Genomic DNA, 57671 nt, shown 5'->3' on the forward strand with positions numbered 1-57671 from the left:
AGGTCGCGGTGGGCGAGATGTCACGCCGCACCACCTGGTAGGTGTCGCCCCAGGTGCTGTTGGTCAGCAGCGCCGTGTACGCCACACCGGGCGTGAACCGGCAGTTGAAGGCCGAGCTGTCGCCGGTGGAGCAGACCACGGTGCCCTGCGGGTCCACCACCTGCACCGAGGCGTTCACCCGGTTGGCGGTGTTGGTGTAGTCGAACTGCTCGGCGGTGGAGTGCCGGTCGGCCGGCAGGCCCAGGCAGGCCTGCCGCACGGTCGGGGTGAGCGTGAACTCCGCGCCCCAGCTGCCGTCGTAGGGGCTCTGCGGCCAGGCCAGGCAGCCCGCCGTGGTGCCGGTCCGGTGGACCACCACCTGGTAGGCCTGGCCCGGCGTGCCGGTCAGCACCACGTGGAACGGCGCGGTACCGGTCAGCTTGCAGATCGTCGACGGGTAGCCCTCGTTGCCGCACTGCTTGACGCCGGCGGCGTCGAAGACGGCGGCGGTGGCGTACCCCTCGGTCGTCGGCGGCCGGTTGAGCAGGTAGACACCCGTCCCGGAGGCCGTCGGCAGGGTCAGGCAGTCCGCCCGGCCGCGCGCGCCGAAGGTGCCCGCCGACGGGCCGGAGACCAGTCCGTCGTCCTTGCCGGCGACGCAGCCCCGGGTCTCGCTGTCCGAGCGGAACACCAGGCCGAACGCCGGGCTCTCGGCCTTGTTGGCGTCGAGCACCCAGGTGTAGGTGCCGGCGGCCAGGTCGCAGCCGACGCCCTGGATGCAGGCGCCGAAGAGCCGGACGCCGTCGGCCGTGTACAGCTCACCGGACAGGGTGGTGTCGTCCGCCGTGATCGGCGCGAAGGAGTACTTGCCGGCCGTGGTGACGTGCAGGAGGCGGCAGCGCGCCGTCGAGCCGAGGTCCGGGACGGACCCGAACGCCTGCGGCTCGATCGTCGGGCAGCCCTCGGGCGGGGCCAGTCGCTCCACGGCGAGGTTGTAGGCCACCGAGTCGCCCGGGGTGCGCTGCACCAGCACCCGGAACGGTGCCGGGCCGACGAGCTTGCAGGCGATCGTGTCACCGAAGTAGTGCGGGCACAGCTCGGTCCCGTTGGCGTCGAAGACCTGCTCGTTGGGCAGACCGGAGACGTACGTCCGCAGCGCGTCGCCGGCGGCGAGGTCCAGCGTGTAGCAGTCACCCGCGGAGCCCTGGGGCAGCGTGCGGGCGAAGGTGTTGCGCGTGCCCAGCCGGCGGTCGGCGGCGGTCACCGCGGTGCAGGCGGTGCCGGAGAGCAGCGGGAGGTAGGACAGCGAGACGCCGTTGGCGCGGAAGTCGCTGTTGCGGACCGTCAGCGTGTAGGTGCCCGCCTGGGTGGTGGCGCAGCGCAGCGCGCTGTAGAGGTTGTCGCAGCTGACGGTGGTGCCGTCCGGGGCGGTCAGCTGCGGGTAGACCGCCGAGTAGACCGCGACGGCCTGGACGAAGACCACGTCCTTGGGCTGCGCCAGCGTGAAGGTGACGGTGGCCGTCTTGTCCGGGTCGATCGCGCAGGTGGCGACCGTGCCGGGAGTCAGCGAGGCCGGACAGGGACCGGTCGGGTCGGCCGTCTTCAGCTGCTGGACGGCGTTGTCGTGCGCGGCCTTGGGGTCGGTGGCCTTGGGGTCCGACGTCTTCGGGTCCGACGTCTTCGGGTCTCCGGCCTTCGGGGCCGGGGCCGGCGGGCCGGCGGTGGGCGCCGGCTCCTGGGTGGTGCCCGGGCTCTGCCCGGTGGGCTCGCCCGACGTACTCGTCGGCTCGCTCGTCGGCGCGGCCGCCGGCTCGCTCGCGGACGAGGTGGCCGCGGGCGGGTTCACCGCGGCGGCGGCCGGGTTGATCTGGCCCATCAGTGTGGCCAGCACGGCGAACAGCAGGACGGCCGGCGCGGTGGTGACCGCCCGTATCCGTCGGTGTCGCACACGTCTGCCTGACGGCAGCATGCTCATCTCTTCCCCCATCTCAGGACGTACCTGACTGACTTCCATGGACCGCTGCGGGAGCCCAGCGCAGCCGGGAGTCTAGCGAGGCGGACCGACATCGTGATCATGGGCTCCGGCAGGGACGAGGGTGCCACGGGCGGCCCGCCCGCGCGACGGGAATAATTCGGTCGGGATCGCCTGACGCCCCGTCCGCCCGCCACTCCCGTGAGCCGTCGAAACGCCCCCGGGCCGGGCACCGCGACGGCGCGGTGCCCGGCCCGGGGAGCGGTCAGGCGGTGGTGGTTCGGGGCGTTCTCGTTCAGTGGCGGGGTGAGCGGAGCCGGCGGGCGAGGAGGACGGCGCCCGCGCCGACGCCGACCAGCGCCAGGGCGAGACCGGCCTGTCGGCGCAGGGCCGGCCCGGCGCCCGTGTCGGGCAGCGGGCCCGGCGAGGGTGACCCCGACGAGGTGGGGGAGGGGGCGGGTGTGGGGGACGGCGTGGGGGTGGGCGTCGGGGTGGGTGTGGGCGTCGGGGTCGGGGTGGGGGAGCTGGTCGGACTGGGGCTCGGTGACGGGCTCGGTGACGGCGACGGGGAGGGGCTCGGACTCGGGGAGGGGCTCGGACTCGGGCTCGGGGACGCGCCCGTGCAGGTCACCGAGACCTCGCCGAGCCGGACGAAGGTCACCTTGCCCTGGTAGACCTGCTGGCCGGCCAGGTTGTTGAGGGTGCCGGACACGTCGATGTCGAGCCACGCCTCGGCGGTGTACTGGGCGGCCTGGGCCGCCGGGTCCTGGTGGCGGGTGACGGTGACGTCCAGGGTGCTGGCACCCACGGTCGGCACGCCCAGGTCGGTCCCGGTGATCTGCAGTTGGGTGGTGCCTGGCCCGACCGGCCGGCCGAGGACGGTGATCTGGTCACCGGCCGTGCGGTTGTAGGCGAGCGCCAGCGGACCGACCGGCGGGGGCACGCACTCGGCGTAGGAGTCGAGCGTGGCCACCTGCCCGGCCTCGACCGGGCCGAAGTGCACCAGCCGGTTGGAGTTGAAGAAGACGGTGAGGTCGGTGAGTTGGGCCTGCGCGTAGTACTTGGCGGGATCGGTGGCGGTCCGGGTGGTCTGGGTGGCGATGCTGATCCGCGACAGCATGCCGTCCGGGTCACTGCTGAAGTCGGCCGTGTCGGAGTCGGGCACCGTGGTGGACGTGGCCGTCCCGTAGACGCCGTGGTACGCCGTCATCCCGATCGCAGGCACGTCCTGATCGGTGAGCTGGACCAGGGTGGCGCTGGCGAGGTCGCCCGGTGCGGCCGCGGCGGTGCCGCCGGTGGGGAGAAGCAGGAGGCCGGCCGAAGCGGCCCCGGCGGTGGCGAGGACAGCGGTTGCGGCACGCACCCGGGGTGCGCGGTTCTTGACGGTCATCACCCACGCATAACAGGGCAAACCCCCAACGGGTTCGGGGGCGCGCCCGAAGTTGCGCCGTCCGGTCCCGCGGCGGCCGTCCGGTGACCCGTCACCCGGTGTCGGCGGTACGTCCCGGGCCCGTGCTACAGGTCGAGCCAGCTGGCCAGGCCGGACATTTACTACCGCTGACCAATCGCGGGGAGAATCAGCGTGCGAGCGTGTCGAGCCGGAAACGCCGTCCACTCGGAGGTCTTGAGTCGCACCAGGACCCTTCTTGACCCACACCAGTTGAAGGTCGGGTCCGCTGCTTGAGATCCGGTGGAACTCGCCCGTGCCGGGGGAGGGCATTCCCCTCCCGGCACGGGCTCGGTGAACAGGCAGGCCTCAGACTGCGGGGTTGACGGTGAGGGTCCACCGCTGGTTCGGAGTGCCGAGGCAGGACCAGATGCCCAGACCGGTCCCGTTGGCGGTGATCCAACCGGGGATCTCCAGGCAGCGGTCTACGGCCGGGTTGTACAGCGAACCGTCGGCACGCAGCGCCCACTGTTGGCCGCGTGCCCCGACGCACTCGGACATCGCGACCGGGGAACCGTTTCCGGCACCGCTCTCGGGAGCCGTGAGGCAGGCGGAGCCGGCACGCAGGGTGCCGTCCGACGCGAAGTTTAGCTTCTGGCTCACCCCGGCCCAGCAGTCCCAGATAGCAGGTCGGCGGCCGTCGGCAACCGGTCCCATGCTGTCGACACACTTCCCGCCGTCGTACGCTGAGCGGACGTGATAGCCGACAGGTCGGTTGGGAACACCCAGGTTGACGGGTGCGGAGAAGCGCGGGAGCCCGTTTACCGCAGCCGCCCCGGCATGTGCCGTCAAGGCGCCATCGGCAGCCACCACGAACAGGTCTGGGTGGCCGTCGCCATTGACGTCGCCGGGTGAGTCGACCTTCGGGAAGGCAGTTGCGCTAAGGCCCAGTGGGAGCACCGCCTGTGTGGCAGCGCGCTCGGCCGGGATCCCGGTGTCCCACTTCTGGCCGGGCACGTTCTCACACGTTCGGATGGCCAGGTAGCCGCCCTCACCCGTCGCACCGCCCTCGACCGCGAGGCAACGGTCCGCTGTGGGATTGCGCAGCGAGCCGGCAACCGTCCCGGGTACCCACTGCTGGTTGACGCCGTTGTTGCAGTCCCAGAGCACCACCTTGGTGTCGTTGTCCTTGGCGCCGAACGGGATGTCCACACACTTGCCGAGGACATGCAGCGAACCGTCGGTTCCGAGGGTGAACTGCTGGTTGCCCGCTGCGGAGTTGCAGGTCCAGTTGAGGACGCTGGTGCCGTTGGCGGTCGAGCCGTGGTCGATGTCCGCGCACAGGCCAGTCAGTCCGGAAGACAGTTGCCGATGGACAGGCGCGGCGAGCGTCGCGGTGGGAACGCCCTGGGCGTTCAGCGACAACGGGTAGGTATGGATCGCGCCGGTGAGGTCGTCCCGCGCCCACAGGGTCGGGAGGCCGTCTACAGAGCCGGGGGCGAGCAGCGTCATGCCGGACCAGTCGCCGGTACCCAGGTCGGTCCCGGCGCCGAGCAGGCACCCGCCGAGCGGGGTACCCGGGTAGTAGCGCAGCCTGCCGTTCTCCACGGTGATCAGGCCAGGACGTTTCGCGATGTTGCCGTTGGGCGCCGTGGCAACCATCTGGGTCAGGTGGTTCCAGGTCCCGTCGATGCCCCGTGCACAGGCCGGCGACGTGCCGATCGGGGAGATCGCGCGGCGGCTGAAGTGGCCTGCGGTGCCGGGCGGTACCTGGGTGGAGTCGTTGAAGTACGCGTAGAGTTCGTGGCTGCCCTTGTTGTAGACGATGAGGTCGTCCTGGCTCCCTTCACTCAGCGAACCCCGGTGTGCCACCAGGTAGTTGTTCCAGCTGTCGTGCTCGGGGCTCTGATCCTTGGTGGAGGCCAGCCCCGGCTCTGCGGTGAAGTCGCTGTTACCGGGAACCAGCGTCAGGGTTCCGTCGGAGGCCGGGCTCAGGAAGTCCGGCGTACCGTCGGAGGTCAGGTCACCGGGGATCACCTTGGTGGCCGGGTTCCACGGTGCATAGAAGTCGTACCGGGCGGCCTGCGGCTGGGTGTTGCCCGCGCCGTCGATGGCACGGACGAACAGGGTGTGAACGCCCCAATCGTCCCGGTTGAGGTTGACCGGGATGTCCGCGAGAGCGGTTCCGTTGCTGTCGGGCTCCGCCATCAGGGTGTTTGCGCCGACCGGTGGAATGTTGTCGTCGAGCGCGTACTGGAAGGCACGGACACCACTCTTGATACACGACCCGCGGGTGCAGCCGCCCGGGGTGGGGTCGTTGCTGCTGACCCTGAGTGCGATGCGCTGGTCACCCGCGTGGGCGGTCGGGGTGAGCCCGCTTCCGAGCGGTGGGAAGGCTGTCGACATCTCGAACTCGGCGAGCGACGGCGGGGTGAGGTCGACGTTGAAGTAGCAGTAAGCCGATCCCGGCCCCTCCAGCAGGCCGTCGGTCGCCCAGGCGTTCCACCCGTACTGGTGGCCGTCCGAGACGCGGCTGCCGATGTTCGCGCGCGCCCAGGCTGAGGGTCCGATCGGCTGGCTTGCCTGCCAGCTCGTGTCCGCCGGGTTTCCGTTGGCATCGGCGGTCTTGTTGTCCCAGACGTGGAAGCCGACGACCAGGTTGGTGTTCGGCATCGGCGTCGAGGCGTACGCGTTGAGGGTGATGTTGGAGGTGTCGCCGGCCATCGTGGTCATACCGATCCAGCCCGGCTGTCCTCCGCCGCACGCAGCCCCGTTGGGATTCTGCGAGTCGGGGTTGGTGTAGTTCGCGTCCGGCTGGTTCGGGGGAAGGTCGTACGTCGCCTGAACGTACGGGTTGGTGTTGAACCGCATGAACCCCAGGTTGCCCGCGTTCTTGCTCTCGTTCCCGAACAGGCCGACCGTCCAACGCGGGATCTGCAGCTGGGCGACAGTGCGCAGGGCGCCTGTGACATCGAACTCCACCGGGCGCCAGCCACAGCCGAAGTACGCGCTCTTGGGCGTCTGAGTGCTGAAGGTCTGTTCGACATTCTGCGGCTGGTGGTTCCAGTCGGTGCCGTCGCTGATTCCTTCGCGCATCCACTTCGCCGTCACCGGCGCGGTCGCGTCGCAGTTGTTGTTGGCGGCGTACGTCTCGGTCAGGTAGAGCTTGGCCTCGTTGACGACCATGCGGTTGTTCATCGCGCTGGTATTGAACTCGTAGTACGAGCGCTCCAGACCGAAGCAGTAATCGAGCTGGTACTTCTGGTAGCCGACGCCCTGACCATTGGTCTGCGGCACGTCGTACTGTGGGATGTTCGCGCAGCCCTCCATGACTTGTGCGAAGTGATTGGTGCCCATCGGCCCGGTGGGCGTCCACGAGGGGTCGATGTACAGGGGCCAGGTGGTGCCGCTACCGCCTAGCAGGTCGGCGTCGGGGGTGAGGGTGACCGTACCTGGCTCAGCCTTGACGGCGATCGACCGTACCGTGGCTCCATTGCCCGGCCCCGCCGACGACGAGGTGGGCGTGTCGGTCGCCGCGGAGTGGGCCGCAGCCTCGGCGGCGTCATCCAGGGCCGACACGGGAGCGGCCTTCGATGCCGCCCCGAGGACGACCCCCGCCGCGTTCGCCGCAGGGGCGGAGGAGGAGACGGGCGCCGTCGAGGAGTCCCACATCACCGGAGTGGGAGCCGTGAAGACCTTGGTGCCGTCGCCGTCCTTGGCGGCCAGGTTGCCCGCACTGTCGGCCTCGACCGTGAGGCCCGTGGCCGAGGTACCAAGCCGCAGCGCCTTCAGCTCGGGGCTGGCGGCGGCCCTGACATCGCGGACGACCAGGACCTCGCGAACCCCGCCCTGGTCACTGACCGTTACGTCGAGGTCCACTCCGGGCAGCACGTTCGTGTACCGTGCACCGGCCCCGGTCACCACCGGTCCGGGCAAGTCGAACGGAAGGGAGAGCGCGAGACTGCGGCCCTTCTTGTCAGTGAGAGTGGTCAGTGGCCCCCTGCCGCCACCGGACAGGGTCACTCCGGACGGAGTCGCCTTCGGCGACCAGCTGCCGTCGGCGTTCCTGGCCAATCCGGCGTCCACCGGCATCCAGGCGTCACCCTTCCTGACCCGGGCCGACTGCAGGTGGTTCGTCAGAGTGATCCGGCCGTCCGGTTCGGCGACGGTGAGTGAACTCTCGGTGGTGAGTTCATCGATGATTACGGACGTTCCGGTGGCCTTGGCCTTGAGCCGAGCAGTCTGGACAGGCCCTCCGGGATTGGGGGCGGGAAGTGTCCCGGGGAGTGTCGCCTGCCCGGGCTTCACGGCGAACGGACGGTCATCGGCGTAGGCCGGTACCACGTTGATGCTTCCGAGAAGAATTCCACCAAGCGCGGACATTACGACCAGACGAGTCATCATGTTGCATGTCCGAATTCTATGGAATCGGATGGGTTTCCCCACGTACTATCCCTTTCGGAGAGATCTGAGCTGTCGTCAGCAAATTGCGTGCGCGAGGTCACATGGCGACTCTTCAGGCAGGTCAGAGGCTTGATGCCACTGGATTGACGCCAAGTCACCGGTCGGCGGGAGAATCGTTCGGACCGACTGGGCACCGGGCAGGCTATTGCGCGGTTCGCATGCCTGGCAATACGGTTCCGGCGGCCACGGCTCCGTGGCCGCCGAAGCCGTCGATTGTCGCGGCTCGTTCAAGAACTGTTCTTCTGTGGGGGTTGGCAGTGCGCACTCGATTGCGCTGGTTCGTGTCCGCCGCCGGTGGGGGCCGTCAACGAAAGAGGGTGGCCTCGCTCGCCGCCCTGACCGTGGCGATGTCCCTCATGGCTCCAATGGCAGGCGCCGAAATCGTCGGCGGCCACCGGAACAACGATCCCGGGCGGTCGGAACAGCCGCTGCCCACCCTGCCCCGGGTATCGGGGAGCAACGCCGACGGGCCAGGTCGTCCGTCGGAGCCCGCGCAGCCGGGTGCCCGGAACCTGGCGGCCTACAAGCCCTCCCCGGCACAATGGCCCGGCGAAGCCTCGGCCACGGTCCTGCTGGGTGCTGCCGAGCAGGACCGCACCCGGGCTGTCTCGCCGCGCTCAGCCGAGGCGCCGGACAAGGTTCGCGCCGGCTCCACGCCGGTCCTCATCGGCCCCGCCGCGGCCGGCGAGCGGCCGGACGCTGCCGCCAGTACGCCGTCCTCGATCGACGTGAAGATCGCCGATCGGGCGAAGGCCCAGGCGGCCGGCGTCGACGGCCTGCTGGTCGGCCTCGCCCGCAGCGACGGCCGCACCGAGGCGGGCAACGTCTCGGTGAGTCTGGACTACGGTTCGGTTGCCCAGGCCTACGGTGGCGGCTGGTCGTCCCGGCTGCGCCTGGTGGCCATGCCGCCCTGTGCCCTCACGACGCCGGAGGTCGCCGCCTGCCGGACCCAGACACCCGTCGAGTACACCAACGACCCGACCTCCCGGAAGATCACCGGAACAGTGGTCCTGTCGCTCTCCGACTCGGAAAGAGGTGCCGGACGCGCGGCTGCCAGAAGCACGACGTCGTTCGCGGCACCGTCATCGGGCCAAGCCTCACCGTCCTCATCGCCGGTGGTGCTCGCGGCGGTATCCGGCCCGGAAGGGTCGCAGGGGTCGTACAACGCGACCTCCCTGTCCTCGTCCGGAGCCTGGGCGCAGAGCGGGTCGGGGGCGTTCACCTACGGCTATCCGATCTCCATGCCCCCGTCGCTGGCAGGTCCCGTCCCCCAGGTGGGCCTGTCGTACAACTCACAGGCCGTCGACGGACAGACCTCCGCACGCAACTCCCAAGCCTCCTGGATCGGTGACGGCTGGTCGTACAGCCCGGGCTTCGTGGAGCGCTCGTACAAGGCGTGCAGGAACGCCGGCGTCGAAGACTCCGCAGACCAATGCTGGGCGGGTTGGAACGCCACGCTGGCTCTCGGCTCGCGCACCGGTGAACTGGTCCGCGACGCCAACGGCGTCTACCACCTGCAGAGTGATGACGGTACCAAGGTCGAGCGTCTCACCGGAGCCTCGAACGGCCTGTGGCAGGGCGAGTACTTCAAGGTCACCACGGCCGACGGCACCGCCTACTACTTCGGCCTGAACCATGCGCCCGGGACCACCACTGACAACCCGACCAACAGCGCGTGGGGCGTGCCCGTCTACCACCCCAACAACGGTGACCCGTGTTACAACGCCGCCAAGGGGAAGAGCTCGCTGTGCGACCCCAACCAGGTCGGCTACCGGTTCAACCTCGACTTCGTGGTCGACCCGAACGGCAACCTGCAGCGGTTCGACTGGGCCACCGAGACCAACCACTACAACCGGGGCTACGGGCAGGCTATCCAGGGCGGTGGCACCGGCCAGCTGACGCCGTATACCCGAGGCGGGACCCTCAGCAAGGTCTCCTACGGCTACAAGCTCGATGACGCCGTGGCCGGCCGTGAACCCTCGGCCCGGGCCGTCTTCGACACCGCCGAACGGTGCGTCGTCTCCGACGCCACCTGCAAGTCCGAGAACCTCAACGCGGCCACGGCGACCAACTGGCCGGACGTGCCGTACGACCTGGCCTGCCAGTCGAACTGGGCGACCAGCGGCAGCGGATCCAGCGTCTGCAAGATCGGCTCTCCGACCTTCTGGTCCACCAAGCGCCTTTCGAAGATCACCACCGAGGTGCGCACCGCCTCCGGTTGGCGCGGCGTCGACCGTTACGAGTTGAAGCACCTCTTCTCCGATGCCGGCGGCACGATCGACCCGGTCACCGGTGCCTCGGGCGACCCGAAGAACGCGGGCGCGGTGCAGTCCGTGATGTGGTTCTCCGAAGTGAAGCACACCGGCCTGGACGGCACCGCGGGCGGCAGCGGCGAGGCCCCCCTGGACCCGGTGGTCTTCACCGGCAAGGAGTTCGACAACCGCGTCGACGGGCCCAATCCGGCGGCTGCCGCGCTGTACCGGCCGCGAATCACCGGTATCCAGACCGAGAGCGGCGCGTACATCGCGGTCACCTACCGCGACCCCGAATGCTCCCGCGTCCGCGGTGCCATGCCGGCCTCCGCCGCGGACAACACCAAGGCGTGCTTCCCCGTCTACTGGAACACCCCCGGTGCCGCGGAGCCGACCGCGGACTGGTTCAACAAGACCCTGGTTTCCAAGGTCACCGTCAATGACATCACCAATGCCGCTTCTCCGGCCCAGGTCGTCGAGTACGCCTACAGCACCGCCGCCTGGCACCGGGACGACTCGGACCTGACGGACGACCAATACCGCACCTGGAACGACTTCCGCGGTTTTCGTACGGTGACCACCACCTCCGGTACGGCGCCGGATCCGACCACCAAGAGCGTCACCACCTACCTGCAGGGTATGGACGGTGACTACACCTCCGTCACCACCACCCGGCCCGCTGCCGACATCAGGAACTCGCTGGGCGAGCGGATACCCGACAGCCCGTGGCTCGCCGGCATGCCGCTGGAGAGCTCCACCTACACCAGGGCCGACGGCGGAACGGTGATCGCCAAGGCGCTGCCGGACGTCCCCACCACGGTGGAGACCGCGAAGCGGCCCCGCACCGCCTGGACATCCAAGAAGTCCGCCCCCGGGCAGGCCCCTCCCACGCTCTCCGTCCTGCCCGACCTGGTCGCCCGTAAGGCGCGGACCACCGGCAGCCGCAGCATGTCGCTGCTCTCCGACGGGGTGACCTGGCGGACCACCCGGACCACCACCGAGTTCGACGACCTGGGCCGCCCCTGGAGGGTCAACGACAAGGGTGACGTCACCGTCCCCGCCCAGGAGACCTGTACCACCACCACCTATGCACCGGCGCCTGCTGCCAGCCCGACCATGATTCTGGCCCCGAGCGAGATCGTGAGTGTCGCCGGACCGTGCGCCGTCGCCACCAGCACCAACACGCTCAGCCACAAGCGCTTCGTCTATGACGGCAACAGCAGCGTCACCAACCCGGGTGAGTACGGACGTCTCGGACAGAACGGCAGCACGCTGGGCCTGGTCACCGCCACCCAGGCGGTCAAGTCCTACGACGGATCCGGGCAGCCGGTCTTCCAGACCCTCGAAGCCGAGAGCATCGACGCATACGGCCGGGTGACCAGCCGACTGGACACCGCCGGCAAGCTCACCAGCACCAGCTACACCCCGGCCGTCGGCATCCTGCCGACCGAGGTGTCCACGATCAACCCGCTCGGGTGGACTGCGAAGAGCACTCTCTCCCCATCCCGCGGACTGGTCACCCGAGCTGTCGATGTCAACGGCCGGACCACCGACTCCACCTACGACCCGCTCGGCCGACTCACCCAGGTCTGGCTACCCGGCCGCAACAAGGACGACGGCAAGAGTCCGGACCGGAAGTTCGAGTACGCGATCTACGGCACCGGTACCAAGCCGAACGCCTCCAACGTCACGACCCGGACGCTCCGGGAGAATGAGACCTACGACGTCGCCGTCACCATCTACGACGGACTCCTGCGTCCCCGCCAGAGCCAGACGACACCGGCCGACGACAGCAAGGGACGACTGGTCTCGTCCACCCGCTACGACAGCCACGGCTGGCCGGTCATCAGTATCCCGACCTGGTCCGACCCGACCACCGCGCCGAACTCCACCCCCTTCCTGGAGACCGAGAACACCCTTCCGGCCGAGTACGTCACCGTCTACGACGGCCTGGGACGCCCGGTCGCGCAGCAGCAGTACTCCAAGGCGAGCCTGCTGTGGCAGTCCACCGTGGCGTATCCAGGCGCGGACCGGACCGACCGGACCCCGCCGCAGGGCGCCTCGCCCAGCACCGTCTACACCGATGCCATCGGGCAGACCACGTCCTCGGTGATCCACGCCGGGGGCACGATCGGTGACGTCACCACCGGCTACACCTACGAGCGCGGTGGCCAGGTCGCCACGGTGAAGGACAATGCCGGCAACACCTGGTCCTACACGTACGACCTCCACGGCCGACTGATATCGAAGACCGACCCCGACAGCGGCACGGCCACCACCGGCTACGACGACCTGGGCCGGCCGGCGACCGTCACGGACGGACGGGGTGAGTCCCTCTCCTTCACCTACGACGATCTCGGCCGACAGACCGCCAAGTACAGCGGCACCAGTACCACCGACCCCTCCAAGCTGCTGACCTCGGTCGAGTACGACTCGCTGGCGAAGGGCTACGTCACCTCCGCCACCCGTTATGACGGCGGAGCGTCCGGCAACAAGTACATCCAGAAGGTCAACGGGTACAACACGGCCTACCAGCCGACCAGTTCGACCACCACAATTCCTGCCTCCGAGGGCAAGCTCGCGGGCGACTACACGATCGCCTCCACCTACACCGACAACGTGGGCCTGCTCGCGGCCACTCAGTACAACGGCGACGGGGGCCTGCCCACGGAGAAGGTGGGTTACGGCTACAACCTCCAGGGGCTGCTCTACCAGACCGGCACCGACAACGACACGTTGCTGGCGCTGGCCAACTACAACCCGCGGGGCCAGCTGCTCCGCTCCACCTACGGCAGTCGCGGGGAGCTCCTGCGCACCTCCCAGGTCTACGACGACGCCACCGGACGACTGACCAACCACCGGGTCGCCCTGCAAGAGAGCTCCGCCAACCCCATCTCCGACAGCACCTTCGGGTACGACCAGGCGGGCAACCTCACCAACGTCTCCGAACTGCAATCCTCCGGAGGGCCGGACCAGGCCTACGACACCCAGTGCTTCCGCTATGACGGCCTGAACCGCCTCGTCGAAGCCTGGACGGACACCTGGGGCGTCACCAAAGCGGGGGCCGGCCAGACCTCCCGATGCAACAACGACGACCCCAACCCGGTCAGCATCGGCGGGCCCGCCCCCTACTGGCAGAACTGGCAGTACAACACCCTCGGGGACCGCACGCAGCACGTCCGGCGTGACGTGGGCGGTGACACCTCCCGGGATGTCGTCCAGACCAGCAGCTACCCCGGTGACGGCCGCACCGCAGCGCCCAAGGCCAACACGGTCACCGCCGTCACCACCGCCACCGGCACCGCGACCAACAAGTTGGTCTCCGCGATCCCGACCGGGGGCACCCCGCTGTGCCTCGACGTCCAGGGCAACCGGACCGTCAACGGCACTGCCATCCTCTCGTTCACGTGCAACGAGGGCGGCGGCCAGAGGTGGACCAAGAGCGCCGACGGCACTGTTCGCTCGCTCGGCAAGTGCCTGCGCCCGGTGAACGGCGGCAGCACCAGCGGGATCTCACTCGAACTGTGGACATGTGACGGCAGCGCCGGCCAGAAGTGGCAGCAGGGTGCCAACGGCGCCCTCGTCCACGCCTCCACCGGACTCTGCGTCGACGTTCCTTGGGCCAGCAGCACGCCGGGGACCCGAGTGACCCTCTGGGAGTGCAGCCAGGGCGTCAACCAGCAGTGGCCCGCAGCGGTGAACGCGCCTACCGGACCGTCGTACACCTCCACGCTCACTCCGCAGTACGACAACGCCGGCAACACCGTCTCGCGGTCCGCCGGCAGCATCGGCACGATCGCTTCCGGCATCGCCACCGGCTCGGCCACCCCGTTGTGCCTGGACGACGACCACGGCTGGAGCACCGACGGCACCGCCATCTTCTCGTTCACCTGTAACGAGGGCGATGGCCAGAAGTGGACCCTCGGCACGGACGGCCGACTGAAGGTCGTCGGCAAGTGCGTCCGACCGGTCGGCGGTGTCGCCGAGCGGGACCGCCGACTGGAGCTGTGGACCTGTGATGGCAGTGCCGCCCAGGAATGGCGGCCCGGCCCGAACGAGTCGCTGGTCAACGTGGCCTCCGGCCTCTGCGTCGACGTCCCGTACTCCAGCACGACTCCGGGCACCCGGGTCGCGCTGTGGGACTGCAACCAGGGCACCAACCAGAAGTGGACCTCGGCCGGTGGCTCGCCCTCGACCGGTGCCACCCAGTCCTTCACCTACAACGCCGAAGGCCTCACGGCCACTGTCACCACCCCGAGCGCCGGAGTCACCCGGACGTCGAGCTACCTGTACGACGCCGGCGGCAACCTGCTCATCCAGCGTGGGCCCGACGGTACCGTTCTCTACCTCTTCGGCGGTTCCGAACAGCTCACGCTCGACAAGACCGGTACCACCGTCTCCGGCCGGCGCTACTACTCCAACCCCGACGGCACCGTCATCATCCGCGCCACCGGTGGTGGGCTGACCTTCCAGCCGACCAACCCCCAGGGCACGGCGAGTCTTCAGGTCGACGGAACCACACGTGCCATCACCAGGCGAGCGTTCGACCCGTACGGCAACCCCCGCGGTCCCGTTCCCACCGCCTGGGCCGACAATCTCGGCTACCTCGGAAAGCCGGCCGACGCCACCAGCGGGCTCAATCTGCTCGGCGTCCGCAACTACGACCCCGTCATCGGCCGCTTCCTCACCGTCGACCCGATCTTCCAGGCCGGCGACCCCAACCAGATGGGTGGCTACACCTACGGGGCCAACAACCCCACGTCCGGCAGTGACCCGATGGGGTACAGCTGGATCAGCACCGTCACGAACATCATCAACAAGGTCATCGACGATCCCAAGGGCGCGGCCAACGCCGCTGGGAGCTACGCCGGCGGAATCATCGACTCGTACGTCGGTGACGCCTGGGTGGCGACTGTCAACACCGGGATGACCCTCTATGACGGCGCCCGCAACATGGGCTGCCTCGCCAATCCGTTCGGCTGCACGGCGTACCAGCACGAGAAGTACACCAACGACGCACCGATCGCGACCGTCTTCAACATCGACCCCAACTCCGGCGCCTACCAGGCCGGCCGCCTCACTGGGGATGTCGTGGGCATAGCCGTCGGCGTCGGCGGCATCATGAAGGGCGCGATCAAGGGCTTCCGAGCGCTGCGGAGCATCATCAAGGAATGGCGCTCCGTCGCTAAAGCCGCAGACGACGTCCCCATCCACACCCCTGCCAACCCCGCCCCTACCAGCCCTGTCAAGCCAACCAAGCCGGCCAGTCCCGGCACGGGCACCTCCACCCCCAAGGGGGGGAGCACCACTGGCAGCGGCGCCAAGGGAGGCCCGTCCAATGGTTCGGGAAGCCCCATACCTGGTGTCCAGGTTCCCAAACGGGCGGTTGTCAGCCCCAAAACCGTCTACCGGTCGGACATGCGACACCCTTCCGAGATCTTCAGCTCGGGATTCAAGCCTCGTCCCGAGGGGAGCAACACGGACCTCGTCGACTACCACCTCTACAACACGGCCTCGCCGTGGGTAGGGACGTCCACCAGCGAGTACGAAGCCAGCATGTTCCCGCAGGGTGGTAAGGGCGCGGCCCGCTGGGTCTACGAGATAGCTAGCCCAGGCACAGGGATTTCTATGAATCGGGCCTTGTCCCTCGCCGTTCGCCTCAGATACGGATTCGGCTCTGAGCGTGAGGTCATCTTCTCGGAGATCGACCCGAGTACCATCGTGCGTGCCGTGCGCTGGAAACCTGGACAGAAGCTGCACGAGGTGATAGAGAATCCGGACTACAGGGGGCCGCAGTGAGAGAGAACGTCACCGCACAGGTCGGCGGGAGGCCAGAGGATTGGACAGTTGATGCATCAGTAGGGCCCCCGTGGTCCCTCGTCATCACAGCCCCGTCGGGCGAGCGGTTCGAGGGTGCTGGGATCGACCTCTTTCAGGCGCTGAGGGCTGCCAGGCTTCCGCTTGACGAGCGTGGGATTCTGCTGTGCTGCAACGGGGCGCGGATCAACGCCCACCCATCAGGTCTGACTAGTAGTCAAGGAGGCGACATGGTCTACCTGAACCACCGCTGGCGACCCGCAGGCCGGCGGGACCTGCGGTACGTTTTCGGCCCCGCTCCGGCCCGGAAGATCGCCACTGTGGCCGAGCAGGACCAGTTCTGGGAGGAGTTCGCGGACACCACGAGGATCTCCTGGACGATTTACCTGAATCCTGTTCGGTGGCTCTATCTCGTCGCCCAGTCCGTGAGGGATCGGAAGTGACAGCCTGACCGCAGATCTTTCGGGGCGCCGCGTGAATTCACGTGGCGCCCCGACTCTTCGTCCTGTGATTTATCATCGGCCCGCGCGATGGCGTGCTTTCTCGCTACGACCCTCTATGGCTTCAGATTCTTGGTGCGGATGGATCGAGGTACGGCGGACCGACCCCTCTTTGTGCGGCGCCAGCTCGGTTCTGGTCGCGGTCGCTGACCACTATGGTGCCAACCTGCGCGCAGTGGAAAGTCCGTCAAACAGTGGCATTATGTAAATGGGTGAAGTGGTGGGGGAGAGGATACGTCATCAGGTTGGATATAAAGAGCTCGTCGAAGATGAGTTGGCCATTGCCAGCGCTCGTTGCGCACGAGCTCCTAGCTAGCGGAAAGTAGATAACCGAATGGGTGAGTGTCTTCCCGGGGTGCTACAGTGCGTGGCGAGGGATCGTCAATCAGGCGTTGCAGCGGCAGGAAACCATAATCGACGGGGCCTGGCCGGTGTGCGGTGGTGGTCCCCTCCTCATGGCTTTCACCATTGACGATCCCGCCAGGTGTGTCGCCCCGGAGGAGTGGATTGCCGGGCAGGGTCACTGCTGGGAGTGGTACGGGAAATGCCAATCCTTCGATTACTACAACAATTCACTGATTCCCGAATGGGCTTCAGGGGCGACTGTCTCCGAGTCGCTCGGCCTGTGTGATCCGAGCGAGGTCGCCCGGCTGCTCGCCAAGAACCCAGGGAGCGGCAGCGAACAGCTGGGAGGATCTCGCTGATGGCGCGCCCGTACGACCAAACCCACGATTCCGCTCTGTTTGAACAGCGTAGCTTGCCTTCCACGGAACGGACCTGCCCGCTGTGCGGCCATCTCGGCCTGCGGATCTACTACCATGAGAAGTTGGGGCGGCCGCAACCTTCATGGATCATCTATCTCTGGTGTCCTGCCTGCCACGCCTATAGTTCGGCATTTGCGGGATCTGGTCGCAACCAGGTGACCGAGGATCCGCTCGCCGAGGAATTCGGCGAGCGGATCAAGGAGCTCTTCCGTGATCCGGAAGCCTTGCTCCGCCACCTGGACGGGTACTGGAACCGTGGAAGTCTTCCCCAAGAGATCAGCCGACGACGGAAGTCCGACCGCGGCCGGTGATTCCCGGGACGCCTGGGACCGTGACCAACCTGCCCGCGGTGTCCTATCGGATGAGCAGGGCCTCGCGGAGCGCGGGTTCGCGGAGGTGGGCGAGGAGCTGGGAGTCGTCGTCGAACAGGATCTCTGCGGCGGGGTCGAGGGCCTGATGCAGCATGGCCTGGACGACGTCGGCCATCGGCTGTTCGTTGACGACCAAGGCCCAGTGGGTGGCGGCATCGTGGTCGCCCTTGGCACTGGCGGCGGCCCACTGGGCGACGCAGGCCTTGGTGACGTGGAAGGCGTTCACCCGGCCCTTGGCCAGCAGGCCGCGGTTGAGGTCGAACAGGTCGATGGTGGCCCGGCCCCTGGGGGTGAGCGGGTGGTACTCGCCAACCGCCAGGACCAGGCGCAGGTGTGGTGTCGGGTCCTCGGCCGTGGGGTCGATCAGTAGCGGCTTCCCGTCGAGGTCGAGCGGGAACACGGCCTTCTTGAGGTGGCTGTTGCACAGTGAGCAGGCGAGGACGTGGTTGGTCCAGTCGAAGGTGCGCATCGGGTGTCGGTCGATGGGATCGAAATGGTCGATGTCGGTGCCCTGGTTGTCTCCGCAGTACATGCACCGCTCACGCCCGGCCGCCATGTCCGCGAGGAGGTCCCGAAGCGGCGCGTGCACATTCCGTCTCACCGTGGTGTGTTTCCAGAGCTCTCGCGCCCGTGTCGCGGGCTTGTCGGCGAGCACGATCTCGCAAGTGCACTCCGCCATGCGGGAGTGCGGCGGCTCCGGCAGGGGAAGCCGCCGGATGCGGATCACGCGACGTGCCCGGTCAGGGAGTGCAGGCGCGCGGCGACCTCGTCGACCCGGGCGGACGGTGAGCTGGTCAGGGTGCGCTTCAGCTGCCGGTAGCGCTCCCGCTCCTCCTCGCCGGCCTCGCCGGCCACGATCTTCATCTCCAGTGCGACCAGGAGGGCCCGGGCCTCGTCCGCGCGCTGCGAGTACGGGGTGTCGAGGCCGAAGAGCTCGGAGAGCACCGCGTCGTCACCGCTGCCGAACACCACCCGGTCGTACAGATCCGGTCCGACGACCTCGGGAGCCTCGTCGACGTCCGGGCCGGGCAGGCGGATCAGCCCTGCGGGGTCGGCCGCCTGGCAGATGTACGGGCTGTGGGTGGTGACCAGGAATTGCACCAGCGGGAAGTGCTGCTTGAGCCAGCCCCCGATGCGCTTCTGCCAGGACACGTGCAGGTGCGCGTCGATCTCGTCGATGATCACGACACCGGGAACCGCCACGACGGGATGCCCGCTGTCGCGTTCGACGCGTAGGGCGCCGTAGGTGTCGTGGAGCTGCTTGAGGATGTCGACCACCAGTGCGGCAACCGTGCGGTAGCCGTCGCTCATCTCCCGCAGGGGAAAGGAGCGGCCGCCGTGAGCGACCCACAGACCGTCTGAGTCCACGTTGCCGATGGTGTAGTCGTCGGGCAGGAGTTCGTCGCCGAGGATCTCCAGAGCGATGAGCTTCAGCTCGGCCGCGCCCGGGCGGTTCTCCAGGGACCGCAGGTGCTGCTCGATCAGCCAGCTGACGCCTTCGGCCAGTGAGGCGTCCTCGTGGAACAGGCTGGTCAACCGAGCCACGGCACCCGCCCCGGCCATACGCCGCTGGACCTCCCCGGAACCGCCGACGAGCCGACGGAACGGACCGTAGCCCGCGCAGAACCACCCCACCGGGTTGTCCGCCCACGGCCCGCGCTGGGCAGCCGTCGGCGCCTTCCTGTACGCCACCGTGGTCAGAGCCGGCTGAGCGTGGCGACCGGCCGCGGTCGCGGCTTCCGCCGCGGTCCACTGCAAACCCGCCCAGAACACCCCGGCCGGAGGCCGTCCCGTGGTGAACCTGTCCTCCGTCGCATCGGGCTGCAGGCAGACCTCGGCGACGGCCCGCTCGCGCTCGTCGCTGATCCACGAGTCGAAGCCGGTCACCAGCCCGCGTGCCGCGCTCGGACCGCTGACCGCGAGGGCGACGGCGCGCAGGAGGGTCGACTTGCCGGAGCCGTTGCGGCCGGCCAGCACCGTCCATCCCGCGTAGGAGCCGTCGGGCCGGGTCAGGTCGATATCCACCTCACGGGCGCCGCGGAAGCCGCGTACGTTCCGCACCCGCACGTTCTTGAGGTACATGCCCGCCCGTCCTCCGACCCGATTCCTCCGCCGTGCGGCCCGGTACAGGTCGCTGTGACGACTCTAGCCGTGCCCCTACTTGCGCAGGCGAAGCTCGTCCGGCTGTCCGTCCTCCTTCAGACCGGCGCGGCGGCGATCACGAGTCCGGTCGCAGCTGCTGGGTGCCGGGCACGACAACGTCGTCGTACATCGGTCGGGCCACTCGCGCGCCGCTCGCGCGGTCGGCCCACGATCCCGCACCACGGGCCAGTGAGACCAAATCGGTGATCATCGGATTACTCCGGGTGGTGTCAGTGCCAAAAGGCCCCGGCGGCCCCCTTCGGGGTCGCAGGAGCCGGAGACGGTCCATGGTGAGGTGGCTGGCGGCGATGTCGGTCGGCACGTCCCTGTGCAGCACGGTGGTGCGGAAATCCCGCCGGGGGAGGGGCGACGATATCGATGAACTCGGCCTCTTCCAAGCCGCCACATCGTGGAGTTTCCGGCCCGACTCCTTGCCGCCCATCGCCGACGGAGCGGGACCTCCGCGGTTCGCGCGCTGGAACCGCTCCGTCTTCGGGGAATTCCGACGCTGCGGAAAGGGGAAAGGGTGGGGCCGGAACAGCGTGGACGCTGTGCGCCGGTGCGTCTACCTGACCCAGCGGGTCTCCACGATGCCGCAGGCGTAGGCGGCCGAGTGGGCGGCCCGGTAGTTCCGCGTGGCGAGCCGGGCCCCGAAGACGCTGGTTCCCTCGCCCGCGAAACCGGGGTTGGTGAACAGCCGGAGCTCGTCGGCCAGGTCCTCCCGCAGCACGGAGGAGACCAGGCCGGCGCCACCGAAGCAGACCAGGTCCCCGCCGGCCAGCCTCTTCGCCTGCTCCACGGTGTCGGCCAGCTCGCCGTTGAGCACCGTGGTCCGTGGCCAGTCGAGCCCGGGCCTGCCCGACCGGCTCACAACGAACTTGGGGAGTGCGCCGATGGCCCGGCTGAACTCCCAGTCGGGATTGCCGGGATGCTCCTCCGCCATTCGGCTCCAGTGCCCAAGGTAACCCTCGTCGGCCATGGGCCGACTCAGCAGGATGCCCGAGGCTCCGGTGAGCAGGCCGTTGAAGGCCGCGCGGAGGTCCGCGCTCCACGGCCAGTCGGGGCCCCAATTCCACAACTGCCAGTTGGCGTCCGACAAGCTGCTGTCGACGTAGCCGTCGATGGAGATCTGCATCGCCACAGTAAGGCGGCTCACGATTCTTCCGTCCCCTCGTCATGGTCAGGAGTGTCGGTGGCTCGGAGGCGGTCCCTCAGCCTCTCCCGACGAGTGCCGGCTGGACTCGCCAGGTGCCGCCGGTCCGAGCCGACATGGAGACGATAGGTCGGACGACTGACGCTTTCTCGAGCAAGGCCACTTCCTCGGCCTGTTGAGGAGGAGGGTGGCGCGGGCGATGTCACCGATCCGGCTGGGTCTGAGCGTCACGTGCCTAGTGCCGCGAACGGTTCTCACGACAAGATTGTCCGCGACAACCAGCGGCTTCACGTTGGTCACCCATGGTGCCACGCTCGACGCCACGCGCCACGTGGTGGAGTACTTCGCCCGTCTGCCGGCCGCCCACCGCCGCCGATTGAGGCGATGCGCAGGGTGTCGGGAGCACTCCCTGGTCGGTGCGGCCGGGCCCGCTACTGGGCCGGGCCGGCCAACGTTTCGACGGGCCACGGTGGTTGTCGCGGCTCCGTGCGGGTGAGGCTCGCCAGTTCTTCGGGTGGTTCGGCGCCGTCCCGAACGGACGCGACGTAGGCCTTCGCCTCCTGCGGGCTCAATCGGGGGGCCTGCTTGCGCAGGTGGCCCATCGCGGCCACGACTCCGGCGGAGTGCACGAGCGCGCGAACGGCGGCGGCGAGGGGATCGGGTGGTCTGATGCCCTTGGTCTGCAGGAGGTACTGCTCCTCCCAGTCCTCGTCCGACCACCAGGCGTCGGGGACGTGGTGGATGCTCCCGTCGTGCCGGTCCACCAGGTAGTGGCTGCCGCTGCCGACCGGGCGGTCGCGCACGTCACGGGAGCGGGCATGCTCCGCTGTGTTCCAGAAGACGAGCCAGCCGACCGTGTGTTCCTCCACGGCGCAGACGGCCCACTCGGGGGGCGGGCCCTCCCAGGGCCACGTCAGCCGCTCGTCGGCCAGGAGGGACTCGACCAGCTCGACGGCGCGTTCCTTGGAGATCACGCCTTCATCTTTCACCGCGGGTCAACCGGGTTCTCGGCGGCAGGCCCTGCTCTGGTCGGGCAGGGCCTGGACTCGGCGCTCAGGCGGTGAAGTGGGGGGATCCGGCTTCGATGGCCTTGACGAAGGCGCTCCACTCGGCCTGGTCGAAGGCGAGGTGGGGGCGGGTGAGGTCCTTGTCGTCGCCGAGCCAGACGTCGCCGTTGGGGAAGCGGGCGATGATCACGCAGTCGCCGTTGTCGTCTGCCGAGAACGGGGACTTGGTCCAGTCGGCGTCGGCGGGGTTGTGGTCGTACGGGTCGTGCTTCGCGCTCACGTCAGCTCTTCCAACTTGCGTTCAAGGGCGGCGATGGTTTCCTCCGGGGACAGCGCGCACTGCTTGACCCGGGCGAAGGCTCGTTCGGCCCGCCGTACGTCGCGTCCCGTTCTACGCGGGAGCATACCTCCGACGGCTTCGATGAATACGAAGCCGTTTTCGAGGTCGTCGGGGAAGCGCATCAGTACGAGGCCGGACGCCAGGATGCCCTGGCGTCCGGCGTTCAGCGGGATCATACGGATGGCCACGTTCGGATACTGTGCGACCTTGATGGCGTGTCGGATCTGGTCGGCGAGAACCTTCGGATCGCCGGCGACAAGCAGCGCGACCTCCCCGAAGTACGTCTCAAGTTCGAGAGGATTGTCACCGGTCAGCCTGCGCTGCCGCATCATCCGGACTTCGGCTGCCGTCTCGATCTGCTCCTCGTTGGGTGCGCTGAGGCCGGCGGCGATCATCTCCCTGGCATACCCCTCGGTTTGGACGAGCCCCGGGAATGCTGACGGGAAGTAGTTCAGCATCTGCGAGGCATCGGCTTCGAGGGCGAGATACTCGGCGAACGCCGCTGTGATGGAACTGGCGAAGTCGAGGTCGCGCCACCACTGCCTGGGCGGGCCACTGCCGAGCAGGTTCTCGAAGTACTCACGGTCCGAACCCGTGACGCCGTAGTAGCTCATCAGTGCTGCCAGGTCAGCGGCGCCGACGGGCTGCTCCGCACGTTCCATCTTGCTGAGACGAGCCGGACTCCAGCCCTTCAGCTCGCGCGTTACCTCGGTGAGCTTCTTGTTCTGGTCCAGCCGTAGGGCGCGCAGCTCATCACCAAGCCTGATCTGCCTGATGGCGGCGAGGTCCTTGGTCAAGTGGGTTCCCTCCCTTCGGATGTCGGGGCTCAGTCTTCCGTCAGAAGGTGCCTTGGCTCAAGCCGTTTCAAGATCCACCGATTTTCTAAGGCGTTCTAGTTGCGATTTCGAATCGCCTCCCCCCACACTCAACGTGACCGCATGAACACGCTCCTGACGGAGCCTCTGGATGCGAAGGGGCGAACTATGTCCACTTTGAGCAGACCTGTCCTCCAGACCTGGGAAGCCGCCCTCACCGAGCACGCCAGCTCGGTGCGGACCGCCCGTAGCCAGGTCCGCCAACGACTCGCCGAGTGGGGGTGGCGGGGCGAGAAGGTCGACGACCTTGTCCTGATCACCTCCGAACTCGTGACCAACGCCGTCGTCCACGCCTGTCAGGGTGCGGGCGAAGTCCGGCTCTACCTCCAGGAGTTCGGCGGTGACTGTCGCCTGGAGGTGTGGGACCCGCGCTATGACCTCCCACTCCAGGAGCGCCGGCCGCGCCGGTTCAACGAGGGTGGGCGCGGGATCGAGCTGGTCCGGGAGCTGGCCTTCGACTTCGGTGTCGTCGCGCGGCGCGGTGCGGGCAAGCGCGTCTGGGTGCGTGTCCTGCTCTCCGACGCCAACCCTCCTCCCCCTCTCAGGAATTGAGCACCATGCGCTGCCGAGCCAAGCATCGCCGCAGTCCCAAGCACCGCCGCCGCATCCTCACCGGACGTGATCACGCCCCGCGCGAAGGTCATCCGGTCCCGGGTCTGGCGCCTGCCTCCGCCAACCGGCCCACCGCCGCCGAACTCGCCTCCGTGGCGGTCGTGTTCGCGCTGAGCGTCGGGCTCGCCTTCCTCGCCTCGGCCCTGGTCGGCCCCGGCGAGCCCGCCACCGCCCGGGTCGTCTGGTGGACGACCCTCGCCGCCGCCGTGATGCGGGGCGTCACCTGGTCGGATGCCCTGCTCGACCGCCGCCACCGGGAGGGGGAGTAGCCCGTGTGCCGCGCCGCACGCCGGTGCGAGCTCACCGGCGTCCGCCGCCTCACCTTCGAGTCCGGGCTGCGAGACCTGCGCCGGTGCCCCGACCGCTCTCGTGTACCCCTCGGCGCCATCACCCCCGCACCGGGGGCCTCCGGCTCGTCGTCACCCTGCGTCGCCCGCCGCGCGTCCGGCGCCCGCTGATCGACCCCGGTGAGGGCTCCTTCGCGCCGACCGGAGTACCGCCCCGCGACGGGTCCGCCGAGGGCCGGGGGCAGCACTCCGTCACCGCCTCCCGATCACTGCCGCATCCTCGCTCTGCGGATCCGACCGGGCGCCGATCGGGTGTGTCAGGCTGGTGGGGAGAGGCTGGAGCGCGACCGAGAACCGGGAGGCTCGCGATGGCCGAGGTGCAGGTGAACGGGGTGTCGCTGTACTACGAGGCCCGGGGGTCCGGGCCGAGCGTGGTGCTGGTCCACGGGTCCTGGAGCGACGCCGACAGCTGGGCGCGGGTGGTGCCCGGACTGGCCGAGCAGGCCGCCGTGGTCACCTATGACCGGCGTGGGCACAGCCGCAGCGACGACCTGCTCACCCAAGGTTCGGTCTACGAGGACGCGGCCGACCTGGCCGGACTGATCCAGGTGCTCGCCCTCGCCCCGGCCTTCGTCTGCGGGGACTCCTACGGCTCGCTGGTCGCGCTGCGGCTGGCCGCGGCCCGCCCGGACCTGCTGCGCGGGATCGCCGTGCACGAGCCGCCCGGGACGGCGATGCTGCTGGCCGACCCGGATCTGCGGCCCATCGGCACCGCCTTCGCCGGCCGGATCGCGGCCGTGCGGGAGCTGCTGGAACAGGCGGAGTCGGCCGCCGCGGCCGAGCTCTTCGTCGAGACGCTCGCCTTCGGCCCGGGGGCCTGGGAGCAACTGCCGGCACCGATCCGGCACACCTACATCCGCAACGCGCCGACCTACCTGGACGAGCTGCGGGACCCGGACGCGCTGGATCTCGACCTGACCGCGCTCGCCCGCTACACCGAGCCCGCTCTGCTCACCCAGAGCGACGACGGGGCGCCGATGTACGGCGAGGTGCTGGACATGATCGATCTGGCGCTGCCCAAGGCGGAACGGCACCTGTACGAGGGTGCCGGTCACGCTCCGCATCTGTCGCAACCGGAGGAATGGGTGCGGGTCACTCTCCCTCGCATCCTGGGGTGAGGCGCGCGCAGGGGGCGCGCACTACCAGGACGCACGCCCCGGTGGTGTGCTTGTCGGGCGCCGCGGAGCACAGCGTCCGCCGACGGGTGGGGCGGCGTCAACGTCTGCGGACCCAGGGGGCATCGATGAGGCGCTACATCCTGACCGGCACGCCCGGAGCCGGGAAGACCGCGATCCTGCGCCGGTTGGAGTACGACGGCTACCCCGTCGTCGAGGAGGCGGCGACGGATGTCATTGCCCTCCGGCAGGCGGGCGGTGAGCCCGAGCCGTGGAAGGAACCGTCCTTCGTCGACGCGATCGCCGCCCTCCAGCGCCGCCGGCAGGAGCTGGCCGCGTCCCTGCCCGGCGCGGTACAGGTATACGACCGGTCGCCGGTCTGCACCCTCGCCCTGGCCAGGTACCTCGGTCATCCGGTGACTCCGGTCCTGGCCCGGGAGTTGGAGCGCGTCCAGGACGGGCGGATCTACCAGAAGCAGGTCCTGTTCGTCCGGAACCTCGGGTTCGTCACGCCGACCGACGCGCGCCGGATCGGCTTCGAGGAGTCACTGCGGTTCGAGGAGGTCCACCGGGAGGCCTACACCGAGCTCGGCTACGCGTGCGTGTTCATCGAGCCGGGCCCGCTGCCGGAGCGGGCGGCGGCGGTCAGGAAGCGGTTCGCCACCGGGCCGGCCTGACCGGCCTGACCGGCCTGACCGGCTCGGCCGGTCACCCGCCGGAGGCGGCCGAGCCGCGCTCCTCCCGCAGCCGGTCGCGCTGGATCTGCCGGGCGAGGGTGCGGCGGACCGAGGCCGAGGTGGTCGCGGCAGCGGCGGCCGGGGCCCGGACCGGGACGTCCAGGGCCCGGCCGATCGCGTCCAGGGCCGCCCGGTGGCTGCCGGGCAGTCGGTCCCGGTGGGCCCGCAGGTCCGCTTCGAGCAGGCGCCGCAGCTCGTCGACGCCCTGCGGGGTGAAGCGCCGGCGCCCCCGGGCGAGGGCGGTGACGTGGCCGGTGCAGTGGGCGGCGCCGGCCAGGGTCTCGGAGACCTCCTCGGCGAGCCCCCAGAGGCGGCCTTCGAGCCAGGGGAGATCGTGCTGGTCGAGCGAGACGTCGAGTGCGGGCCTCGGGTCGCCGCCGCCGTGCTTCGCCACCTGCTTGGAGACGGCGGGCTGGCTCATCTCGGTGAGCCGGGCGATCCGGCTCTGGCTCCAGCCGAGGCCGGCCAGCACCTGGATCAGCTCGGTGCGCAGGCCCCGCATCTCCTCACCGGCGCGGATGACCTCGTTCATGCCGGCGAGGATCCGTTCGGCCTGGTCCTCGGTCAGTGACCGGTCGTCGGGGTGCGTGTTCTCTTCGCCTGCCATGACTCGGTTATACACCCGGCACGGAGCAATCTATAACCTGGTTGTACAACCTGGTTATGGGATGCCATGATCCCTCCCATGCCCACCTTCACCGCACCTGACGGCACCCGACTCGCCTACCGCGTCCACGGGGACGGCGAGCCGCTCCTCTGCGTCCCCGGCGGCCCCGCCGACTCCCGCTACCTCGGCGACCTCGGGGGCCTCGCCGCGCACCGCCGGCTGATCGTGCTCGACCTCCGGGGCACCGGCCGCTCCGCCCTCCCGGAGGATCCGGCCTCCTATCGCTGCGACCGCCTCGTCGACGACGTGGAGGCCCTGCGCCGCCATCTCGGGCTCGACCGCGCGGACCTGCTCGGCCACTCCGCCGGTGCGAACATCGCGACCCAGTACGCCGCCCGCCACCCGGAGCGCGTCGGCAAGCTGCTGCTGGTCGGCCCCGGGACCCGCGCCGTCGGCATCGCGATCAGCGGGGAGACGCGTCGCGCGTTGGCTCTGCGGCGCGGCGGCGAGCCGTGGTTCCCGGCGGCGTTCGCCGCGCTGGAGGCGATCACCGAGGGCACCGGCACCGACTGGGCGGCCATCGACCCGTTCTTCCACGGCCGGTGGGACGCGGCGGCGCGGGAGCTCCAGGAGGCCGGGCGGCCGGCCAATCGGGAGGCCGTCGCGGAGTTCGGCGCCGAGGGCGCCTTCGACCCGGCCGCGACCCGGGCGGCGCTCAACGCCCTCACCGCGCCCGCCCTGCTGCTCACCGGGGAGTTCGACCTGAACAGCCCGCCGAACGCGGTGGCCGAGTTCGCCGGGCTGTTCCCCGACTCCCGCCTCGTCGTGCAACCGGGCGCGGGCCACTATCCCTGGCTGGACGACGCGGACCGGTTCGTGGCCGCTACGGCCGGCTTCCTGGGGTGACGGGGGCGACGGGTTGACGGGGGCGACGGGTTGACAGAGGTGACGGGGGTGGTCGCCGGGCGGTACGGCGGCCCGGTTCAGCGGCACAGCGCCGTGCGCACCACCGCGTCCACGCGCGACCTGGACGCCTGGTCGGACAGTTGGACCGTCACCGCCACGTTGGCCGCGCGGCCGTCGTCGGTGGCGCCGCCCCGGGTCTCGAACCCGGGGAAGCTCCCGCCGTGGCCCCAGTAGACACCGGGGGCGCACGGCAGCGGCATGCTCACCAGCCCCAGTCCGTAGCCGGCGCCCGGGCCGAAGGTCTCCTCGGCGGGGACGGTCATGCGCATCTGGGCGAGCTGGGCCGCCGGGAGGAGGCGGCCGGGGGTGAGGAGCGCGCGGTAGAAGCGGTTGAGGTCGGAGCCGGTGGAGATCAGCTGGCCCGCCGCCCAGCCCCAGGACGGGTCCAGCTCCGTGATGTCGACCAGGGCTCCCGCCGCGTCCCGGTAGTAGCCCTGGGGGTGGGGTTCGCGGATGGCCGCGTCGCCGGGAGCGGGGAAGTAGGTGTGGCGCAGCCCGAGCGGCTCGATGACGCGCCGGTCGATCTCCGTGGCGAGCGACCGGCCGGTGACCTGCTGGACGATCAGGCCCGCCAGCACGTAGTTGGTGTTGCTGTACGCCCAGCCCGTCCCGGGCGCGAAGTCGGCCTTGTGCCGCAGCGCGATGTCGACGAGCTCGTGCGGGTCGTAGGTCCGGACGTCGTCGTCGAGGTACTCGCTGTAGTTGGGGAGACCGCTGGTGTGCTGGAGGAGCTGGCGGACGGTGATGTGCCGCCCGTCGATTCCCTCGCCGCGGACCAGGTCCGGCAGATAGGTGTCGACCGGGGCGTCGAGATCGACCTTCTTCCGGGCCACCAACTGCAGTACGACGACCGCGGTGAACGCTTTGGTGTTACTGCCGATCCGGACCTGGCCGTCGTCGGGCACCTTCGAGCCGGTGGCCAGGTCGCCGACCCCCGCGGTGTAGGTGCGGGTGCGGTGGTGACGGTCCTGGACGCTCGCCAGTGCGCCGGGCACGCCGTCCGACCGCAGAAGCGCGGTCAGGCCCTGCTGGACGGTGCTCGGTCCGGTCGCGGCGGACGCCGAGGGCGCGGTCGGCAGGCCCGTCGCCAGGACGCCGATGGCCACCGCGGCCGCGACGGCCACGGCCCTGCGCCGCGCGCCGCTCCGCGGCCGGCCGGAAGGACGGGTCCGCTCTGCTGCCTGCTCACGCACGAGTCAACTCCTGGGGATCGTCGGGACATCGGCGGTAGGTGCCGGTCCCAGCATCTCCGGGAGTGATCGTCCGGGACGATCCTGCTGCCCGCCCGGGCGCGGGTGGGGCTAGCCCCCCGGTCCGCCGGCCCGATCGGGAACCGGGGGAGGGTGACGCCAACGCCCCGGGCGGGGGTGGCGGCGTCAGGCGGGGGAGGTGGCGTCCGCGGTGGTGCCGGTGGTGGTGCCGGTGGTGGTGCGGTCGGTGCGGTCGGTGGTGCGGTCGGTCTCGGCGGGGCTCGGTCTTCTTCGCACGGTGGGCTCCCAGGGGATCGGCGCTGTATGCCCGGGAGACTAGTCATGGACGCGTCAAAGCGAAAGAGGGTGTGGTCGGTCCTTCCGGAACGGCTCGCGGAGTCGGCTCGACGTCCGCCCGGGTCGGCGTACCCCGGTGGGTCAGTTCCAGGGGTTGGCCGGGTTGGTGTCGATGGCGATCCAGAAGCGGGTGTCGGTGGGCAGGGTGCCGTAGCCCCAGAAGTTCCAGCCGCCGGTCTGGGCGAGGTCCGGGCCGTAGTGGCCGTCGTGGAACTCGGCCTGACGCCAGCCGATGCCGAAGGTGGACTGGCAGATGGTGTCGGCGGCGGCACGGCTGTTGAGGCGCGAGCCCTTGACCGGGCGGCTGACGGCCAGGGTGCCCTGGGCCCAACCGGAGAAGAACCCGATGGTGATGCCGGCCGGCGCCGGGCTGTCGTCCACACCGAGGCAGAGCACGGGCAGGGTGGCCGTCGCCGGAGTGTCGCCGTGGTAGGGATTGCTGGCGTTCCCGCTCCCGCCGCCGACCTCGACGGTGCCCTGTGGTCCGGTGGCCACGACCTGCCAGGTCAGTCCGTCGTGGGTGGCGGGGCCGGTGGCGGCGTGGGCCGGGGCGGCGGTCAGCGGGATCAGGGCGGCCACGGCGAAGGCCGTCGCGGTCGCGGCGAGGCGCGTGGTGCGGGTCATGCGGTCCTCCAGAAGGGCGGGCACCGGGCGGGCGGATCTCCGGGCGGGCGGGTCTCGGGGTGGCGCCGCCCCCGCCCGGTGCGGGAGGGGGCGGCGCCGGTGGCGGGGTCAGTTCCAGGGGTTGGCCGGCTGGTCGTTGATCGCGACCCAGAAGCGGGTGTTGGTGGGCAGGGTGCCGTAGCCCCAGAAGTTCCAGCCGCCGCTCTGGGAGAGGTCGGGGCCGTAGTGGCCGTCGTGGAACTCGGCCTGGCGCCAGCCGATGCCGAACGTGGCCTGGCAGACGGCGTCGGCGGCGGCACGGCTGTTCAGACGGGCGCCCTTCACCGGGCGGCTGGCCGCCAGCGTGCCCTGGACCCAGCCGTTGTAGAAGCCGATGCTGATGCCGGCCGGGGCCGGGCTGCCGTCCACGGTGAGGCAGAGCACGGGCAGGGTGGCCGAGGGCGGGGTGTCGCCGTAGTAGGCGTTGCCGACGGTTCCGCCGCCGACCTCGACGGTGTCCTCCGGTCCGTTGGCGATGATCTGCCAGGTCAGGCCGTTGTGGGTGGCGGGGCCGGTGGCGGCGTGGGCCGGGGTGGCGGTCAGCGGGATCAGGGCGGCCACGGCGACCGACGCGGCAGCGGCGGCGAGGCGCTTGGTACGGGTCATTCGTTCCTCCAAGAACGTCCGGCACAAGGGGAAACCGCCCGGCCCTCAACGGCTCGGGCACGGCTCGACCCTCTCAGCCGGCAACACGGATCCCGCATCATCCGGTCATCGAACCGTCACCCGTCGCGGTGATCCGACGGGCGCCGTGCGGTACGGCCGGGGGTGCGGACGGAGGACGGGCGGGAACGCCGACGTGCCCTCCGTACCGGGGCGAGGAGACCGCTCGGTGGTCTGCGTCGCTCCCGCACGGAAGGCACGTCGGCGGCCGTGGCCGCGAGTGGTGTCCGAGACGGAGGGTGGTGGCCGTGGCCGCGGGTGGCGGCCGGGACCGCCGCTGTGCGGCGGGCCGCCGATGGGGCCACCGCCGGTGGTGTCCTAGCCGCCGAGGCTGACGCGGACCGCCTCCACCAGGCGGTCCGCCCGGGCGTCGCCGTGACCGATCATCCGGTTCGCCGTGTAGGCGAAGCCGACGCCGAACTCGTCGTCACCGAAGGCGAACTGGCCGCCGGCCCCGTCGTTGCCGAAGCTGCGGGCGCCGAGCATCGGCCGGAACGACGGCGAGGGGAGCACCACCCCCGAGCCCCAGCGGGCGCCCAGGTCGAAGCCCAGGAAGCCCGCGCCGGAGGAGAGTTCGCGGATGGCGTCGGTGACGGTCGCGGCGGAGAGCAGCCGTTCGCTCCGCCCGCCCGCGCCGGTCCCGATACCGGTGACGGCCGCCGCGTACAGGCCGGCCAGGCCGGTCGCGGAGGCGACGGCGCCCGCCCCCGGCAACTCGACGGAGTGCAGGGCCGGGTCGTTCCAGCCGTGCGGGACGTCCAGGCCGGGGAAGACCAGCGCGCCGTTCATCGTCACGATGCGGGTCAGCAGGTGCTCGGGGCCGGGCATCGGGCGGCGGCCCTCGGCCTCCGCCAGCCGGGCCAGCCGCCCGTGCTCGGCCTCCGGCAGACCGAGCCAGGCCGACAGTCCGAGCGGGTCACCGATCTCCCGGCGGAAGTAGGCGCCCGGCGTGAGGCCGGTGATCCGGCGGACGACCTCGCCGAGCAGGAAGCCGAAGACGTGGCCGTGGTACTCGTAGGTCGCGCCCGGCTCCCAGAGCGGCCGCTGCTCCTCGATGGCCCGGACGACGGGCTCCCAGGCGGCGATCTCCTCGAAGGAGAGCGCCGCGTCCAGGGCCGGCAGGCCCGCCCGGTGGCCGAGCACCATCCGGCAGGTGATCGCCTCCTTGGTGGGTCGGGCGTCGGCGTGCCGCTCCGTGGCGTCGCCCTGCCGCGCGCCCGGCCCGGCGAACTCGGGCCAGTAGCGGCTCACCGGGGCGTCGAGGTCCAGCAGGCCGCGCTGGGCCAGCAGGTGGACGCAGACGGCGACGAGGCCCTTGGCGCAGGAGAAGACCGGGACGACGGTGTCGGCCTCCCACGGCCGGCCGGTGCGCTCGTCCGCGGTGCCGCCCCAGAGCTCGACCACCTTGCGTCCGTCGGCGAACACCGTGACGGCGGAGCCGAGCTCGGGGAAGTCGGCGTAGTTGCGGGCGAACGCGTCCGCGACCGCCCCGAACCGCTCGTCGGCCCACCCCTGGTACTGCTGCATGCGCCCGTCCTCCGTGTGCGGCCGCGTCCGGGAGTCCACCCCGCCGCTGCCGAGATCATCGACCGGCCAACGGTACGGCGCCGGGCCGTCCGGGCACGAGCGATTTACGCCGGGCGCGCCGGGCGGACGGCGCCGGGCAGGTCCGGTGGGCCCGGTGGGCGGACGCGGTGGGCGCGGTGGGCGGGACCGGTGCGCGGTGGGCGGGCCGGGCAGGGGCGCGCCGGGCGGGCGCCGGGCCGGTGGGTGAGCCCCGGCCGGCGGACTGCCGCCGGGTCAGAGGCCGTCCGTCAGTCGGTGGAGCTCGCGGTTGAGGGCGCCGCCGGCATGGGCGAGCGAGCCCGAACCGCCGGGGAGAGCGCCGGCCCAGCCGGCGTACTCGAAGCCGCCGGCCATGTACCGCACCGTGCGCAGCTGGTCGACGAGGGCGACCAGCCGCTCGGCGTCGAGCGCCGCTTCCGGGCTCTCCTTCGCCGCCCGGAAGACGGCCCCCGCGAAGCCGGTGACCTTGAGCGCCGCGAACACGGTGGCCGTGTCGTGCGCTTCGTCGAGGATCTCGTAGACGACGTGGCCGTCGTCGTCGACAGCCTCCCGGACCAGTCCGTCCTGGGCGTAGAAGGACATCGCGACCCGCTTCAGTACGGTCAGCAGGGTCCGCAGGTCCTCGAAGCCGTCCGGACGGAGCAGGCTCTCGACGTAACGGCGCATCCGTGGCGGCAGTCCGTTCCCGGTCCAGTCGCCCAGGGCCCACACGTAGTCCTGGCCGGAGACGGCGACGGGGGCGAACGCCCCGGGTGTGACGGCGGCCGGGACGCGCCCACCCCCGAGGGCCAGGTGGTCGAGGCCGTGGTGCGCCCAGTAGCGGGCGGCGGGTTTGCCGGGGGTGGTGAGCGCCGACCGGGTGACGGGGACGGCCAGATGGTCCAGGAAGCCGGCGGAGAGCCGCCGGTGGCCGCTGGTGAGATCGACCCGGTAGGGGTGGCCGGGGTCGGTGAGCCAGTCCTCCAGCGAGTGGTGGAAGAAGCTGCGGCGGCCGTCCCGTTCGGGCATCAGGGCCGCCAGCGCGGTGAGGGCGGCGGGTAGTTCGTACGCGCGGTCGAGCCCGCAGACGGCGCCGAGGATCTCGCCGGGGAGGGGCTCCCGGGCGGCTGCCACGGCCTCCAGCAGCGGGCGGATCCTCGCGTAGTCCGCGGCGGTGGGGAAGTGGCGTTCGAGGAACAGCTCGTAGATCCCCGCGAGACCGGGCGGCAGCGCACCGAGGTCGGTGAGGGAGCGGCGGTCGGTCTCGATCGCCTTCAGCGCCATGGTGGCGTAGAGGAAGTTGCCGTCGGCGGCGGCGGCGATCCGCTCCAGCGCGTCGTGCGCCGACACGCCTGCGTCGCGCAGGCGTGCGCGCCAAGCCCGGTCCGCGAGCCGGTGATCGATGAAGCTCCTCAGGTCGGACAGGTGCTGCCGGTCGTCGGTGTCGAGCGGCAGCACACGGGCCCCGCCCAGGGCGGTGAGGACCGCGGGGGCCGGGCGCGCCGCCAGGACGAACCGCACCCACGGGGGGAAGCGCTCGATCCGTGACGCGAGCAGCTTCAGCACGGTGTCGCGTCGCTCGCCGCCCGCCAGGGACTCGTCCAGGCCGTCGACGAGGATGACGCGGTGCGGCTCCACCGGTGGCTGTGGGTGCGAGTGCGGCTGTGAGTGCGGGGCCGGGGCCGGGGGAGCCGGAAGCTGTCGCAGGACGGCGATGACGCCCTGGTCCAGCGCGTGGCCCGGGTCGCGCTCGATCATCTCGCGGCGCAGCGCCGCGGCGGCGCCGGGGGCGGCGGCCGAGCGTGCGAACTCCGGCAGGCCGTGCGCCAGGGCGGCGGCCAGGTGGCCGACGAAGGCGGCCGGCTCCAGCGTCGTACGGTCCTCGGCGGCGCAGAAGTAGGTCCCGAGGATCTCGCCCGGGCCCGCCCGGTGCGTGAACTCCGCCAGGAAGGCGGACTTCCCGGTGCCCGGGCCGCCCGTGACCAGGAGCGCCCGCTCGTCACTGGTCGCGAGCCAGGAGCGGACCGCTTCGAAGAGCCGGCGGCGGCCGGTGAACCCCTGTCGCTTCTGCTCGGCATAGCCGGAGAAGTCGATCCGGCGGGGAGCGCCGTCGGTGCCGGAGGTGTGGTGGTGGACGTGGATGCCACCGGTCACGGAGCCCGCCTGGACCACCGGGCCGTAGGCCGTCCCGCCGAACTCGTTGTGCGTCTCCCCGACCATGGCCGTGCGCCCCCTCGTCCCCGGTGGCACGAGTATGGCAGCGGTCGAGCCGGACCGCCCGCCCGGTGGGGATGCGGGCAGCACCGTTCGAGCGGCCCGTCACAGACTCGGTGACGGATCGTCAGGATGTCGGCGTGGGACTCAACATGGCCGTGATCACGCGGTGCAGTGAGCGGTCGAGGACCGCGTCCGGGTCGCCGGTCGGGCCGGCCGTCGCGAACGCCGCCGCCAGGTGCGGGTAGTCGCCGCTCGCGGCGGCCCGGCCGAGGTAACCCACCAGCTCGCCCTGCCACTTGGCGCCCGAGGATGCCGTTCGCTCGTACTGCGCGTACTGGCAGAGGAAGCCGTTGAGCAGGGCCATCGCCTCCAGCCGGGTGGCGCCGTCCAGGCCGGTCGGCTCGGTGACGGCCAGGAAGTGGTCGGTGTAGCGCAGCCCGTTCGGTCCGATGCCCGGGCGGGCGACGACCAGGGTGGCCAGCCAGGGGTGGCGGCGCAGGACGGCGAGCTGCTGGTGGGCCAGTCGGCCGAGGTCCGCGCGGCAGTCCCCGGTGGGGGCGATGGCGGCGAAGTCGTACTCGGCGACGGCCGCGTCGATCATCAGATCGAGCAGGTGTTCCTTCTTCGGGACGTAGTTGTAGAGCGACATCGTCCCGGCGCCGAGGGCGGCCGCCACCCGTCGCATGGAGACCGCGTCCAGCCCCTCGGTGTCCGCGATGGCGATCGCCGCGGCGGCGATCGAGGCGCGACTGTGGGCCGGCCGGGGGCCCCGGCCGGTGCGCTCGGGGCGCAGCCAGATCAGTTCGGGGGCCTCGGACGGCTGCGGGAGCGCGGCCGGGTCCGGTGGCACGGGTGGTCCGGACGGCAAGGCCGGTTCGGGCGGCGGCGGGCTGGCGGGGGACTGGCGGGACGGCACTGGAAGATCACCTCGGTTACCCATCTTAGATACGTACGGCGTACGTAGTACGATGCGTGCGCAAGCGCTTCTACGTACGCTGTACCTAGAGAAAGGCAGACCCATGTCGGACACCAGCCGGCCCGCCGTCGAGATGGCGGGCGTGACCAAGCGATTCGGCACCACCGAGGCTCTGCGCGGCCTCGACCTCACCGTCCCGGCCGGCACCGTCTGCGGCCTGCTCGGCCCGAACGGCGCCGGCAAGACCACCGCCGTCCGGGTCCTCGCCACGCTGGTCGCCCCCGATCGGGGCACCGCCCGGGTCGCCGGGTACGACGTGGTCCGCCAGGCCGAGGACGTGCGCCGCCGCATCGGACTGGCCGGGCAGCACGCCGCCGTCGACGAGGGCATCACCGGTCGCGACAACCTCCGTCTGCTCGGACGGCTGCACCACCTCGGCGCCCGGGCGGCACGGGCCCGCGCGGAGGAACTGCTCGAACGACACGGCCTCGCCGAGGCCGGCGATCGCCTGGTCCGCACCTACTCCGGCGGCATGCGGCGCCGGCTCGACCTGATCGCCAGCCTGGTCACCGCGCCACCCCTGCTCTTCCTGGACGAGCCGACCACCGGCCTCGACCCGCGCAGCCGGCAGGGAATCTGGGACACCGTCAGGGAGCTGGCCGACGGCGGGACGACCGTGCTGCTCACCACCCAGTACCTGGAGGAGGCCGACCGGTTGGCCGACGACATCGTGGTCGTCGACCACGGCGCCGCGATCGCCACCGGCCCGCCACGACGCCTCAAGGCGGCGATCGGCACCCGGATCTCGGTCACCCTCGCCGACCCGGCCGCGCTGGCCGACCCGGCCGGGCGCGGGGACGCGGGCGCCCTCGCCGGCCCGGACGGCGACGGCCGGCTCGGCTCCGCCGCCGTGGTGCTCGCCGCCCTGGCGAGGAACGGCGATGTCGTGGTGGACCACGCCGAGCGGACCGTCACCGTGGTCACCCGGCCGGGGGTGGAGGTGCTGCTGCCCGGGTTGGTGCGCGAGCTGGACGCGGTGGGCGTGGTGGCCCGGGACGTCGCGCTGCGCCCGCCGTCGCTGGACGACGTCTTCCTCGCGCTGACCGGCGGCCGCGAGAGCGACTCCGGCCAGTGCCCGGGCGGCGCCACCGGTGCGGCCGACGCGCTGGGGAGGGCCGCCTGATGGCCGCCGGGTACGCGGTTCCCGCCGCACTCCCCGTCCCGGTCCGGCTGGTCCGCGACACCTGGTCCGCGATGCTCCGCGTGCTGCTCAACTACCGCCGCTCGCCCGCCCTCGTGGCCGCCTCGCTCGCGGTGCCCGTGGTGATGGTGGTGGTCTTCGGCTACGTGTTCGGCAGTGCCATGCGGGTACCGGGCGGCGGCGACTACCGGGAGTTCCTGATGCCCGGGCTGTTCGCCATGGTGGCCGTCAACGGCATGATGCCCACCATGGTCGGGGCCGCCCGCGACGTCGGACGCGGGGTGACCGACCGGCTGCGGTCGATGCCGCTCTCCCGCACCGGTCTGCTGCTCGGTCAGACCTTGGCGGACCTGGTGGTCAGCGTCGTGGTGCTGGCCCTGCTCGCCGTCGTCGGCGTGGCGGCCGGTTGGCGGATCAGGGGCGGACTCGCCGACGCCGCCGAGGCGTTCGCGCTCCTGCTGCTGTTCCGCTTCGTGATGACCTGGGTCGGCACGCTCCTCGGACTGGTCGTGGGCAAGGAGGACCTGGCGGGTCAGCTCGCCGTCGCCGTCTTCCCGTTGGCGATGGTCACCAACGCGTACGTGCCCACCGGCGGGATGCCCGGCTGGCTGCGGACGCTCGCCGACTGGAATCCGGTCAGCGCCGTCGTGCAGGCCTGCCGGGAGCTGTTCGGCAACCCGTCCGCGCCCGGCTCGAACTGGGCGACGCAGCACGCCGTGCCCGCCGCCCTGCTCTGGTGCGCTCTGCTGCTGGCGGTCTGCGGGCCGCTCGCGGTACGGAAGTTCGCCACCCACGGTCGGTGAGGCCGCCGTCCGGTCGGTGAGGCCGCCGTCCGGTGGGTGAGGTGGCCGTCCGGGTGGCGGTCCCGCCGGAGCGAAGTGGCGGATCCGCCGCCCGGTCAGTGGAATGTGCTGGACACCCGGGCCGGTGCGGCAGATGGTGGGCACCATGGAGTTCACCCATCTCGGCCGTACCGGCCTGACCGTCTCCCGACTCTGCCTGGGCACCATGAACTTCGGCCCGCACACCGCGGAGTCCGACGCCCACCGGATCATGGACACCGCCCACGAGCGGGGCATCAACTTCTTCGACACCGCCAACGCCTACGGCCGTGACGACGAGGGCAACCTGAAGGGCCGTACCGAGGAGATCATCGGCAGGTGGTTCGCCCAGGGCGGCGGCCGCCGCGAGCGCACGGTGCTCGCCACCAAGGCCTACGCCCCGATGGGCGACTGGCCCAACGAGGGCCGGCTGTCCGCCCTCGGCATCCGCCGCGCCGTCGAGGCCAGCCTGCGCCGTCTGAACACCGACCACATCGACCTGTACCAGATGCACCACATCGACCGGGACACGCCGTGGGAGGAGATCTGGCAGGCGATGGAGGTCCTGGTCGCCCAGGGCAAGATCATCTATGTCGGGTCCAGCAACTTCGCCGGCTGGCACGTCGCCCAGGCCCAGGAGGCCGCCCGCTCCCGGCACTTCCTCGGCCTGGTGAGCGAGCAGTCCCTCTACAACCTGATGGACCGCACCGTCGAGCTGGAGGTCATCCCCGCGCTCCAGCACTACGGCCTCGGCCTGCTGCCGTGGTCCCCGCTGCGCAGCGGTCTGCTCGGCGGCGTCCTGCGCAAGCTGGCCGAAGGCGTGGCCGTCCGCGGCGCCATGGGCCACGCGAGCGAGATCCTGGAGGCCAACCGCGAGCGCATCCAGGCCTACGAGGACTTCGCCGCCGAACTCGGCGCCGACCCGGCCGACCTCGCCCTCGCCTGGCTGCTCACCCGACCCGCCGTCACCGCGCCCATCGTCGGCCCCCGGACCCTCGCCCACCTCGACGCCGCGGTGGCCGCGCTCGACCTCACGCTCGACCAGAAGACCCTCGACCGCCTCGACGAGATCTTCCCCGGCCACCGGCCCGCCCCGGAGGACTACGCCTGGTAGGCCGCCGTCCGCCGTGCTCGACGCGGGGCGTTTCGCGCCCGCGGGCCGCCGTGTGCGTCGAGCGCCGCGGTCGTCCACGGCCGGGCTCGTCGACCGCCGGGCTCGTCGACCGCCGGGCTCGTCGACCGCCGCGCCCGGGCTTCGGGGGAAGCTCGGGAGCGGCGGTGCGCCGGCGCCCGGGGGTGCCCCCGGGGCGGGGGGTCGACGGCGTGGGCCTTCGGCTACCCGCCGGTCACCCCGGTCGGCTGTGGTAGCACTTGCTGGCATGACGGAGAGGCCTGCCGAGCGCAGCAGTTATCACCACGGCGCCCTGCCCGAGGCGCTGGTCACGGCGGCGTTGGGGCTGCTGGACGAGGAGGGTCCGGGAAAGGTCACCATGCGGGAGGTGGCGCGGCGGGCCGGGGTGTCGGCGGGTGCGCCGTTCCGGCACTTCCCCGACCGGCAGGCGTTGCTGACGGAGCTGGCGAACGACGTGCTGGCCGACTTCGAGCGGTGGCAGCTGGCCGAGATCGAGCGAAGCGAGGGCCCCGCGATGCGGGCACTCGGGCTGGGGTTCGTCCGGTACGCGATCCGGCATCCGCACCGGTTCGAGCTGGTCCGCTCCCGGGTGTTCACGGCGACCCGGCAACCCGAGCTGCGGCAGCGGCTCTCCGGGATCGACGAGGCGCTCACCGGGTTCATCGTGGCGGACCAGGAGGCGGGCCGGCTGCGCCCCGGGGATCCGGCCCTGGTGGGTCTGGCCGGGCAGGCGCTGGTGTACGGGCTCGCGCAGATGATCGTCGACGGCTATCTGCCGTCGGAGAAGGCGGAGGAGCTGGCCGAACAGGTGCTGGACGCCTTCGGCCAGGGGATCGGCAACCACCCGTGAACGCGGGTGTCGACCTCGGTTGAGCGTGGGCGCCGACCCCCGTTGAGCGCTGGTGTCAACCTCCGCTGTGAGTAACGGATTTGGGAGTGTTCCGAGCCTTGACCGGACTCTCGGCCGCTGATGTAATCACCGATTACATAGGCGGAGGAGAGCACTGGAGGCACATATGTTCGCCAAACCGACTCCCGGGTACACGACCGCGGCCGTCACCGGTGACACCGTGGTGCTGCTGATCGGGATGCGCATCAACCGCTTCTGGGCCGTCCACCACTGGATGCCGGTGATGGCGGCGATGTTCCGGATGCTCCACGACCTGGCCAAGGAGCCCGAACGCGGGCTGCGCGGACGCGTCCTGCTGACCGCTTCGCCGCGCACCTACTACGTCGTCCAGTACTGGGAGTCCAAGGAGAAGCTGTACGGCTACGCCGCCGCGCCGGACGCCTTCCACCACAAGGCGTGGGGGATGGCCAACCGCAAGATACGCGCGGGGAAGGTCCGCCAGCACGTGGGGCTCTGGCACGAGACGTACGTCGTGCCGGAGGGGTCCTACGAGGCGATCTACTTCGACATGCCGCCCTTCGGGCTGGCGGGGGCCCACGGCTCGCTGCCGCTGGAGAGCCGGGGGCGCCGCGCCGCGGACCGGCTGGCCTACCGCTCGCGGAAGGAGGACGGTGCGGCGGGCGGGCACACCGGGCAGACCGAGGACGCCGGGCTGTCGAAGGACGCCGGGCTGTCGAAGGGCGGCGGGGAGGGCGCGGTGGCGTAGTGGGGGCGGCCCTGGTCAGTTCAGCAGGCCGCCCATGTGGGCGTCGTCGGCGAGGAGTTGCCAGGAGTGGCCGGGGGTCGCGAAGGCCTCCGGGTCGATGGCGGTGATGACCTCCTCGACCACACCGCTCAGCAGTGACCGCGGGTCGAAGGCCTCCCAACTCCCGGCCGCGCGCCCGTACTCCCAGCGGCGCCACTCCGCGCGCAGCCGCTCGCAGACCCAGAGCGAGTACAGGAGGGCGGACAGGTCCCGGTTGAGGTAGGCCTCGGGCTCGCCGACCTCGTTCCAGTCGGGCAGCTCCAGCCGGCCGGTGGCGCCGTCGAGGGCTATCACGAGGTCGTAGGGCCAGTCGCCGACGGCCAGGTGGTCGCGCTGGTGGTCCCGGTTCTCCGGGAGGGCGTCGTCGGGGCTGCCGGGCTCCTCGTGGTCGTCGGCCGACCTGTCCTCCGGGGGGAAGTACTCCGGGTAGGCCTCGGCCATCGTGCGCAGCGGCTCGTCGTCGGAGACGGTCAACAGCCCGCCGCCGAGGGGCAGTCCGACCTCGGTGAGCAGGCGCCGGGTCGGTTCGTGGGTGAGCCGCTCGGTCAGCTCCTCCGGTCGGTAGCGGCGGACCAGTCCGTCGGCGCCGAGCGTGGCGAGATCCTCGACCAGCTCCGGCCCGAGCGCGTACGCGAGCGCGCCGGGGCCGCCGGGCAGCGCGCCCCAGGCGAGCGAGCGCACCAGGAGGGCCGTGTCCCAGTGCGGGGGAGCGTCGTCGGCGCGCTCGAACAGCTCCAGGTCGATCGCGCGCATCCGCTGCCGGGTGACCCCGACCACCTCCGCGACCACGGCCGGCCCGCGCTGCCCGTCGAGCGCGGCGGGCTCCGCCGCCGCCACGGCCACCGCGTCGACCTCGCGCATCAGCTCGACCAGCGTCGGCAGACTGGAGGCGATCAAGTCCCGGCGCAGCCCGTCGTGGCGGTCGCCGCGCCGCCGGGCGGCCAGGAAGACCTCGCCGGTGGCCCCGTCCAGCAGGACGGCGTCACCCTCGTAGTCGGTGTCGGCGACGTACCCGGTCTCGCCGAGGACGAACAGCCGCGCCGCCGGGCCCGCGCCCACCGCGCCCAGCGGGGGCGCCTCCAGGGCGGCGAAGTCCAGGAAGGCGCCCTGACCGGGCAGCCCCTCCCCGGTCAGGAAGGCCCGGCTGGGTTGGTGGGACACCTCCTCCGGCAGATCCGCCGACTCCAGCCGCAGGCGCTCGCTCCACTGGGCCTCGATGCTCATGCCCGGCCACTCCTCCCCAACGCGATGATCCCGAGCGACCCTAGCGGGCCCCACCGACAATCCGGCGGGACGGGGGACGGGGGACGGGGGACGGGGGACGGGCGGCGGGCGGCGGGCGGCGGGCGGCGCGGTGACACGGGGACACGGGGACCGGCCGTCGTCGGTGCGAGTGTCGTGGGCCCGGGGTGGCGGAGCGGCGTGAGAGCGTCGGGGAATGGTGGAGAGCGGCGGCCGGACGGCCGTGGTGCACGAGGTGCCGTACTACGCGCAGTGGGAGTCCCCGGATCTGGTCCGGGAGATCATCGACGGATCGGTGGACGCGTCGGACGATCCGCGCTGGGGGCAGTCGGGGGCCGACACGCCGGAGGCGTACGCGTACTGGTCCTGGCGGCTGTGCGGGGTGGCCTGCCTGCGGATGGCGCTCGACCGCTGGTGGGGGGTGGCGCCGCCGCAGGTCGCGCTGGCGGCGGAGTGCCTCGCGGCCGGCGCGTACACCCAGGACGGCGAGCGGCTGCACGGGCTGATCCACACGCCGTTCGCCGCGTACGTCCAGGAGCGGTGGGGGCTGGCCGCGCAGGCGCGCGAGCTGACGGCCGGGGAGGTGGCGGCGGAGGTCGCGGCCGGCCGGTTGGTGATGCTCTCCGTGCACCCCGCGATCCGCGAACCGGGCAGCCCCGAGCCGCACCGGCGTGGCGGGCACCTGGTGCTGGCGGTGGGCGTCACGGGTACGGCCCTGGTGATCCACAACCCGTCCGGGTTCGCGGGCGAGTCGCAGGCCTACGCGCATGTGCCGTGGCGGCGGTTCGACCGGTTCTACGCGGGCCGCGGGATCGTGCTCGGCCCGCCGGACCGCGCCCGGCCGGCCGGTGAGGGCGGGCCGGAGTCGGGGGCGGGGCCGGCGGGCACAGGGGACTCGGAGGGCTTGGAGGGCGCGGAAGGGGCATCGGGGCTGCGGAGTTGAGCGGCGTCCGGGCCGGCTGCGCCCGACGCCCGGCCCACGAGGTGCGGGGGCCGGGCGTCGGGCTGGTCGGGGCGGTGAGCGCTCCGGCGAACGGGCGTCAGGCCGTCGTGGCCGGCAGGCCGATCGGGTTGATCGGGGGGAGCGCGGTGCGGCAGAGCGCGGAGATCGGGGTGAGGGCGGCGGCCAACCGGTCGAGTTCGGTGCGCGGGTGGCTCTCCCAGACCCGGGCGGCGGCCAGGTCGGTGGCGGCCTCCAGGGACTGGTGGCGGATCCGGCCGCACTCGGTGATGGCGCCGCGCTCGGTCAGCCAACCGCGTTCCACCAGACGGGCGGTGGCGTCCTCCCACTCCTCGTCGGTCCAGCCGCGCATCGGTTGCAGCACCTCGCGGCGGACGTCCAGCGCGCAGCGCACCACCAGCGCCTCGCACCCGTCCAGCCCGGCGGAGACCAGCGCGGCGACATGGCCGTCGCCGCGGTGCTCACGCATCACGGTGGCGGCCTGCCAGAGCCGCCCGTACAGACCGGCCGGACGGGGGACGGCGGCGTTGGCGGCGGCCAGGACCCGACCCGCGCAGTCCAGCCGGTCGACGGCCCGCTCCAGCAGGTCGGCCACCAGCTCGACCTGCTCCGGCTCGACGTGCTCCAGCAGCCGCGCGAGCGCCGCCGAGGCCCCCGCGACCCGGGCCGCCAGGGCGGCGTCCGGGTCCAGCAGCTTCCAGACGTGCGGCAGGGCGCGCTCCACCGGCGCGGGCGCGAAGTTGAAGAACGCGGCGATCACCGGCGGGGCGTCGACCGCGCCCAGCGGCGCCGACCGGCCGGCGAAGTAGCCGCGCCAGCCGCCGCGCAGCCCGGCGTCCTCGAACGCCGTGCGGCCCTCGGGGGAGAAGTAGGTGACGGCGTGCACCGGCTCGAAGAGCCACCACAGGGCCCGGGCGGGGTGGACCAGATCGGCCAACGGAGAACCTTCCTCGAAGGGGGCGTGGAGCGTGCGGGCGCAAGCCGGCGGGGCGCGTGGGACGGTGCGGCGCGGGCGCTGTCCGGGGAACCCCGGTGCGGACAGTGCGGAGGGTGTGTGGTGGAAACGGGGCGGGAACGAGGGTGGCCAGAGGCGCGAAACGCCGGGTTGCACAGGGCTGATGACCACGGCGGCGGTCACGGTAACCCCTGAGCGGGTGTGATGCGGGTCACGGGGAGGTCGCGCGGTTCAGTTCCGGCCGACTCCCCGCGAGATGATGGGGCGAGGTGCCCGCTCCAGGTGCCGGAACCCTCGTAGGAAGCATCGGAAATGGCGCAGATCAACCCCAGCATCCTGTCCGCGGACTTCGCCAGGCTCGCCGACGAGGCCGAGGCCGTCAGGGGTTCGGACTGGCTGCACGTCGACGTGATGGACAACCACTTCGTGCCCAACCTCACCCTGGGCGTCCCGGTGGTCGAGGCCCTCGCCCGTGCCACCAGCACGCCGCTCGACTGCCACCTGATGATCGAGGAGCCGGACCGCTGGGCCCCGCAGTACGTCGAGGCCGGTGCCGGGTCCGTCACCTTCCACGTCGAGGCCGCCGCGGCGCCCGTCCGGCTGGCCAGGGAGATCCGGGCCAAGGGCGCCCGCGCGTCGATGGCGCTCCGGCCGGCCACGCCGATCGAGCCCTACGAGGACCTGCTGCCCGAGCTGGACATGCTGCTGATCATGACGGTCGAGCCGGGCTTCGGTGGCCAGGCGTTCCTCGACATCATGCTGCCGAAGATCCGCCGCACCCGGCAGCTGATCGACAAGCACGGTCTGGAGCTGTGGCTGCAGGTGGACGGCGGGGTCTCCGCGAGCACCATCGAGCGCTGCGCCGAGGCGGGCGCGGACGTGTTCGTGGCCGGTTCCGCGGTGTACGGCGCGGAGGACCCGGCCGGGGCCGTCGCCAAGCTGCGCGAGCTGGCGGACGCGGCGACGGCGGACTCCTGGTGGGGCTGCAAGCACTGAATCACCGGGGACACCGCCCCCGACCAGCGGTGACGAGTTGTTGATCAGCTGTGACGATCACGGTGCGGCCCGCCGGGCCGGCCCGACGTACAGTGCTGGCTGACTGTCGGAGGGGAGAACCGTGGACCTGGACCACCAGGGGAGTGGGCACACCGGAGCGGGTGCCGGGGTCGGTGCCGGGGGGCGGGCGGTGGCCGCACCGCCGCTGCCCGCCGCACCGCCCCCACCGGTCGCACCGCCGCTGCCGCCCGGGTCGCCCGTGGGTGCGCCGCCCGCTGTGCCGCCCGCCGCGCCGCCCGCCGCGCCGCCCGCGATCGGGCCGGGCGGGGACGGGGCGCGGCCGGGGGCGGCGCTCCTCGGGTCCCTCCGGTCGGGGGCGTTCGGCCCCGGGACGCTCGGGCGGCGCCGGCTGCTCCGGGCCGGTCTCGGCCTCGGCGGTCTGGCCCTGGTCGGTACCGGCACGGCGGTCGCCCTCTCCGGCGGCTCCTCGGACCCGGACACCCCGGGCGGTTCCGGCGGGACGGGCACACCCACCGGTGCCGGCACGCCCACCCCCACCCCCACCGCGTCCACCGCGGCCGTCGTCCCCTCGCTGCGCAACGAGGAGCAGCGCTCGGCCGCCCGGAACGGCGCTGCGGTGAAGATGATCACGATCGTCCCGCAGGGCATCGCCCGCCCGGCCGACCTGCCGGTCTGCGTCGCCCTGCACGGGCGCGGCGCCACCGCCCAGGCGTGGACCGACCTCGGGCTGCCGCAGATCCTGGTCGCCGCCATCGCGGCCGGCGTGCCCCCCTTCGCGGTGGTCGCCGTCGACGGCGGCGACGCCACCTACTGGCGGCGCACGCCGTCCGGCGACGACCCGCAGAAGATGCTGCTGGACGAGCTGCCCGGCTGGCTCGCCAAGCAGGGGCTGCGCGCGCCCGAGGCGGTCATGGGCATATCGATGGGCGGCTTCGGCTCGCTCCGCTACGCCCGCAACCGGGGCGCCGGTTTCGGCCCGGTCGCGGTGCTCAGCCCGGCGCTGTTCCGTAGCTGGGGGGACGCCAAGGCGGTCGGCGTCTTCAAGGACGAGGCCGACTGGCGCGAGCACGAGCCGCTGCTCCACCAGGACCAGCCGCACGGCCGCCCGATCGGCGTCTGGTGCGGCACCGAGGACCCGTTCTGCGACGCGGCCCGCAAGCTGGTCGGCGACACCGTCCAGGCCCGCTTCACCCCCGGGGCGCACGACGCGGCGTACTGGCGCAAGGTCCTGCCGGACGCCGTCTCCTTCCTCGGCCGCGCCCTGGCCGGTCGCGGCGCGGGCTGACGGGTCGGGGGCCTTCGGGCCGGGCCGGTCGGCCCGCGGGTGGTGGAGGAACGCGCCCGGTTGATGGATGATCAATGCCGACGACGCCGGCCCCGGACCGCACGGTCCGGCCGGTCCCGACCCGCACGGTGGTGGAGCAGCGACATGAGCAACCTCGATCAGAAGCCCGCCCCGACGCCCTGCGGCGGCGAGTCCGGCGGCGGCCCGGTCCGCGAACTGCTGACCGGACGCCAGGTCCCGCTCGGCGAGAGCACCGTCGTGCGCCGCCTGCTGCCCAACCTCGGCCGCCGGATGGTCGGCGCCTGGTGCTTCGTCGACCACTACGGCCCGGACGACATCGCCGACGAGCCCGGGATGCAGGTCCCGCCGCACCCGCACATGGGCCTGCAGACGGTCAGCTGGCTCCACCAGGGCGAGGTGCTGCACCGCGACAGCCTCGGCAGCCTGCAGACCGTCCGCCCCTACGAGTTGGGCCTGATGACCTCCGGCCGGGCGATCTCGCACTCCGAGGAGTCCCCCCGCGAGCACGCCCGCTACCTGGAGGGCGCCCAGCTCTGGGTCGCCCTCCCGGACGCCCACCGGCACACCGCCCCCACCTTCGAGCACCACGCCGACCTGCCCGTCGTCACCGCCCCCGGCCTGCGCGGCACCGTCATCCTCGGCAGCCTCGACACCGCGACCTCCCCCGGCACCGCCCACACCCCCCTGGTCGGCGCCGACCTCGCCCTGACCGAGGGCGCCGACCTCAAGCTCCCCCTGGAGCCCGGCTTCGAGTACGCGGTGCTCTCCATGTCCGGCAGCGTCGACGTCGACGGCGTCCGCGTCGAACCCGGCTCGATGCTCTACCTCGGCAGCGACCGCCGCGAACTCCCCCTCCTCGCCCGCACCGACGCCTCCGTCCTCCTCCTCGGCGGCGAGCCGTTCGAGGAGAAGCTGGTCATGTGGTGGAACTTCATCGGCCGCTCCGGCGAGGAGATCGTACAAGCACGGAACGACTGGGAAAAGGGGATTCGCTTCGGCGAGGTGCACGGCTACGACGGTGCCCGCCTCCACGCCCCCGCCGTCCCCGACATCCCTCTGAAGGCCCGCGGACGGGTGCGCTGACCTGAGAAGATGCTTCGGATGAAGCATCTGTTCCGATCGCTGTCGACCAGACTGTTCCGGCATCCGAAGCGCATCGGAAGGGCAGTGGCGGGACAAGTTCCGCTTCCCGTGCCTGCCTCCTCGGGAGGCAAGACACGGGGCGCGTCGATTCTCAGGTCTACGCGCGTTTCGCAAGGTCTGCTCGTACTGGTGCCGACTTCTTTGCTGACTTTTCTGACTGGTCGTCAGTGACGGATTGGCCTGGTCGGCCACCGCTTGACCGAGCCGACTTCGCCGTGTTTCGGACTGCACCACGGTCATGTTGCTGATTCGAAAACCTGCGTCGTTGTGGAAGAAGCGGCGCGCGGAGCCCCGAGGAGCGCGCGCTACAGCGAGATCACCGTGGATCCGGCGGTGCTCGGCGGCTCCTTGTCGTGCCGTGTCTTGTCGGCCGGGAGGTCCGCGGCGGTCCGGTTGCCCTCCTGGCGTCGCACCGGTCAGCAGCAGCGGACCGGCACCCGTTTCTCACGCTCTGCGGGGCGCATCCGTTCGTACGCTCAGCGGGTGGGGACGGGGGCGTGCGGGTGGAGGAGGCGGTGGCGGTGGGCGAACTCACCCGCCGCATCGTAGGTCCCGCACGTGAGCAGGACAGCGTTGATGCGCTCGGCTTCGCTGCGTGGCAGGCGGGTTCCGTCGGCCCGGGTCCCGTGCCGGTCGACCTCGGCGCCTCTCCTGCATCCGGTTCGATGAGCGACTACTTCAAGGACGGGCCCGGTCAACTCGCGGGACTTGTCGCGGGAGAAGATCGGCGCAGGGAAGCCGAAGGCGCCGGCCCACAGAAGGTCGAACCCGTCAACGAGCAGCAACGGGGCAGGGGTAGCTGTGGTTTCGGGCATCACGACACCGCTTCCAGGAAGAAGTCAGCGATTCGGCGGGGCTCGAACGCGGCCGCTCGCCGATACACGGTCTGTGTAGTCGCGGCGTACAGTATGTCATCTTCCAGCAGGGTTTGTGCCGCCTTGTGAAGGGCGGTCGGTCCCTTGCCGTGGTCGACGAGCAGGTGGTCGCCGTGGCCGGTCGGGTCGATCAGGGCCGGCAGGTTGCCCACACGGTAGGCGATGACCGGGGTGCCGACGCTCATCGCCTCCAGTGCCACCAGGCCGAAGGTCTCCTTGAGGCTGGGAACGATCACGACGGCTGCTCCGGCGAGCCAGGGCAGCACCTCGTCCCAGGCCAGTGCCCCGCGCAGGTGGACACCCGGGGTGCGGGCCGCCGCCTGGCGGCAGCGGGCGAGGAGTTCGGACTGCGAGCCCTCGCCGGCCTCGAACCCGGCTTCGGCGAGGGCTACCTCAACCGGCCGGTCCCAACCGGCGGTGGTCTCCAGCAGGTCGAGCCCGCCCTTCTCCGGTCCGAGCCGCACGAGGACGCGCACCGGACCGCTGCGGCGCAGCTGCTCGCGGCGGGACGGCGGCGGCAGGGCCACCGAGGCGTCGGCCAGGAGTGCGTTGGGCACGACGCGGACAGCACGGCTGCCCCGGGCCGCCGAAGCCCTGGCCGACCAGCTCGCCGCCACGCACCCCCTCGACCGGGTCGTCTACCGCGGCGGTGCCCGTGTGCCCGTCCGGGCCTGGGCCGAAGCCGCCGCCCTGGCCCGAATCGCTGTCGTCTACAACACCGGCACTCTCACCGTCGCCTGCGAACACTTCGTCCAGCTGGTGGAGCTTTTCGACGGATTGGACTGCGGGTGGACCAGTCACCCCGGCCCAGACAAGGCCACCCGCAGCCTGCGCACCATTGAAGGCGCCGCCGACCGGCTGATCTCCCACCACCGTTGTAGGTGGGGCTTCGGACTGAGGCCGGAAGCGATCACCACCGTGGGGGGCGACGTAGCGGGATGCTGGCTGGGGGACTCGGGGCCGGTCAGCGGCCCGTCATATCCTTCCGGGTGACGGGCCGCAGCCACTTCCTAACGCCGGCCGCTCCTGCGCACCGGAACCGCAATCGCGGCGAACCCGGTGCCAAGCAGCGTCATTGCGGCCGCGTCGAGTTCGGGGTGCCGCACAAGGATCACAACCATCACACCAGCTGCCAGCGCCGAGCGGCTCAGCTCGATCACCTCGGAAGGTGTCCAACCTCCCGCTGGCGGCACACCCGGCCGCCGTTCAACGTCATCCACAGAGCACCCTTCCCTCGCGAATCTGAGTGATGGGCGGCGCCGCTCCCGGGATCAGTCTGGCAGTGCATCGAGGAGGTCGTGGCACCCGAAGTGGGTGCCTCGCAACGTTCGAAGATCCAGTCGGCCGATCACCCCCGGTGCGGGACTGGACACGGCCTCCTACAATCGAAGATTCAAAGGCAGAAGGCCCGAAAGTCCGTCATGTAACTTTGAATAACAGTGCTAGCGCGCAGCTTGCATGGGCCGATTTCGCCAAAGAGCCTTGGATTGTGAATAGTTTATATGGGGTTCCAGGTCCAGTACGGCTGGCGTCCTGGTCCGGTCCGCGCGGCTCGCTCTACCGCTACCGACCCGAACCGGGCGGCGTGCCCAGGGCGGCCCCGGCAACAGCCTCCGGGCCATGGACCAGGAGGCCGTGTACGGCGCTGAGCGCCCGGGCACCTGTCCATACTCCGGTGTCCGGAACGGTGAACAGGCGCACCCCGATCCCGGCGTCGGCGAACCGGCCAGTTTCGATGTACTTGCTGCCACCCGTGCCGCACAGGTAGGTGCCCGCGCCAACCGCCAGGCACAGGTCCACCAGTCGCTGGGTACGCCCCACGCGGGCCGCCAGGTCACTGCTGCGCACCACCCGGCCCGACCAGCCGAGTTCGTCGAGGAGCAGCACCGTGGATGCCTCGGTGATCTGGGCGGTGCGGTCGGTCGTGTCGAACTGGTCGAGCAACAGGCGCAGCCGCTCCGCGAACGCATGCCAGAACGGTGAGGCCCGGTACTGCTCCCGGAGGATGCCTTCCACCTGGCGGCGGCTGCGCGCCGGATCGGTGAGGCGGGCGTCCCGGATCAGGGTGGCCCGGCCGTTCGGCAGGCTCGTGGGAAGGGAGAGCCACCTGGTGGCGTCGCCGTTCAGGGCGCCGAGGCGGGCGCGGTGCTGGTAGTCGCGGCGGGCGTGCTGGACGTCGTCCAGCACCACCCACACGTCGGCCGCGAGGATCTTCGCCATCACGGACAGTCGCGGAAGCAGGTTCGGTTGGTGGATCGCGCACACCGGCCCCGTGTCCGTGGTGGTCGGGCGATCAGAGGAGGCGGCTGGTGAACCCAGCGTCGATGAGCCGCCGATAGGCATCGTGGACACTCCCGGATACGTCCTGGGCGACGGCGAAGCCGAGCTTCGGGTACTCGATGACCCGCTGGAGGTCACCCACCAGACTGTCGATCACGAGCCGGTCGTCGCCGATGGATTTCACGTAGTCATGCAGGTCCATCGGGGTCGAGGTGCACATCGCGTCCACCTCCGGCCACACCTGGCGGCAGGTGGCGTAAGCCCGCCGCTCCATGTAGGGCATCGAGACGAGCAGCACCGAGGACACCCGGACACCGGCCTCGGCCAGGACCGTACGGCTGAACTCGATGTTCTGCCCGGTGTTGCGGGCGTTCGGCTCCCGCAGGATCGCGGACTCCGGAACACCGAGGGCCGCGGCGTGCTCGGCGAAGTGAACAGCCTCACCGCGCGGGAACGCCTCCGGCCGGCTCGGGTTCGGACCGCCGGTGAAGACGACCCGCTTCACCAGGCCCCGCAGGTACAGCCCGGCCGTCTCGGCGGCCACCCCGAGGTCGTGGGATCCCAGTCCGATCGCCACGTCGCACGGCCGAAGGTCGTGGCCCATCTGCTGGTAGTCCCACAGCAGCGCGGTGTCCGCCCACTGCTGGTCGGTGATCCCGCGCCGGGAAGTGCTCGTCACGTGCTTCTCCTGGTTACCCGAACCGGACTGCCGCACCTCCGCGTTCGAGACTGCCTCGGATGCGTTCGACGGCGCGCAGCTGGTGGCTCATACCGTACGTGGCCGCCTGGGACGCGGCCTCGTTCAGCAGGGCCAGCCCCTCGCCGACGCTCGCCGGGTCGGACAGCAGGATGTGGCCGCGCGCGGTGCCCAGCCGCACCCGCTGCATGGGCGAGGACCCGGTGCCGGCCGACTGCGCGACCTCGATCATCCGGGCCGCCTCGCCGAGATCGCCCGCGCCGCGGTGGACCAGAGCCAGCTTCTGGTGCGCGGTGCCCCAGTCCTCCGGCTCGTCCAAGGCGTCGAACCCCACAATCGCCGCACGCATCAGCGGCACGGCCGCCTCGTGCAGCCCCTGCTTGTCCAGCGAGGTGCCGACCCACAGCCCGGCCCGATGCCGATCGCGCAGACTCAGCCGGACATCGCCGGCCAACCGCCCGTACGCCTCGGCCGCACCCGCAAGGTCACCGGACATCTCCCGGACCACCGCCAGCGACAGGTCCAGCTGTGCCACCCGACGGGGAACTCCCAACTGGTCGAACACCGACCGGGCCGCCGCGTACGACCGCGACGCCGAGAGCGGGCCGAGCAGCACCCCGCGGTCCCGCAGCAGATCGCCCGCGAGCGTCGTCGTCCGCGCGAACAGGTGCAGTCCCCGGTCGTCCAACTCGTCGACCGGCCAGCGCGTTCGCCACCGATCCAGCAGGCTCTCCGCGAACGCGAAGTTCTGCCCGGACGCGGCGAGCACAGCCCGCTCGATGTCCTCGGCCCACGTCTCGTACTCCCACAACCGGGGCCCGCCCCCGGCCCGGGCGGCCACCGGGCGTTCTGTCCCGGACAGGACCGCCTCGAAGCGCAGCACGGCGGTCGGATGGAGGCGGCCCAGAGCCGTGTCCAGAATTGCCTGGGTGTCCGGCCGGGGCGTCGTGCCCGCCCCCAAGCGCTCCCAGTTCGACACCGTCCGCACCGCGACACCTAAGTCTGCGGCGAAGTCCCGGACGCTGCGCCGACTGGCCAGCCGCAGGGCCCTGGCCTCGACCCCGCTCCACTCGCTCACGGTCACGTGCATCACCTCCCGAGTCGGCGACCATCGAAGCACTCACCGACCGGCCGGTGCGGCGTAACTGCCACGCAACTGCCACAACCGTTCATTCCCTGCGCCGACTGTGCCCGGCACGCTGGAGGAACTGAAGCCCGGATGCAGAGGAGAGCGGCGCCGATGCTGACCGAACAACTGCTCGTACCATTTCCCCTGGTCGTCGGACTCCTCAACTCGTCCGTAGCCAACTCCCACCGTCGGCGGGAGGCACTGGCCGAGGTCCTTCAGAGCTTCTGCCGAGAGCGGGAGTTGGAGCTCTCCACGGTGATCACCGACGACGGTAGCGATCCCGAAGCGATCGTCACGTCCATCACCGGGACGGGGCTGTACGCCGTGGTCCTGCCGACGGACGCACACCTCGGGTCCAGGGGACGCGCGGACCGGCGGCGACAACGCCTTCAAGCAGCCGGGATACGGCTGATGGTGGTGCGCGGCCGGCAGCCGGCCCGGCGCCGCTCGGCGCCCGACTTCGGTACGGGCCTTACGGGACCCCGAGCGTTCGGGTAGCAGCTCAGAGAATGTTCCACCCGGTGTCGACCTGACCGAGCCGTAGCCCGTCGACCCGGCGCCGGACCTCCTCGAGAGTCGGGCTGCCCGCCCTGGCGCGCTTGGCGTTCGTGGTGATCATCCGCAACTCGCGCAGGTCGCGCAGGACGGCATAGCCGCTCCAGGTGGTCACGTCGAAGCCGTACAGGTCGGCGAATCCCTGGTAGTGGCTGCGGCCGTAGTCGAACCGGCGGCAGTGGATCTCCACCGTGACGAGATCCAGTTCAGGAGGGCCGAAACAGGCCGTGTCCCAATCGCACAGCACCGCCGCTTCGCCCTGATGGAGAGCGTTCCGGTGCTGGGGATCGCCCTGCAGAAGACCGGGTCGCAGGACGAAACGAACGTCGGCCAGCGCCGGTTCGAGGTCGGACAACCGCTGCCGCAGAAATGCCGTGTCAGCAGGTGGCAGAGCCGTGATCGACGCGATCGACCGACGGATCGCCCCGGCCGTGTCGAGCGGCCGGACCGCGAAGGGAGGAGGTGGGAGTTGATGCAGGGTACGAAGAGGGCCAGCGAGATGCGCGGCCGGCACAGGGTGGTCGGGCTGGGGGAGGTACTGCCAGAAGGTGACGGCGTGCTCGCCGACGACGACGGGCTGCTCCACCGGCAGCAGTTCGACGGTCGGGAAGTCGCGCCGGCTGAGCCACCGAACCAGCCGCACGGTGCGCGCGACGTCCCCCACGGGAGTTCCCGCACGGGCGATCTTGGCCACCGCTCCGGCGGACCGAAGCAGGAACACCGCGTTGGTGTGGCCGCGCAGCATCTCGGCACCTGCAGGGTCCACCCCGATACGCCGGCAGGCCTCTTCGAGGACGGCGTGCACCTCGGACTCGGCGAATCCGCCGATGACAACCGGAACAGTCATGCCCATAAGGCTGACGGGCGGGAGCCGTTCCTGTCACCTCTTGCCGGTCGGGAGGGCGAGAACTTCGCCGAGTTCGCGGACCGCGCGTGTGGCACGTACCCGGGCGGGCAGTATGTTGATCACCTCCTGGGCCCGGACACCCAGAATCTCGGTCCGATGCGCTTCAGGGACCGCCAGGACTGTGTGACGGGCCAGCTCGCACGCCTCGGTCGCGTCGTGCTCCTGGGCCAGACACATGGCGTGTTCAAGCGCCAGCAGGGCCGGGTCAATGCCGCTGTGGTCCGGGTACAGCGACAGGGCCTCGTCCTGGGCCTGACGGGCGTCCTGCACCTCACCGAGTGCGGTGTGCGCGCCGGACAGGTAGAGGAGCAGTCGGCGCCGCGGGAACGCCCAGGCATCGTCAGGGGCCGAGGGAGGGCATCGGTCGAACAGATCGTGGGCCTGCGCGATCGCGGTTCGGGCGCCCTCGACGTCGCCCTGCCGGGCTCGCGCGCGGGCTTCGGCTGCAGCGGCGAACGCCCCGGCGGCAGTTGCCCGGCCGCGGTTGAGCAGACGGGCTTCGCGCGTCAGGCTCACAGCGCGCTCCAGCGGGCCGTAGTAGTACGGCAGCATCGCGGCCTGAACCCGCACGTGGGCCCGAAGCTCCCCGCTTCCGCTGTCGTCGGCCGCCGAGCGTGCCGTTCCGTACCACAGCCGGGCCTGGTCCAATCGCCCCAACTTCATCAACGCGTCCGCGACCAGGGTCGCCAGTACTGCGATCATCTCGGACAGACGGCTCTGCACCACGGCCGGCTGCCGGTTAGCAGCAAGCAACCGGACTTCCTCGAGAAGCTGTACGAGCCGGGCCAGCATCTGACTCGGAGGCGAAGCAACGTATGTCCGACGCAGGTCCATGATCTGCTCGTCCAGGACCTCCAACTGGGTAACGCTGGCCGTTGTGCTGGCGAGCGTTGCCTCGACCTTACGACGGTAGGAGTCGACCAGGTCGTGGAAGGCGTCGCTGGGCGCACTCCAGGGGACCGGGCGCGGCACCAACAGGTTGCCAGGCCCTGTAGCCGGTCCGGCTGCGTCGGCTCCGGGGCAGGATGCCGTTCGGTAGTCCCCTGCCAGGCCGAGTCCCTGGGCATCAGCTTCGTACAGGCGGCAGAGCAGATCGAGCGTTCCGCCTCGTGGTGTTCGGCCCGTCTCCCAAGCTCCCAACTGGTCCGGGTCCACGTTGGGCCGAACCAACCCCAACCTCTCGCAGAGCTGGACCAGCTCATCCACCGCTTGGCGCAGCGTCCACCCCCGGCCAAGACGATGCGCGCGAAGCCAACTCACGTCGCAGCAGCTGACGATCTCCGCCACTGCGGCCTCGACCGTCCAACCGTTCTCCTGGGCGCGAGTTCTGATCCGCGCTGCGCAGGACGGCTTGTGTACCACTGCCCACCTCCCCGGTCACTGACGGGATCCTAATCACCAGTTACTGACTGGGAGTGGAAAACCACAACTAGTTACTGCCTTGTGGTCCTAGAAGCCACCGACCCGTGAGCTCGGCGGAGCACCAGTAACAAGTTCTGTTTGCCGCGAACGCGCCGTCCCGCGAATCTCTGTGGACAGGCGACGGACGCGGTGCCGCCCATCGACGGCCCGGGAAGCCTTGCCGACACGCACATCCCCGGAGGACCTGCCATGATCCGCGTTGCCAAATTCACTGCCACGGTCACCCTCGCAGCAGTTCCCGTCTTCCGGGAGCTGCTGGTCCGCAGCATCACCAACCTCGACGGCTTCACCCTGGATGACGACAGGGCCTATGCACTCAGGTTGTGCATCTCGGAGCTACTGGCCAACGGCGTCGAGCACGTGGGCCTCGGAGACAAGGCCGAACTGCTGGTCGAAGGCGACCTGGACAAGCCGCGCGGGAGGCTGCGGGTCACCGTCACCGACGGCGGCCTGACCGTCCCGGAGATGAACGGGAAAGTCGAGGAGCTGGATGCGACCAGCGGTCGTGGCCTCGCGGTTCTGGGGGGCTACGCCGACGACGTCGGCTGGGGTCAGCGCACCGACGGCGCCGGCAAGCCCGTTGGCTTTTCGGTTTGGTTCGAGCTCAACGTGCAGCCGCTTTCCGTCGAAGGCCAGGCCACCGCGCAAGTGGAAGTCCGGCCGGAGGTTGCCTCGGTTCGATCGGGCAGGGCAGCGCCGACACCCGCACGCATTCGTGCTACGGGTCGCAGGCGCCTGGCCAGGGTTCGCGACGTCCCGCGTAGCAGCAAGGACCACCTGGCGGCCTGACCCGGCAGATGTCGAACCGCCCCGAACGGCAGGGGCGGCACACCGGCGCCGAACAACGGCGCCGGCCCGCCGCCCGCGCCAACGCACCTTGCCCGGCCGGGGCAGCCGGGCCCTACGAACCCCAAGAACAGAAGGGTGCCGACGTGACCGCCACTCGGTTACGACCGCCGCCGTACGTGCTCGGCCGGCGCTGGCTGGCCGGGGCCAGCAGCGATCCCCGCTTCATCTACGGCGCGTGGACGCGCGGCAGGGCCGCGCTGGTCCCGGTGAGTTGCCGCTTCGACGCCATCCAGGTCGACGATGTGAGTCGGACCCGTGCCATGGTCGAGGAACTGCGCACCTCCGAGCGCGTTACCGGCCCGGTCCTCGTCGACCACGGTGCCCGGACGAGCTACTGGCTGGTGCCGGTGCGTCCCGATGCCCTCTGGGCGATGCGCGACAGCGAGCTGCTGACGGACCGTGGCGATCGACCCATGGTGGCGATGCCGGCACCGGGCGTTGGCCAGGTCGACGGCCGGGAGTGGCTGGTCGACCCGGACGGTAGCGGGGCGCTGACCGCCCACGCGGACCTGGCGGTGGCCCTTCGGCTGGCACGCATGGCCGAAGGGCGGCGGCTGCGGGGACGCGAACCCGCCCGCCGGACATGTGGTCGGCCCCAGCCCGCCGAGACCCGAAAGCCGAGGACGTGACGACCACTACTGCTGCCACGGTCTCTTCGGCCGCCGTCCCCGCGCGGCAGGTCGGGGGCATGAGTCGGCTCGCCGCCGGTACCCGCCACCCGGAGGCTCGCGCGCCGATGGGTGGCTCCCGGCCTGCGGCGGCGTCGGGAGCCACCGCCACCGGACTGGGCGACGCCCGATGCGGCCTCGCCGCCACCCCGCGGCCATGTGAGGGGACGGTGGCGGCGCGAAGGGACCGCGCCCGGGCGGGAGCGGCGCGGGTCCCGGGCCGGTCTGCCGCATCAGCCCCCGCAGCGGCGGCAGACCGGCCCGCGGTCACACCGAGCAGAAGTGCGGCCATCGGGCCGAACCATCACGGACTCACCAGGAGGTATCCGATGACGCTGGTCGCCGCGCACGGCAGGCCCGGCGCCGGGAAGTCGACGCTCACCGGCATGATCGCCGACGCGATCACCGAACTCGGTCGCCCCGTCGGCATCGTCAAGCTCGGCGCGCCCCTGTACGAGCTGCAGGAGGAGGTCTACCGGGCTGCCGGCGCGGCGCCTCCGCAGCCCGGCCAGCAGGACGGCACGCTGCTGAACGCGCTCGGGATGCACCTGCGGCGCATCAACCCCGCCGCGCTCACCGACCGGTTCGCGCGGACCGTCGCCGAGCGAGTCCATGACCGGCCCGACCTGGTGATCCTGTGCGACGACATGCGTCCCGCCGACACCGCCGCCCTGCGGGCCCTCGGGGCGGTGTTCGTCCAGGTGTGGGCGCCCGACGACATGCGTCTGACCCGGAAGGCCGGGCGCGGCGACCTCGCCCAGGGCAGCGACGATCACCCGACCGAGGGCGACATCGCCGACTTCGACCACCGGGTGGAGAACACCGCTTCCCTGGAGGCCCTGCGCGAGCGCGCCCGCCACCTCGTGCGCGAGGTGTTGCGGTGATCCTCACCGGCCCGGAGATCGTCCGGGAGCGCGAGGCCGGGCGGATCACCATCGAGCCGTTCGACCCGTCCCAGGTCAACCCGAACTCCTACAACTACCGGCTCGGCGAGACGCTTCGGGTGCACCGCAGTCACGAGCTGGACACCCGCGCCACGGCCCGGCCGCTGGACGAGTTCACCATCCCGCCGACCGGGGCCCTGCTCCTGCCCGGCCGGATCTACCTCGGCACCACTCTCGAATCGGTCGGCAGTACGCACTACGTGCCGTCGCTGATCGGCCGCTCCAGCCTCGGCCGGATCGGCATGTTCCTCCAGTTCAGCGCCGACATGGGCAACCTCGGCGCGGTGCACCGCTGGACGCTGGAGATCGAAGTCGTCCACCCCACCCTCGTCCACGCCGGCGACAGGACGGGCCAGATCAGCTTCACCGCCACCTGCGGCCCGGTGCGCCTCTACGACGGGCACTTCGGCCGGATCAGCGAGGCGACCGCCCCGGACCGGCCCGAATTGCTGGCAGCCTCCCGCTGACTCCCGATTGGAGACACCACCCCATGATCCTCACCGGCCCGGAGATCGTCCGGGAACGCGACGCCGGCAGGCTCACCATCGAGCCGTTCGACCCGGCGCAGGTCAACCCGAACTCCTACAACCTCACCCTCGGCCCGACGATCCTCGTCTACACCGGCGCGGTGCTGGACACCCGCCGCCAGAACGACTTCGTCATGCTGGACATCCCCGAGGAGGGGATCGTCCTCGACCCCGGCCGGATCTACCTCGGGGCATCCGTCGAGGTGATCGGCTCCGACCACTACGTGCCGATCATGCACTCCCGCTCCGGGTCCGCCCGCCTCGGTGTGTTCAGCCACGTCACCGCCGACCTGATCGACCAGGGCTCGCACGGCCAGCTCACCCACCAGCTGCGCGTGGTGCAGCCGGTCACCGTCTACGCCGGTATCTCCCTCGCCCAGGTCGACTTCCGCCGCACCCAGGGCGAGCCGATGCTGTACGACGGCAA

Annotated in this window: 50 protein-coding genes and 1 pseudogene (2 of these 51 running past the window's edge); 25 read left to right on the plus strand and 26 right to left on the minus strand. The window is 71.2% G+C overall.

The window, feature by feature from the left end; genetic code table 11:
• The 3 genes from ACFXHB_RS16620 to ACFXHB_RS16630 all read right to left on the minus strand — a co-directional run.
• Positions 1–1927, minus strand: partial view of a hypothetical protein gene (locus ACFXHB_RS16620; RefSeq protein ID WP_380574946.1) — the 5' portion only. It extends 1733 nt beyond the left edge of the window; only the first 1927 of its 3660 coding nucleotides appear in the window; its start codon is at positions 1925–1927; its stop codon lies off the left edge, out of view.
• A gap of 319 nt (positions 1928–2246) precedes the next feature.
• The gene (locus ACFXHB_RS16625) at positions 2247–3341 is read right to left on the minus strand and encodes a hypothetical protein (protein ID WP_380574948.1); all 1095 of its coding nucleotides are present in this window, start codon (positions 3339–3341) and stop codon (positions 2247–2249) included.
• A 366-nt stretch (positions 3342–3707) separates the two neighbouring features.
• Complete coding sequence (locus tag ACFXHB_RS16630) at positions 3708–7742, minus strand: ricin-type beta-trefoil lectin domain protein (protein ID WP_380574950.1); 4035 nt, start codon at positions 7740–7742, stop codon at positions 3708–3710.
• A gap of 425 nt (positions 7743–8167) precedes the next feature.
• On the opposite strand from ACFXHB_RS16630, the gene ACFXHB_RS16635 reads away from it, so the two are divergent.
• The 4 genes from ACFXHB_RS16635 to ACFXHB_RS16650 all read left to right on the plus strand — a co-directional run bounded on the left by ACFXHB_RS16635 (position 8168) and on the right by ACFXHB_RS16650 (position 17446).
• A complete protein-coding gene (locus tag ACFXHB_RS16635; RefSeq protein WP_380574951.1) occupies positions 8168–15853 on the plus strand; it encodes a ricin-type beta-trefoil lectin domain protein in 7686 nt (2561 codons plus the stop codon).
• Positions 15850–16314, plus strand: a complete 465-nt coding sequence (locus ACFXHB_RS16640; RefSeq protein WP_380574952.1) for a hypothetical protein — start codon at positions 15850–15852, stop codon at positions 16312–16314. The genes ACFXHB_RS16635 and ACFXHB_RS16640 overlap by 4 nt, the downstream gene beginning before the upstream one ends.
• 395 nt (positions 16315–16709) lie before the next feature.
• The gene (locus ACFXHB_RS16645) at positions 16710–17075 is read left to right on the plus strand and encodes a hypothetical protein (RefSeq protein ID WP_380574953.1); all 366 of its coding nucleotides are present in this window, start codon (positions 16710–16712) and stop codon (positions 17073–17075) included.
• Positions 17075–17446 carry a hypothetical protein gene (locus tag ACFXHB_RS16650; RefSeq protein ID WP_380574954.1) on the plus strand — a complete coding sequence of 124 codons (372 nt, stop codon included), beginning with the start codon at positions 17075–17077 and terminating at the stop codon, positions 17444–17446. Before ACFXHB_RS16645 ends, ACFXHB_RS16650 begins: the two co-directional genes overlap by 1 nt.
• Positions 17447–17489: 43 nt before the next feature.
• Here ACFXHB_RS16650 and ACFXHB_RS16655 read toward each other — a convergent pair whose 3' ends face one another.
• The 6 genes from ACFXHB_RS16655 to ACFXHB_RS16680 form a co-directional block, all read right to left on the minus strand.
• Entirely contained in the window at positions 17490–18095 is a 606-nt protein-coding gene (locus ACFXHB_RS16655) for an HNH endonuclease (RefSeq protein ID WP_380574955.1), read from the minus strand.
• Between the two features lie 134 nt (positions 18096–18229).
• Positions 18230–19588: an AAA family ATPase gene (locus ACFXHB_RS16660; RefSeq protein WP_380574957.1), complete on the minus strand. Its 1359-nt coding sequence runs from the start codon at positions 19586–19588 to the stop codon at positions 18230–18232.
• Between the two features lie 625 nt (positions 19589–20213).
• Positions 20214–20804, minus strand: coding sequence for a dihydrofolate reductase family protein (locus ACFXHB_RS16665; RefSeq protein ID WP_380574959.1), 591 nt, complete (start codon positions 20802–20804; stop codon positions 20214–20216).
• Between the two features lie 428 nt (positions 20805–21232).
• Positions 21233–21775 carry a hypothetical protein gene (locus tag ACFXHB_RS16670; RefSeq protein ID WP_380574960.1) on the minus strand — a complete coding sequence of 181 codons (543 nt, stop codon included), beginning with the start codon at positions 21773–21775 and terminating at the stop codon, positions 21233–21235.
• Between the two features lie 79 nt (positions 21776–21854).
• Positions 21855–22088: a DUF397 domain-containing protein gene (locus tag ACFXHB_RS16675; protein ID WP_380574962.1), complete on the minus strand. Its 234-nt coding sequence runs from the start codon at positions 22086–22088 to the stop codon at positions 21855–21857.
• Positions 22085–22945: a helix-turn-helix domain-containing protein gene (locus ACFXHB_RS16680; protein ID WP_380574964.1), complete on the minus strand. Its 861-nt coding sequence runs from the start codon at positions 22943–22945 to the stop codon at positions 22085–22087. Before ACFXHB_RS16680 ends, ACFXHB_RS16675 begins: the two co-directional genes overlap by 4 nt.
• Positions 22946–23140: 195 nt before the next feature.
• Here ACFXHB_RS16680 and ACFXHB_RS16685 point away from each other — a divergent pair, with 195 nt between their 5' ends.
• From ACFXHB_RS16685 to ACFXHB_RS16700, 4 genes are all read left to right on the plus strand, one after another.
• A complete protein-coding gene (locus tag ACFXHB_RS16685; RefSeq protein WP_380574965.1) occupies positions 23141–23575 on the plus strand; it encodes an ATP-binding protein in 435 nt (144 codons plus the stop codon).
• Positions 23576–23580: 5 nt separating this feature from the next.
• The gene (locus ACFXHB_RS16690; RefSeq protein WP_380574966.1) at positions 23581–23904 is read left to right on the plus strand and encodes a hypothetical protein; all 324 of its coding nucleotides are present in this window, start codon (positions 23581–23583) and stop codon (positions 23902–23904) included.
• Positions 23905–24290: 386 nt separating this feature from the next.
• Positions 24291–25100 (plus strand): alpha/beta fold hydrolase, encoded by an 810-nt coding sequence (locus ACFXHB_RS16695; RefSeq protein WP_380574967.1) that lies wholly within the window; start codon positions 24291–24293, stop codon positions 25098–25100.
• Positions 25101–25225: 125 nt separating this feature from the next.
• Positions 25226–25774 carry an AAA family ATPase gene (locus ACFXHB_RS16700; RefSeq protein ID WP_380574968.1) on the plus strand — a complete coding sequence of 183 codons (549 nt, stop codon included), beginning with the start codon at positions 25226–25228 and terminating at the stop codon, positions 25772–25774.
• Positions 25775–25805: 31 nt separating this feature from the next.
• On the opposite strand, the gene ACFXHB_RS16705 is transcribed toward ACFXHB_RS16700, so the two are convergent.
• Complete coding sequence (locus tag ACFXHB_RS16705) at positions 25806–26441, minus strand: sigma-70 family RNA polymerase sigma factor (protein WP_380574969.1); 636 nt, start codon at positions 26439–26441, stop codon at positions 25806–25808.
• Positions 26442–26519: 78 nt separating this feature from the next.
• Between ACFXHB_RS16705 and ACFXHB_RS16710 the strand changes: the two genes are divergently transcribed.
• Positions 26520–27347, plus strand: coding sequence for an alpha/beta fold hydrolase (locus ACFXHB_RS16710; RefSeq protein WP_380574970.1), 828 nt, complete (start codon positions 26520–26522; stop codon positions 27345–27347).
• Positions 27348–27424: 77 nt separating this feature from the next.
• On the opposite strand, the gene ACFXHB_RS16715 is transcribed toward ACFXHB_RS16710, so the two are convergent.
• The 6 genes from ACFXHB_RS16715 to ACFXHB_RS16740 all read right to left on the minus strand — a co-directional run bounded on the left by ACFXHB_RS16715 (position 27425) and on the right by ACFXHB_RS16740 (position 34892).
• Complete coding sequence (locus ACFXHB_RS16715) at positions 27425–28600, minus strand: serine hydrolase domain-containing protein (RefSeq protein WP_380574971.1); 1176 nt, start codon at positions 28598–28600, stop codon at positions 27425–27427.
• Positions 28601–29035: 435 nt separating this feature from the next.
• The gene (locus tag ACFXHB_RS16720) at positions 29036–29578 is read right to left on the minus strand and encodes a hypothetical protein (protein WP_380574972.1); all 543 of its coding nucleotides are present in this window, start codon (positions 29576–29578) and stop codon (positions 29036–29038) included.
• 108 nt (positions 29579–29686) lie between these two features.
• The gene (locus ACFXHB_RS16725; RefSeq protein ID WP_380574974.1) at positions 29687–30223 is read right to left on the minus strand and encodes a hypothetical protein; all 537 of its coding nucleotides are present in this window, start codon (positions 30221–30223) and stop codon (positions 29687–29689) included.
• Between the two features lie 375 nt (positions 30224–30598).
• Complete coding sequence (locus ACFXHB_RS16730; protein ID WP_380574975.1) at positions 30599–31807, minus strand: serine hydrolase domain-containing protein; 1209 nt, start codon at positions 31805–31807, stop codon at positions 30599–30601.
• A gap of 273 nt (positions 31808–32080) precedes the next feature.
• Positions 32081–34045, minus strand: a complete 1965-nt coding sequence (locus ACFXHB_RS16735; protein WP_380574976.1) for a hypothetical protein — start codon at positions 34043–34045, stop codon at positions 32081–32083.
• Positions 34046–34166: 121 nt separating this feature from the next.
• The gene (locus ACFXHB_RS16740; protein WP_380574978.1) at positions 34167–34892 is read right to left on the minus strand and encodes a TetR/AcrR family transcriptional regulator; all 726 of its coding nucleotides are present in this window, start codon (positions 34890–34892) and stop codon (positions 34167–34169) included.
• A gap of 169 nt (positions 34893–35061) precedes the next feature.
• On the opposite strand from ACFXHB_RS16740, the gene ACFXHB_RS16745 reads away from it, so the two are divergent.
• The 5 genes from ACFXHB_RS16745 (at position 35062) to ACFXHB_RS16765 (ending at position 39728) form a co-directional block, all read left to right on the plus strand.
• A complete protein-coding gene (locus ACFXHB_RS16745) occupies positions 35062–36141 on the plus strand; it encodes an ATP-binding cassette domain-containing protein (RefSeq protein ID WP_380574979.1) in 1080 nt (359 codons plus the stop codon).
• Positions 36141–36962, plus strand: a complete 822-nt coding sequence (locus ACFXHB_RS16750; protein WP_380574981.1) for an ABC transporter permease — start codon at positions 36141–36143, stop codon at positions 36960–36962. The genes ACFXHB_RS16745 and ACFXHB_RS16750 overlap by 1 nt, the downstream gene beginning before the upstream one ends.
• A gap of 145 nt (positions 36963–37107) precedes the next feature.
• Positions 37108–38094 (plus strand): aldo/keto reductase, encoded by a 987-nt coding sequence (locus ACFXHB_RS16755; protein ID WP_380574983.1) that lies wholly within the window; start codon positions 37108–37110, stop codon positions 38092–38094.
• A 265-nt stretch (positions 38095–38359) separates the two neighbouring features.
• Positions 38360–38962, plus strand: coding sequence for a TetR/AcrR family transcriptional regulator (locus ACFXHB_RS16760; protein WP_380574984.1), 603 nt, complete (start codon positions 38360–38362; stop codon positions 38960–38962).
• 166 nt (positions 38963–39128) lie between these two features.
• The gene (locus ACFXHB_RS16765; protein WP_380574986.1) at positions 39129–39728 is read left to right on the plus strand and encodes a DUF4188 domain-containing protein; all 600 of its coding nucleotides are present in this window, start codon (positions 39129–39131) and stop codon (positions 39726–39728) included.
• Between the two features lie 15 nt (positions 39729–39743).
• Here ACFXHB_RS16765 and ACFXHB_RS16770 read toward each other — a convergent pair whose 3' ends face one another.
• Entirely contained in the window at positions 39744–40991 is a 1248-nt protein-coding gene (locus tag ACFXHB_RS16770) for an SUKH-4 family immunity protein (RefSeq protein WP_380574987.1), read from the minus strand.
• 214 nt (positions 40992–41205) lie between these two features.
• Here ACFXHB_RS16770 and ACFXHB_RS16775 point away from each other — a divergent pair, with 214 nt between their 5' ends.
• On the plus strand, positions 41206–41952 hold the full coding sequence (locus ACFXHB_RS16775; protein WP_380574989.1) for a C39 family peptidase: 747 nt from the start codon (positions 41206–41208) through the stop codon (positions 41950–41952).
• Positions 41953–42049: 97 nt separating this feature from the next.
• Here ACFXHB_RS16775 and ACFXHB_RS16780 read toward each other — a convergent pair whose 3' ends face one another.
• Positions 42050–42907 carry a hypothetical protein gene (locus tag ACFXHB_RS16780; RefSeq protein ID WP_380574990.1) on the minus strand — a complete coding sequence of 286 codons (858 nt, stop codon included), beginning with the start codon at positions 42905–42907 and terminating at the stop codon, positions 42050–42052.
• A 330-nt stretch (positions 42908–43237) separates the two neighbouring features.
• Here ACFXHB_RS16780 and rpe point away from each other — a divergent pair, with 330 nt between their 5' ends.
• From rpe to ACFXHB_RS16795, 3 genes are all read left to right on the plus strand, one after another.
• The gene (gene rpe / locus ACFXHB_RS16785; RefSeq protein ID WP_380574991.1) at positions 43238–43921 is read left to right on the plus strand and encodes a ribulose-phosphate 3-epimerase; all 684 of its coding nucleotides are present in this window, start codon (positions 43238–43240) and stop codon (positions 43919–43921) included.
• 121 nt (positions 43922–44042) lie between these two features.
• Positions 44043–45227 (plus strand): alpha/beta hydrolase, encoded by a 1185-nt coding sequence (locus ACFXHB_RS16790; protein ID WP_380574992.1) that lies wholly within the window; start codon positions 44043–44045, stop codon positions 45225–45227.
• Between the two features lie 144 nt (positions 45228–45371).
• Positions 45372–46331 carry a pirin family protein gene (locus ACFXHB_RS16795; protein WP_380574994.1) on the plus strand — a complete coding sequence of 320 codons (960 nt, stop codon included), beginning with the start codon at positions 45372–45374 and terminating at the stop codon, positions 46329–46331.
• Between the two features lie 578 nt (positions 46332–46909).
• Here ACFXHB_RS16795 and ACFXHB_RS16800 read toward each other — a convergent pair.
• Both ACFXHB_RS16800 and ACFXHB_RS16805 read right to left on the minus strand, forming a co-directional pair.
• Positions 46910–47023, minus strand: a pseudogene (locus tag ACFXHB_RS16800) (glutaminase); the annotation flags it as partial.
• A gap of 182 nt (positions 47024–47205) precedes the next feature.
• Complete coding sequence (locus ACFXHB_RS16805) at positions 47206–47823, minus strand: glycosyltransferase family 4 protein (RefSeq protein ID WP_380574995.1); 618 nt, start codon at positions 47821–47823, stop codon at positions 47206–47208.
• On the opposite strand from ACFXHB_RS16805, the gene ACFXHB_RS16810 reads away from it, so the two are divergent.
• Positions 47816–48259, plus strand: coding sequence for a hypothetical protein (locus ACFXHB_RS16810; RefSeq protein ID WP_380574996.1), 444 nt, complete (start codon positions 47816–47818; stop codon positions 48257–48259). The genes ACFXHB_RS16805 and ACFXHB_RS16810 overlap by 8 nt on opposite strands.
• 17 nt (positions 48260–48276) lie before the next feature.
• On the opposite strand, the gene ACFXHB_RS16815 is transcribed toward ACFXHB_RS16810, so the two are convergent.
• From ACFXHB_RS16815 to ACFXHB_RS16830, 4 genes are all read right to left on the minus strand, one after another.
• Positions 48277–48426 carry a hypothetical protein gene (locus tag ACFXHB_RS16815; RefSeq protein ID WP_376083077.1) on the minus strand — a complete coding sequence of 50 codons (150 nt, stop codon included), beginning with the start codon at positions 48424–48426 and terminating at the stop codon, positions 48277–48279.
• A gap of 403 nt (positions 48427–48829) precedes the next feature.
• Positions 48830–49531 carry a WbqC family protein gene (locus tag ACFXHB_RS16820; RefSeq protein WP_380574997.1) on the minus strand — a complete coding sequence of 234 codons (702 nt, stop codon included), beginning with the start codon at positions 49529–49531 and terminating at the stop codon, positions 48830–48832.
• Between the two features lie 28 nt (positions 49532–49559).
• The gene (locus tag ACFXHB_RS16825; RefSeq protein WP_380574998.1) at positions 49560–50225 is read right to left on the minus strand and encodes a YdcF family protein; all 666 of its coding nucleotides are present in this window, start codon (positions 50223–50225) and stop codon (positions 49560–49562) included.
• A 13-nt stretch (positions 50226–50238) separates the two neighbouring features.
• The gene (locus ACFXHB_RS16830) at positions 50239–51333 is read right to left on the minus strand and encodes a hypothetical protein (RefSeq protein WP_380574999.1); all 1095 of its coding nucleotides are present in this window, start codon (positions 51331–51333) and stop codon (positions 50239–50241) included.
• Between the two features lie 150 nt (positions 51334–51483).
• On the opposite strand from ACFXHB_RS16830, the gene ACFXHB_RS16835 reads away from it, so the two are divergent.
• Complete coding sequence (locus tag ACFXHB_RS16835) at positions 51484–51870, plus strand: hypothetical protein (RefSeq protein ID WP_380575000.1); 387 nt, start codon at positions 51484–51486, stop codon at positions 51868–51870.
• Positions 51871–51874: 4 nt separating this feature from the next.
• Here the strand turns inward: ACFXHB_RS16835 and ACFXHB_RS16840 are convergent, their stop codons facing one another.
• Positions 51875–52780 carry a phosphotransferase family protein gene (locus tag ACFXHB_RS16840; RefSeq protein WP_380575001.1) on the minus strand — a complete coding sequence of 302 codons (906 nt, stop codon included), beginning with the start codon at positions 52778–52780 and terminating at the stop codon, positions 51875–51877.
• 27 nt (positions 52781–52807) lie between these two features.
• Complete coding sequence (locus ACFXHB_RS16845) at positions 52808–54121, minus strand: tol-pal system YbgF family protein (protein WP_380575002.1); 1314 nt, start codon at positions 54119–54121, stop codon at positions 52808–52810.
• 324 nt (positions 54122–54445) lie between these two features.
• On the opposite strand from ACFXHB_RS16845, the gene ACFXHB_RS16850 reads away from it, so the two are divergent.
• From ACFXHB_RS16850 to ACFXHB_RS16870, 5 genes are all read left to right on the plus strand, one after another.
• Positions 54446–55045, plus strand: coding sequence for an ATP-binding protein (locus tag ACFXHB_RS16850; protein ID WP_380575003.1), 600 nt, complete (start codon positions 54446–54448; stop codon positions 55043–55045).
• 143 nt (positions 55046–55188) lie between these two features.
• Entirely contained in the window at positions 55189–55734 is a 546-nt protein-coding gene (locus tag ACFXHB_RS16855) for a hypothetical protein (protein WP_380575004.1), read from the plus strand.
• Positions 55735–56102: 368 nt separating this feature from the next.
• Positions 56103–56657, plus strand: coding sequence for a hypothetical protein (locus ACFXHB_RS16860; RefSeq protein WP_380575005.1), 555 nt, complete (start codon positions 56103–56105; stop codon positions 56655–56657).
• Complete coding sequence (locus ACFXHB_RS16865) at positions 56654–57184, plus strand: deoxycytidine deaminase (protein WP_380575006.1); 531 nt, start codon at positions 56654–56656, stop codon at positions 57182–57184. The genes ACFXHB_RS16860 and ACFXHB_RS16865 overlap by 4 nt, the downstream gene beginning before the upstream one ends.
• A 23-nt stretch (positions 57185–57207) precedes the next feature.
• Positions 57208–57671 carry the 5' portion of a dCTP deaminase gene (locus ACFXHB_RS16870; protein ID WP_380575007.1) on the plus strand. Its footprint extends 73 nt past the window's final position, so only the first 464 of its 537 coding nucleotides appear in the window; it begins with the start codon at positions 57208–57210; its stop codon lies off the right edge, out of view.

Origin of the sequence: Kitasatospora sp. NPDC059327 (assembly GCF_042752535.1) — a bacterium.
Lineage (GTDB): Bacteria > Actinomycetota > Actinomycetes > Streptomycetales > Streptomycetaceae > Kitasatospora.

Bases quoted from the DNA above. Each gene is read 5' to 3' on its own strand.
- ACFXHB_RS16690 (WP_380574966.1), top strand. From the start codon at position 23,581: ATGCGCTGCCGAGCCAAGCATCGCCGCAGTCCCAAGCACCGCCGCCGC.
- ACFXHB_RS16840 (WP_380575001.1), bottom strand. From the start codon at position 52,780: ATGGGCATGACTGTTCCGGTTGTCATCGGCGGATTCGCCGAGTCCGAG.
- ACFXHB_RS16730 (WP_380574975.1), bottom strand. From the start codon at position 31,807: ATGCAGCAGTACCAGGGGTGGGCCGACGAGCGGTTCGGGGCGGTCGCG.
- ACFXHB_RS16725 (WP_380574974.1), bottom strand. From the start codon at position 30,223: ATGACCCGTACCAAGCGCCTCGCCGCCGCTGCCGCGTCGGTCGCCGTG.
- ACFXHB_RS16745 (WP_380574979.1), top strand. From the start codon at position 35,062: ATGTCGGACACCAGCCGGCCCGCCGTCGAGATGGCGGGCGTGACCAAG.
- ACFXHB_RS16700 (WP_380574968.1), top strand. From the start codon at position 25,226: ATGAGGCGCTACATCCTGACCGGCACGCCCGGAGCCGGGAAGACCGCG.
- ACFXHB_RS16835 (WP_380575000.1), top strand. From the start codon at position 51,484: ATGCTGACCGAACAACTGCTCGTACCATTTCCCCTGGTCGTCGGACTC.
- ACFXHB_RS16695 (WP_380574967.1), top strand. From the start codon at position 24,291: ATGGCCGAGGTGCAGGTGAACGGGGTGTCGCTGTACTACGAGGCCCGG.
- ACFXHB_RS16625 (WP_380574948.1), bottom strand. From the start codon at position 3,341: ATGACCGTCAAGAACCGCGCACCCCGGGTGCGTGCCGCAACCGCTGTC.
- ACFXHB_RS16660 (WP_380574957.1), bottom strand. From the start codon at position 19,588: ATGTACCTCAAGAACGTGCGGGTGCGGAACGTACGCGGCTTCCGCGGC.
- ACFXHB_RS16850 (WP_380575003.1), top strand. From the start codon at position 54,446: ATGATCCGCGTTGCCAAATTCACTGCCACGGTCACCCTCGCAGCAGTT.
- ACFXHB_RS16630 (WP_380574950.1), bottom strand. From the start codon at position 7,742: ATGATGACTCGTCTGGTCGTAATGTCCGCGCTTGGTGGAATTCTTCTC.
- ACFXHB_RS16650 (WP_380574954.1), top strand. From the start codon at position 17,075: ATGGCGCGCCCGTACGACCAAACCCACGATTCCGCTCTGTTTGAACAG.
- ACFXHB_RS16710 (WP_380574970.1), top strand. From the start codon at position 26,520: ATGCCCACCTTCACCGCACCTGACGGCACCCGACTCGCCTACCGCGTC.
- ACFXHB_RS16750 (WP_380574981.1), top strand. From the start codon at position 36,141: ATGGCCGCCGGGTACGCGGTTCCCGCCGCACTCCCCGTCCCGGTCCGG.
- ACFXHB_RS16795 (WP_380574994.1), top strand. From the start codon at position 45,372: ATGAGCAACCTCGATCAGAAGCCCGCCCCGACGCCCTGCGGCGGCGAG.
- ACFXHB_RS16755 (WP_380574983.1), top strand. From the start codon at position 37,108: ATGGAGTTCACCCATCTCGGCCGTACCGGCCTGACCGTCTCCCGACTC.
- ACFXHB_RS16775 (WP_380574989.1), top strand. From the start codon at position 41,206: ATGGTGGAGAGCGGCGGCCGGACGGCCGTGGTGCACGAGGTGCCGTAC.
- ACFXHB_RS16735 (WP_380574976.1), bottom strand. From the start codon at position 34,045: ATGGTCGGGGAGACGCACAACGAGTTCGGCGGGACGGCCTACGGCCCG.
- ACFXHB_RS16770 (WP_380574987.1), bottom strand. From the start codon at position 40,991: ATGAGCATCGAGGCCCAGTGGAGCGAGCGCCTGCGGCTGGAGTCGGCG.
- ACFXHB_RS16635 (WP_380574951.1), top strand. From the start codon at position 8,168: ATGGCAGGCGCCGAAATCGTCGGCGGCCACCGGAACAACGATCCCGGG.
- ACFXHB_RS16765 (WP_380574986.1), top strand. From the start codon at position 39,129: ATGTTCGCCAAACCGACTCCCGGGTACACGACCGCGGCCGTCACCGGT.
- ACFXHB_RS16705 (WP_380574969.1), bottom strand. From the start codon at position 26,441: ATGGCAGGCGAAGAGAACACGCACCCCGACGACCGGTCACTGACCGAG.
- ACFXHB_RS16760 (WP_380574984.1), top strand. From the start codon at position 38,360: ATGACGGAGAGGCCTGCCGAGCGCAGCAGTTATCACCACGGCGCCCTG.
- rpe (WP_380574991.1), top strand. From the start codon at position 43,238: ATGGCGCAGATCAACCCCAGCATCCTGTCCGCGGACTTCGCCAGGCTC.
- ACFXHB_RS16830 (WP_380574999.1), bottom strand. From the start codon at position 51,333: ATGCACGTGACCGTGAGCGAGTGGAGCGGGGTCGAGGCCAGGGCCCTG.
- ACFXHB_RS16860 (WP_380575005.1), top strand. From the start codon at position 56,103: ATGACGCTGGTCGCCGCGCACGGCAGGCCCGGCGCCGGGAAGTCGACG.
- ACFXHB_RS16720 (WP_380574972.1), bottom strand. From the start codon at position 29,578: ATGACCCGCACCACGCGCCTCGCCGCGACCGCGACGGCCTTCGCCGTG.